This is a genomic window from Streptomyces sp. NPDC030183 (assembly GCF_055573455.1).
The window spans coordinates 57,672-115,342 of record NZ_JBVIBK010000020.1; the positions used below are offsets into that span (position 1 = coordinate 57,672).

A 57,671-nucleotide genomic window follows, 5' to 3' on the forward strand; every position below is an offset into this window, starting at 1 on the left:
ACTCCTCGTTGGCCGCATTGAACACCGCCGGGGCCGTGCCCGCGAGCCGGCCCACGTGCCGGGCGAGGCCGACCGAGGGGAACGCGTCGTTGTCGAGCGGGAGGAACTCCCAGGTGGACGCCTTGGTCCAGTCGAAGGCGGGCGCCGCGTCGGGGACGCGCTGGGGCCAGCCGAGGCCGATGGCGATGGGGCCGCGCATGTCCGGGGGCGTGGCCTGCGCCATTGTCGATCCGTCCGTGAACTCAACCATCGAGTGGACATACGACTGGGGGTGGACGACGACCTCAATGCGATCGAAGGGAATGTCGTAGAGGAGGTGCGCCTCGATGACTTCCAGGCCCTTGTTGACGAGGGTCGCGGAGTTGACCGTGATGACGGGGCCCATGGCCCAGGTGGGGTGCGCCAGGGCGTCGGCGGGGGTGACGTCCGCCAGCTCCGCCTTGGTGCGGCCCCGGAACGGTCCGCCGGAGGCGGTGACGACCAGCTTGCGCACATCGGCGCGGGTGCCGCAGGCGAGGGCCTGGAAGAGGGCGGCGTGCTCGGAGTCGACCGGGATGATCTGGCCGGGCTTGGCGACGGCCTTCACCAGCGGGCCGCCGACGATCAGCGACTCCTTGTTGGCGAGCGCGAGGGTGCGGCCCGTCTCCAGGGCGGCGAGGGTGGGCGCGAGGCCGATGGAGCCGGTGATGCCGTTGAGCACCGTGTGACAGTCGGAGGCGGCGAGTTCGGCGGCGGCGCCGGGGCCCGCGAGGATCTCGGGGAGCGGCTCCCCGGTGCCGTACGCGGCGGTGAGGGCCTCGCGCAGCGCGGGGACGGTGTCCTCGCGGGCGACGGCGACGGTCCGCACCCGCAGCCGGTGCGCCTGCTCGGCCAGCAGCTCCACCCTCCCCCCGGCGGCGGAGAGCCCGGTGACCCGGAAGCGGTCCGGGTTGCGCAGGACGAGGTCGATGGCCTGGGTGCCGATCGAGCCGGTCGATCCGAGGATCACCACGTGCCGTACCCCGTCGGCGGGGTCGAAGACGAGATGGGGATCGGCGAGAGGGGCGGGACTGTCACTCATCCCCCCATTGTTGCCGCATCCCGTGTCCGGCAGGACCGCGCGGCCCCTGTTGACCCACTTCGGGTGCTGTGCGGTCGGCGATGCGTTTTCTCCGTTTGTGAAGCAGGTGTGAAGACAGGGTGATATGACTTCTTCCCAGCTGATCCGAAAGTCGTATCAGCCGATCGCTGGGGAACGACGGCGATCGTGTACGAGGTCCCTGGGGGGAAATCCATGCGCAAGCGCATACGCGCCGCCCTGCCCGCGCTCGCCGGAGCGGTGGCACTCACCGGCACGGTGCTGAGCAGCCCGGCGGAGGCGGCGGGGGGCGTGTCCATCTACCGCGTGTACTTCGACAGTCCCGGCACGGACACCCGGTCCAACACCAGCCTCAACGGCGAGTGGGTACAGATCCGGAACACCGGCGCGTCGAGCGTCTCGCTGAAGGGCTGGGTGCTGAAGGACCCCGACAACCACAAGTACGTGTTCCCGGACATCAGGATCGGGGCGGGCAAGTACATCAAGGTCCGCACCGGCTCGGGCACCGACACCGGCGCGACCAAGTACCAGAACCGCCGGGCCTACGTCTGGAACAACACCAGCGACACGGCGACGCTGCTGAGAGCGAGCGGCACCAAGGTCGACTCGTGCTCGTGGACGACGCGGGACCCCAGCGACAAGTACTGCTGAGCGCCGGCGGTACACACCGCTGAACGGCTACGTCCTCCGGGCGCCCTCCACCACACCCTCCGCCGTGTCGACGGTCGGGGCCGTGAAGTGGAGGGCCTCCTCGTCCCGGGTGGGGGCGAGGCCCTCGGCGGCGGCGTCGAGGTCGAGGTGGAAGACGTAGCCGACGGACTCCTCCTTGATCGCGTCGGTCATGGCGACGAACATGTCGAAGCCCTCGCGCTCGTACTCCACGATGGGTTCACGGCCCAGGGTCCAGCGCAGGCCGATGCCGTCGCGGAGGTAGTCCATCTCGTAGAGGTGCTCGCGCCAGGTGCGGTCGAGGACGGACAGCACCACCCGGCGTTCCAGCTCACGCAGGGCCTTGTCGCCCAGCTCCGCCTCGCGCTCGGCGTAGTGGGCGCGGATGTCGTCCGTCAGGGCCGTCACCAGGTCCCCGGCGGTGAGGTTGGCGCGGCCGCCGTGCTCCCGCTCCAGGTCCGCGATCGTGGGCCCCACCGGGTAGAGCTGCCCGAGCGCCCGCCACAGGGCGTCCAGGTCCCAGTCCTCCGGGTAGCCCTCGGCCGTCTCGGCGGCCACGTACGCCTCGACGGTGTCGTCCATGAAGTGGAGGATCTGCCCGCGCAGGTCCTCGCCCTCCAGGACGCGGCGGCGCTGGTCGTAGATCAGCCGGCGCTGGCGGTTGAGGACCTCGTCGAACTTCAGGACGTCCTTGCGGGACTCGAAGTGCTGGCGCTCCAGCTGGGCCTGGGCCGAGGCGACGGCGCGGGTGACGATCCTGTTCTCGATGGGGACGTCCTCGGGCACGTTCGTCGCGGCCATGACGCGCTCCACGAGCTGGGCCTGGAACAGCCGCATCAGATCGTCCTGGAGGGAGAGGTAGAAACGGGACTCCCCAGGGTCGCCCTGGCGGCCCGAGCGGCCGCGCAGCTGGTGGTCGATGCGGCGGGCGTCGTGGCGTTCGGTGCCGAGGACGTAGAGACCGCCCAGTTCGGTGACCTCGGTGTGCTCGGCCGCCGTCTGCGCGGTGATCCGGTCGAGGACCGCCCGGCGTTCCTCCTCGTCGGCGTCGTCGGGCAGCACGGCCCTGGCCAGGGCCTCCGGGTTGCCGCCGAGCATGATGTCGGTGCCCCGGCCCGCCATGTTCGTGGCGACCGTCACCGCTCCCTTGCGTCCCGCCTGGGCGACGATCATGGCCTCGCGCCGGTGGTTCTTGGCGTTGAGGACCTGGTGCGGGACCCGGCGCTCGCTCAGGCGGGCGGAGAGCGCCTCGGAGACCTCGACCGTGGTGGTGCCGACCAGCACCGGCTGGCCCCGGGCGTGCCGCTGGGCGATGTCGTCGACGACCGCCGCGAACTTGGCCTCGGCGGTCCGGTAGATCAGGTCCGGCCGGTCCTCGCGGATCATGGGCCGGTTGGTGGGGACGGGGACGACGCCCAGGTCGTAGATCTGGTGGAACTCGGCGGCCTCCGTCATCGCCGTGCCGGTCATCCCGGAGAGCTTGTCGTAGAGCCGGAAGAAGTTCTGCAGGGTGATGGTGGCGAGGGTCTGGTTCTCGGCGTTGACCGACACGCCCTCCTTGGCCTCGATCGCCTGGTGGAGGCCCTCGTTGTAGCGGCGGCCGGGAAGCAGGCGGCCGGTGTGCTCGTCGACGATCAGGACCTCGCCGTCGATGACGACGTACTGCTGGTCCCTCTTGAACAGCTCCTTCGCCTTCAGTGCGTTGTCGAGGTGCCCGATCAGAGGGGTGTGGTCGGACTCGTAGAGGCTGTCGATGCCCAGCTGGTCCTGGACGTACTCGACGCCCGGGTCGAGGATCGCGACGGTGTGCTTGCGCCGGTCGTACTCGTAGTGGTGGCTCGCGCGCAGTCGCTCCAACCGTTCCTTGTCGGCGGGGCGGGTGAAGCGCTCCGCCTGGATCTCGACGCCCCTCATGGGTCCCACGAGGGTCGCGAACGCCTCGTACCAGTGGGTCGCCGGGTCGGCCGGGCCGGAGATGATCAGCGGGGTGCGGGCCTCGTCGATGAGGATGGAGTCGGCCTCGTCGACGATCGCGAAGTGGTGGCCGCGCTGTACGAGTTCGGAGCGCGACCAGGCCATGTTGTCGCGCAGGTAGTCGAACCCGAACTCCGTGTTCGTGCCGTAGGTGACGTCGCAGGCGTACGCCGCCCGGCGTTCGTCCGGGGTCGACTCGGAGCGGACGACGCCGACGGTCAGCCCGAGGAACGTGTACGCCTTCCCCATCCACTCGGCGTCCCGGCGGGCGAGGTAGTCGTTGACGGTGACGACGTGGACGCCTTGCCCGGTGAGGGCGTTGAGGTAGACGGGCAGGGTGGCCACCAGGGTTTTTCCCTCGCCGGTCTGCATCTCGGCGATATTGCCGAGGTGGAGGGCCGCGCCGCCCATCACCTGGACGTCGAAGGGCCGCATGCCGAGGGTGCGGCGGGCGGCCTCCCGCATGGTGGCGAACGCCTCCGGCAGCAGGTCGTCGAGGGTCTCGCCGTCGGCCAGGCGCTGCCGGTACTCGTCGGTGAGGGCGCGCAGATCGGTGTCGTCGAGGGCCGCGAAGTCCTCCTCGACGGAGGCGACCTCCTCGGCGATCCGGTGCAGCCGGCGCAGTATCCGGCCCTCCCCCGCGCGCATGATCCTCTGGGTGAGGGAGTTCATGCCGAGTTCGGACATCGCAGCATCACCTCGGCGCTGTCGCCCCGTCCGCCGTCCTTTCGATTGTCGGCTCGTGCGATGAGCGCGGCAAGCAGCGGGCGGCGGAGCGGGGCGACGGCGGAATCCGCGCCGCGGGCGACGGCGGTTTCCGCGGGAGTGGTGTCAGCGGATGGGGCGGTGCACGTTCTCCTTCTCGCTCGCGCCCGGTGTCGCGTCGGCGATCCACGGGCCTTCGCCCGAGGGGTCGACCACCCCGTGCTCCAGCCACTCGTACGCGCCCCCGAGCACGCCCTTGACCACCTTGCGGTCGATGTCGTCGGTGTTGCTCCACAACCGGCCGAAGAGTTCCTCGACGCGGAGGCGGGACTGCCGGCAGAAGACGTCGGCGAGCTGGTACGCCTCGCGGCCGTGACCCTCCGTGGTGCGCAGCAGTTCGGCGCGTACGCAGGCCGCGCTCATCGCGAACAGCTCGGCGCCGATGTCGACGATCCGGCCCAGGAAGCCCTGCTTGGTCTCCATCCGGCCCTGCCAGCGGGACATGGCGTAGAAGGTGGAGCGGGCCAGCTTGCGGGCGGAGCGCTCGACGTAGCGCAGGTGGGCCGAGAGGTCGGGGTGGCCCGCCGGATGGAACTCCGGGTAGGCGCGCGGGAGCTGGCCGGTGCCCGCGACCAGTTTGGGCAGCCATTTGGCGTAGAAGACGCCCGCGTTCGCCCCGGCCCTCGCCTTGTCGGAGAGGGACTTCTCGGGGTCGATGAGGTCGCCGGCCACGGTGAGGTGGGCGTCGACGGCCTCGCGGGCGATCAGCAGGTGCATGATCTCCGTGGAGCCCTCGAAGATGCGGTTGATCCGCAGGTCGCGCAGCATCTGCTCGGCCGGCACGGCACGCTCGCCGCGCGCCTTCAGGGAGTCGGCGGTCTCGAAGCCCCGGCCGCCGCGGATCTGGACCAGCTCGTCGGCGATGCGCCAGCCCATCTCGGAGGCGAAGAGCTTGGCGAGGGCGCCCTCGATCCGGATGTCGTTGCGGTCCTCGTCGGCCATCTGCGAGGAGAGGTCGAGCACCGCCTCCAGGGCGAAGGTGGTGGCCGCGATGAAGCTGATCTTGGCGCCCACGGCCTCGTGGTGGGCGATCGGCTTGCCCCACTGCTCGCGGGCCGCCGACCACTCGCGGGCGATCTTCAGACACCACTTGCCGGCGGCCACACAGGACGCGGGCAGCGAGAGGCGGCCGGTGTTGAGGGTGGTCAGCGCGATCTTCAGCCCGGCGCCCTCGGGGCCGATGCGGTTGGCCGCCGGGACCCGGACCTGGTGGAAGCGGGTGACGCCGTTCTCGATGCCGCGCAGCCCCATGAAGGCGTTGCGGTTCTCGACGGTGACGCCGGGCGAGTCCGTCTCCACGACGAAGGCGGTGATGCCGCCCTTGTGGCCGTCGGACTTCGGCACCCGCGCCATGACGACGAGGAGGTCGGCGACCACGCCGTTCGTCGTCCAGAGCTTCACGCCGTCGAGGACGTAGTCGTCCCCGTCGGGCACCGCGGTCGTCGCCAGGCGAGCCGGGTCCGAGCCGACGTCGGGCTCGGTGAGGAGGAAGGCGCTGATGTCGGTGCGGGCGCAGCGCGGCAGGAACTTCTGCTTCTGCTCGGGGGTGCCGAACAGTTTCAGCGGCTGCGGTACGCCGATCGACTGATGCGCGGAGAGCAGCACGCCGATCGCCGGGCTGGCCGAGCCGACCAGGGCCAGCGCCTTGTTGTAGTACACCTGGGTGAGGCCGAGGCCGCCGTACTTGGGGTCGATCTTCATGCCGAGGGCGCCGAGCTCCTTGAGGCCGTTGATCACCTCGTCGGGGATCCGGGCCTCGCGCTCGATGAGGGCGCCGTCGACCTTCGTCTCGCAGAACGCGCGGAGCTTGGCCAGGAACTGCTCACCGCGCCGGACGGCCTCGTCGGTGGGCAGCGGGTGGGGGTGGATGAGGTCGAGGCGGAACCGGCCCAGGAACAGTTCCTTGGCGAAGCTGGGCTTGCGCCAGTCCCGTTCGCGGGCTGCCTCCGCCACCTGGCGGGCCTCACGTTCGGTGACGACGGGTTTCTTGAGGGGTGGTGCGGACATGAGGCTCACCTCGCCGCGAATCGGGATCTTGTACCGGATGAGTACCTGATTGGTTACCGATGGGTGCTACCCGATCGTTGGTACCCGATCCGGACGGCCCCCGCCACCCCTCGCGTCCGCGTTCAGCCGATGGTGGCCGACCACCGCTCCGCCACCGGACCGGCCGTTCCCCGCCACCGACGGCCGAAAGCCGTCCCCGGGTTCTAAGCTGAGGGGCACGGCGCCTCTCGAAGCGGAGGGCGCGCGAACGGGGGACGCGGGGAACCGCGGGACAAGCCCCCGGGAGCCCGCACCCAGTCGTACGGCATCCTCCCCCATTCCTGAGGTACCCAGCTCGTATCGAAGCGCTTCGACAGGCTATGGACACGCATCCACCGCCCGGCTACTGTCGAGTCACCCTCACACCGCCCCGTACGGAACGAACGCGCCGTCGAAGCGCTTAAACACGCTTGGAGAGCTGGATGGTCACCCTCGCCGAGGTCGCCCAGCACGCCGGAGTCTCGGCGAGCACGGTGAGCTATGTCCTCAGCGGCAAGCGGTCCATCTCCACCGGCACCCGCCAACGGGTCGAACGGAGCATCCGGGAGCTGGGCTACCACCCCAACGCCGGGGCCCGCGCCCTGGCGAGCAACAGGTCCAACATCATCGCGCTGATGGTCCCGCTGCGGACGGACATGTACGTCCCCGTGATGATGGAGATCGCCATCGCGGTGGCGACGACGGCCCGTACCCACGGCTACGACGTGCTGCTGCTCACCGGCGAGGAGGGTCCCGACGCGGTCCGCCGGGTCACCGGCAGCGGGCTCGCCGACGCGATGATCCTGATGGACGTCGAGCTGGACGACGAGCGCCTGCCGCTGCTGCGCGACACCGACCAGCCGTCCGTGCTGATCGGGCTGCCGGCCGACACCAGTGGGCTGACCTGCGTCGACCTCGACTTCGCGGCGACGGGCGCGCTGTGCGTGGAGCACCTGGCGACGCTGGGCCATCGCGAGATCGCCGTCATCGGCGAGGCCCCCGCGGTGTACGAGCGGCACACCGGTTTCGCCGAGCGCACCCTCGACGGGCTGCGGTCCCGGGCACGGGAGCTGGAGCTGCGGGTGCTGCACCGGCCCTGCGAGGGCGGCTACGACGCGATGGCCGCGACGCTGGCCCGGATCTTCGACGAACGGCCGGGCACCACGGGGTTCGTCGTGCAGAACGAGTCCGCGGTCGAGCCGCTGCTCGCGCTGCTGCGCCAGCAGGGCCGGGCGGTGCCCGAGGACGTCTCGGTGATCGCCGTCTGTCCCGAGCAGGTCGCGCTGCAGGCGTCGGTACGGCTGACCTCGGTCGCCATCCCCGCCCAGGAAATGGGCCGACGGGCCGTGGAACAGCTCGTCGCCAAGCTCGACGGGCGGGAGACGGACGAAGTGGTGCTGCTCGCCCCCGAGCTGACGGTCCGCGCCAGCACGGGACCGCTGACCGGCGGCGGCTGACACCGGGGTGGGGCGGGGCGGAGCGGTGCAACCGGCTCCCGTAGGCCATCCGGGGACACCGTGCGGCCAGCGCACTCCGCCACAGCCCGGCCTCCGCACGCCGTTTCGGACCGGTCTCCGCACTCCGCTACCGCCCGGCCCCCGCCCGCCGTCTCGCCCGGCTCCGCACGCCTTTACCGCCCGGCCCCCGCAGCGCGCCCAGCGCCCCCGTCCCCTCCTCCCAGTCCCCCGGCAGTCGCAGTCGCGCCGGGGGGCCGCCCCTCCTTCCTTCAGGAGCCGTCTCGTGAACGAGTCTGCCGAGAACGAGAACCAGAACCCGACGGGCGCGGTCAGCCTCGCCCAGTCCTCCCCCACCGTCGGCACGTTCCGCGAGCGGGACGGCGCCCTCGAGTGGAGCGGACGCCAGGAGACCCTGCGGATCGAGCCCTGGGGGCCCGACGCGGTCCGGGTCCGTGCCCGGCTGGGCGGCCCCCTCCTCGACGGGCTGCCGGGCGCCCTGCTCGACGAGGCGGAGAGCACCGAGAGCAGCGTCAAGATCGAGGAGGGGCGGGGCCGGCTGACGGTCGGCGCGCTCACCGCCGAGGTCAGCGCCGAGGGCCTGGTCCGCTTCACCCGCACCGCCGACGGCCACGAGCTGCTGTCCGAGGAGCGCGCCCACTTCTGGTGGCCGGGCCCGCGGCTGTACACGGCGGTCGGCAACGGCCACCACCGGCTGGAGCAGCGTTTCGCCGCGTACGACGACGAGAAGCTGTACGGCCTCGGCCAGCACCAGCACGGGCGGCTTGACCAGAAGGGGCTGGTCCTCGACCTGGTGCAGCGCAACGCCGAGGTGGGCATCCCGGTGCTGACCTCCAGCCGCGGCTACACCCTGCTGTGGAACAACCCGGCGATCGGCCGGGTCGAGCTGGCGGGCAACGGGACGCGCTGGGTCGCGGACTCGGCCCGGCAGATCGACTACTGGATCACCGCGGGCGAACCGGCCGACGCGCAGCGCCGCTACAGCGCGGTGACGGGCCGTACGCCGATGCTGCCGGAGTGGGCGTCCGGGTTCTGGCAGTGCAAGCTGCGCTACCGCACCCAGGACGAACTCCTCGCCGTGGCACGGGAGTACAAGCGCAGGGGCCTGCCGATCGATGTGATCGTGTGCGACTTCTTCCACTGGACGCATCTCGGCGAGTGGAAGTTCGACCCGAGCGAGTGGCCCGATCCGGCGGCGCTGGTGGAGGAACTGGCCGGGATGGGCATCAAGTTGGTGGTGTCGGTGTGGCCGTCGGTGTCGCCGCTGTCGGAGAACCACCCGGTGATGGACCAGCGCGGCTACTTCATCGGCACGCAGTACGGTCCGACGGCCCACGCCGACTGGCCCGACAAGGAGGTCGCCTCCACGGTCCAGGTGGCGTTCTACGACGCGACGAACCCGGAGGCACGGGAGTTCGTGTGGGCGCGGGTGAAGGAGAACTACCTGGAGCCGTACGGCATCACGGCGTTCTGGCTGGACGCCTGCGAGCCGGAGCTGAAGCCGGGCTTCCAGGAGAACCTGCGGTACTGGGCGGGCCCCGGCCTGGAGGTCGGCAACATCTACCCGGCGGAGAACGCCCGCACCTTCTACGAGGGCCTGAAGGCGGCCGGCGAGGACGAGATCGTCTCCCTCAACCGCTCGGCGTGGGCGGGGAGTCAGCGGTACGGGGCCGCCCTGTGGTCCGGTGACATCGGCACCGACTTCCCGACCCTGCGGCGGCAGATCGCGGCGGGCCTCAACACCGCGCTGTCGGGCATCCCCTGGTGGAACACCGACATCGGCGGCTTCCACGGGGGCGACCCGGACGACCCGGCGTACCGCGAGGTGATGGTCCGCTGGTTCCAGTTCGGCGCGTTCTCCCCGCTGATGCGGCTGCACGGCTTCCGTGAGCCCGGTATGCCGCTGGGACCGGCCATGACCGGCGGGCCCAACGAGGTCTGGTCGTACGGCGAGGAGGCCGGCGCGATCCTGGAGCGGTACCTGCGGCTGCGCGAGCGCATCAAGCCGTACGTCCTGCGGGTCATGCGCGAGGCCCACGAGCAGGGGCTGCCCGTCATGCGCCCGCTGTTCCTGGAGTTCCCCGGGGACGAGCGGGCCTGGACGGTCGACGACGCGTACCTGTTCGGTCCGGACGTGCTGGTGGCGCCGGTGCTGGAGGCGGGCGCGACGACGTGGACGACCTATCTCCCGGTGGGCGCCCGATGGACCGACGCGTGGACCGGGGAGACGTACGACGGCGGCGCGTCCGTCACGGTGGACGCGCCGCTGGACCGCATCCCGCTGTTCCTGCGGGACGGGGCGTCGCTGCCGGTCACCGAGTAGGCGGGCGACGGCTGTTCGGACGCCGGTCTACGCTATGGCGCCACGGCCATCCCGTGATCTTCAGGGGGTGTGCGCGACCCCCTGAGTGAGCGGAGACGACCAAGCATGAACAGCCGTACGGGAGACCCTCGCCGGGCGCGCGGGGGACGGCAGGGCCGGCGGGGCGGCGCCCCGCGCAGACCGTTGCACCGGACGCGGACGACGATACGGACCACCGGCGGCGGCCCCGTGGAGGTGGCGCCGGCGCTCGCCCCGCCGGCGCCGGTCGGCTCCGGTGGCTTCCTGCCGGGGCCGGCGCGGCACGTGGCGGTGTGGAGCGCGCTGACACTGCTCGTCACCGGCGTGGTGGCGGTGGGTGTGTGGATCTGCGTGACGTTCCAGACGGCGGTCACACCGGTGCTGCTCGCCCTGCTCGGCACGGCGCTGCTCGGGCCGTTCTACCGGCGGCTGGTGGCGATGCGGTTCAACAAGAGCCTCGCCGCCGGGCTGACCTGCGCGGCCGTGGTCGTGGTGATGGGCGGGGCCGCGTACATCGTGGTCGCGGCGCTGATCGACACCGGTGACCAGATCATCTCCTCGCTGCGGGACGCGGCGCGGTCGCTGAGCGACGAGTTCGGGCTGGCCGGGACGTCGTTGGACGACCTCGCGAAGAACGCCAGGGAGCTGCTGTCGAAGTTCGGCGGCACGGCGGCGTCCGGGGTGCTCACCGGGGTCAGCGCGGTCAGCTCGTTCGTCGCGATGGCGATCCTGGCGCTGCTGCTGATGTTCTTCTTCCTGCGCGACTCCGACAAGGCGGTCGCGTCCCTGCACTCCCTCGCGCCGCGCGGCCGCGGGGAGACGCTGGAGGTGATGGCCCGGCGCGCGTTCCAGGCGATCGAGGGCTTCATGCGGGGCACGACGATCATCGCGTTCATCGACGGTGTCTGCATCGCCATCGGTCTGCTGATCCTCCAGGTGCCGGGTGCCGTCGGTCTGGGCGCGCTGGTGTTCGTCGGCGCGTACATCCCGTACCTCGGCGCGTTCCTGTCGGGCGCGGTGGCGATCCTGGTGGCGTTCGCCGACCGGGGGCTGGTGACGGCGCTGTGGGCGGTCGGTGTGGTGTTCGCGGTGCAGATCCTGGAGGGGAACGTGCTCCAGCCGATGATCCACAGCCGGACCGTGCAGATGCACCCGGCGGCGATCCTGCTGGCGCTCACCGCGGGCGCCTCCATCGCCGGCATCCTCGGCATGCTCCTGTCGGTGCCGCTGACGGCGGCGGCGTTCGGCGTCCTGTCGGAGCTGCGCTCCCGGTACGGCGACGGCGCGGACCGGGCCGAGCCCGCACCGAAGGAGATCGCCGGAACGGCGGGATGACCCCCGGGGCCCGTGCCCGCCAAAGGGGAGGAACCCCAGCCGACGTACGGCTGGGGTTCCTCTGGGTGGTGCGTGTCGGGCGGGTCAGCGCTGCAGGGTGAGGACACCCGGCCGGTACGGCCACAGCGAGTAGTCGAGGCCGCTCTGGGTGGCGCCCCTGCCCTGGTAGAGGAACTGCAGGTTGCAGGGGTCGATGGTCTTGGTCTGGTCGGGGTTGTTGCGGACCAGGTCACCGTGGCTGATGTCGTTGGTCCAGGTGGCACCACTGTTGGCCTTGCCCGCGAAGGGGTTGGCCTCGGTGCCGGCCTGCACGGTCCACGGACCGTTCAGGCTGGAGGCGGTGTACGAGCGGAAGTAGCGCCCGTTCGCGCCCCGCGCCTCGACGATCATGAGGTACTGGTTCTGGCCCTGGACCTTGTAGACCTCCGGCGCCTCGAACACCTTGTCCACGGTGTCGCTGATGACCGTCGTGTACGACGAGCCGAAGTTGCCCGGGAAGTTCGCGAGCGGCATGCTCGTCTTGTAGATCTTGCCGTTGTCACCGGCGAAGAACAGGTACATGTTCTGGTCGTCGGCGATCAGGGTCTGGTCGAGCGCGCCGGTGGGGGAGTTCTCGGAGCTGGGGAGCTCGCCGGTGAACATCGCCTGCGGCGCGGACCAGCTGTTGGGGTTGGTGGGGTCGGTCGACGTGCGGTAGTTGAACTTCCAGCCGCCGGCCCACTGGGAGGCCAGCACCCAGATGTTCTTGGTCGAGAGGTAGAACAGCGTGGGCGCCACCGCGCCCTGGCTCATGGCGGTCTGGGGGGCCGTCGCCATGTCCGACCAGTTCGTGAAGGGGCCGAAGCCCATCGACTTCCAGTTGCCGTCGGAGTACGTCCCGTAGACCAGGTGCTTGCCCTGGTAGGTCACGGTGGTGAAGTCCTTCAGCGCGGCCCACCCGTTCGCCGGCTGCGCCAGCGCGCCGGTCGAGGTCCACCGGTACGTCGACGGCAGGGAACACGTGGTGCCCGACGCGGTCAGGCCGGACCACTTCTGGTTGCTGCCGCCGTTGCACGCCGCGATCTCCACCGCGGTGCCGTTGGCGGTACCGGCACCCACGACGCTCAGGCACAGCCCGGACTCCACACCGACGACCGTGCCGTCCGTGTTCACCCGCCACTGCTGGTTCGCACCGCCGTTGCAGTCCCAGATCACCGGCCGGGTACCGGCCGTGGTGGCGTGGCCGGGGACGTCCAGGCACTTGTTGCCGTACACGGTCAGCTGGTTGCTGTCCGTCAGCGTCCACTGCTGGTTGGCCCCGCCCCAGCAGTCATAGATCTGAGTGGTGGTGCCGTTGGTCTGGCTGGCGCCCGCCACATCGAGACACCGGTTGGAGCCGACGCCGCGCAGGGCGCCGCTGCTGGCCGCCTGGGCGGCCGGGCTGGCGACCAGCAGTGCCGCCGCCGAGACGACGGTCGCGGTCGTGGCAGCGAGAACCGCGGACGGACGTCTGCGGCTGAAGCTGAGTCTGAGCATGGGGACCTCGTTTTTCTGAGTGCGCGGCTCTGCCGGCCCCTCGGAGGCTGTGCGTGGGGTGATGCGGCGCGACCTCGCATGCGTTCGTCATTTCGAACGCAGATCGAAGTATCGAGCAAGTGGATAATAAAGATCCGGCCACCGGCGTCAATACTTCTCACAGAATTCACGAGCCGGAAAAAATGGCTCAGCCGATGACCCGGCCCAGCTCGATCCGGTCGATGTTCGGCGCCCAGGCGTTCGCGTTGCCGAAGGTCACCTTGTTGGCGCCCTTCCGCAGGTCGACGGGGACGCCGACGGTCCAGTAGTCGTCCCAGCTCCAGGTGTTCTTGAAGGTGACCTTCTTCGGGGTCCCGGTGCCGACGGTGATGTCCGCCGTGCGGGACATGATGTCGGTGTTGTAGGCGTGACCGTTGTCCCGGCGGTCGTTGTGGGCGTAGTGGACGACCAGTACGTAGCGGCCGGCGGTGGGTGCTCGCACGGTGAACTCGGCGGTGCTGTCGGCGCTGTTGCCGAGCCGGCCGATGTAGGCGCCGGTGGAGGCGTGAGCCGAGTCGACCAGCACGGCCCCGCCGGTGAGGGTGGCTTCGGCGGCCCCGTAGGAGAGGGCGCCGTCGGTCGAGCCGTCACCGGAGACGTCGAGGGAGCGTAGGGCGCTGTGCTTGGCGGTCGTCTCGATCCGGTTGTTGCCCGCGACGAGGTACAGCCTCAGCGGGCGGCCGGGCGCCGCGGCCACCGTCTGCCCGTGCAGGGCGAGCCGCACCGGCGCCGACGCCCGGGGCACCACCCGGTAGTAGCCGTCGCGCGGGGCGTACACGTCGAAGACCGCCTTGTCGCCGGGACCGAGGACGAGGGCACCGGTGCCCACGCCGGCCGACGAGGAGTAGTCGAACGACGGCTTGCCGCTGATGTCGGCGAGCGTGGCCTCGTAGGAGGCGGCGGGCGCCGCGGTGCGGGCGGTGAGGTCGATCCGGTCGAGGGTGACCTCGGCGGCGCCCTTGGCGAGGGTCAGGGTGTGGGTGCCGGCGGACAGGTCGACGCGGACGTCCTTCTTGGCGCGGTAGGTCCAGTTCTCGGTGGAGGGGTAGGTGACCGTGACCGGGTCGCCGCCGTCGACGGACAGCTTCTGGGTGGCGGGGGCGCCGGACTGGTTGCCGTAGAGGATCGCCAGGTCGTAACGCCCGTCCTCGGGGACGGTCACCGTGAAGTCGACCCTGCTGCCGGCCTGGTTGAGGGAGCCGACGTCCTTGGTGCCGGAGGCGGCGTAGCCGTTGGCGTTGGTGACGGTGCCGTGGGTGTAGACCTTGCCGTCGGTGACGGCGGCGTCCTCGGCCTCGTAGGAGGCGGTCCAGGGGACCGCGGGCGCGGACGGGGTGCCGGCGCCGCCGGGGGTGAGGACGATCCGGTAGGCGGACATCTTGTGCAGGCCGCGCAGCGGGACGGTCACCGTGCCGTCGGCGGCGACCCGCGCCTTCGTGCGGGTCAGGACGCGCGGCGTGGCGTGCTGCCCCTCGTAGCCGGACCAGGCGGCCTCGGCGACGGTCGCGGTGACCGTACGGCCGAAGAGGGAGCGGGGGACCTCGCGGACCACGACGTCGGCGTCGCCCGCAGAGCCGCCCAGCAGCACCTGGGCCTGGCGGCGGGAGGTGTCGAGGGAGGCGAGGCCCTGAAGGGTGTCGATGGTGTTCGCCCGCGGCGGGGTGACCTTCACGGTGTCACCGGTGAGGCCCGCGTACCAGCGGAAGAACCACCAGCCGCCGTTGGGGACGTTGGAGCGGACGACGTTGCCGTCCAGGTTCCCGGCGGCGTCCCAGTACGCCTGGTTGGCGTACACCTTGTTCCTCTCGAACATCGAGACCCACTGCACGAGCTGGCCGGGGACGGAGAGGTCGCGGCGGTTGGCGTACTCATCGATGTTGATCTTCAGCGGGGCGATGCCCAACTGCCGTTCCAGCGCCCGGTAGTCGTCGTAGTGGCCCTGGAAGTCCCTCAGGGAGCCGGAGTTCAGTTCGTGCCAGGTCATGATCTGGGGCAGGACGTCCTCGCGCTGGGCGAAGGCGAGGAAGTCCCTCAGCAGGCGTGTGTGGTAAGCGGCTTCGTTGGGGCCGGCGATCCGCGCGTCGGGGTCGATGGCGCGGATGCGTTCGTACACCGTCTTCCAGTCCCGGAAGAACCGGTCGCGGTTGCGCTCGTACTGGGCCTGGTCGGCGACGTCGAGCTTGTACCAGATCTGGTCCGGCTCGTTGAAGGGGACGTAGACGAAGCGGTCGCTGTTCGGGTCGGCCGCGATCTCCTTGACGATGCTGTCGACCTTGGGGAGGTAGTCGTCGATGCCGAGGTCCTCGTAGGGCCACTTGGCGTAGATGTCCTGCATCATCACGTTGATCTCGCCGCCGCCGTTGCGGAAGAACGACCGGGAGACGGTGAGCGCGTCGCCGTTGGGGTGCTGGGCGCCGCCCTCCGGCTTCTGCGAGATGCTGGTGATCTTCAGCGGGGCGAGGGCGGCGTCGCTGGGCACGCCGTCGTCGCTGAGTCCGTAGAGCGCGCCGTTGGCGCCCCGCATGACGGGGCCCTCGGAGGCGGAGAGGTCGACGGTGAGGCGCTGCGGGTCCGCGGCGGCGGCCGCGGGGGCCCCGGTGGCGGGAAGGGTGCCTGCCATGGCGGTGACTCCAAGTACTGCGGTGATCAGGGCGGTGCGTACCCGGGACCTGGTGCGGCTTCTTTCCGGGGCGCCCGTACGGGTGGGGGTGATCACGCGGTCGGACCTCCGGTCAGGTGACGGCTCCACTGGTGATTCCGGACATGGCCTTTCCTTCTGTGCATGAACGTGCCTTCCGTGAAGGGATGGTTCAGGGCAGAGAGGAACTACGGGACGGTCAGGCGCGGGCGGGAGGCGGCCCCGAGCTCTCCCGGACGACCAGCTCCGGTACGGAGACCCGGTGCGGGGCGATCGGGGCCGACTTCTCCAGCACGCCGTGCAGCAGGGCGAACGCGGCCCGGCCGAGACCGGTGAAGTCCAGGCGCACGGTCGTCAGGGACGGGGTCAGATAAGCGGAGTGCGGGGCGTCGTCGAAACCGGCCACGCTGACGTCGCCGGGGACGGAACGGCCGTTCTCGTGCAGGGCGCGGAGCACGCCGAGCGCCAGGTCGTCGTTGCCGCAGAGGATCGCCGTGACCGACGGGTCCTCCGCCAGCCTCCGGCCGGCCCGGTGACCGCCCGCCGGGCCCCAGTTCCCCTGCACCGGGCGCGGTTCGGGCGCCCCCGCCTCCTTGAGCGCCTGCCGCCAGCCGGTGGTGCGGGCGCTGGTGCGGCGGGTGCTGGACGGGATGGCGACGTAGTGCACGGTCTCGTGGCCGAGGGAGAGCAGATGGCGGGTCATCGCGTAGGCGGCCTCGCGGTCGTCGGTCCACACCCAGGGGCGGTCGTCGCCGGGCGGGGTGGCCGGGGTCTCGACGACACCGACGACGGGCAGTTCGGCGGGCACGGCGGCCAGGGCGCCGACACCGGCCGGGTCGTAGGCGATCACGATCAGCCCGCCGCCCGCGTCCGCCGCCCGCCGCACCTCGGCGGCGACGGCCGCCTCCTCCGCCGACTCCAGCACACCGATCCCGACCGCGTACGAGGCCGCGCGGGCCGCCTCCTCGACGCCCTGGAGGATCGAGGCGTAGCCGTAGTGGGTGGTGTTCGCGGTCAGTACGGTCACCGCCCGGCTGCGGCCGCTGGCCAGGGCCAGGGCGGTCGCGTTGCGGCGGAAGCCCAGCTCGTCGATGGCCGCCAGCACCCGGTCCCGTGTGGTCGCCCTGACGCTGGGGTGGCCGTTGATCACCCGGGAGACGGTCTGGTACGAGACCCCGGCGGCGGTCGCGACGTCCCGGATGCTCGCGGAGCGCCTTGTGTGACCGGTCACATCCATGCCAGGATTGTGACCGGTCACACTGGGGTCGTCAAGGGAACGTGACGAGGGGCAGCGACTTGACCGGTACGACGAGCCGGACGGCGGACGGCTTCAACTCTCCACCGGGCCCGTTCCGTTGGGGGCACCCTGCGTTGTACGCGGAGTTCGCCCCGGCGGCGGACGGCACCGTGCGTCTGGTCCGGCTGGGCCCCGCGGGGAGCGCCGTCGATCCGGAGGTGGCCCTCCCCCTCGTGGAGTTGACGGCGGTCGGGCACGGGAGCGGGTGGTCCGGGCCCCGGTTCACCGGGACGGCCCTCGGGTCGCGGCTCGCATACCGGGGGCACCGGGACCTCAGCAGCTCCGGCTGGGCACGGCTGACCGTCGAACTGCGCGACCCGGTGACGCGGTTGACCGCCTTCGTCGAGCTGGCCTCGCCGATCGGGACGCCGGTGCTCCGCTCCCGGGTGCGGCTGCGCAACGACGGCACGGAGCCCCTCGTCGTCCAGTCCGTCAGCAGCCTCCTCCTCGGCGGGCTGCCCACCCCCGACGTCCTGGATGTGCACCGGGCCCGCAACGACTGGCTCGCCGAGTGCCGTTGGTACGCCGAGCAGCTGCGCGACACCGTCGCCGACATCAGCGTGGACGCCCACCAGCACGACAGCCGGGCGGCGCTCACCCTCACCGGGCGCGGCAGCTGGCCCACCGACGGCCATCTGCCGATGGGGGCGCTGACGGAGCGGGGCGGCGGCCGGGCCTGGGTGTGGCAGGTGGAGTCACCGGCGGGCTGGCGCTGGGACCTGGGGGAACGCGCGCACGGCACCTACCTCGCGGTGAACGGACCCAGGGACGCCGAGCACCAGTGGCGGGTGCGGCTGGCACCGGCGGAGGAGTTCACGACGGTGTGGGCGGCGCTGGCGGTGGGGTCGTCGGGGCCGGCGGGGGGTGAGGCCGGGGCGGGGGCCGGCTCGGCGGAGGGGGCGGCGGAGCTGCGGCACGGCACGGCAGCGCTTCGACCGGGCACGGCAGAGCTGCGCCCGGGGGAAGGCGCTACGGAGGGCTCTGTGTCGTCTCTGGGGCGGGGCTCGGCGCTCGACGACGCCTTGGCCGCCCTGACCTCGTACCGGCGGGCCGTGCGGCGGCCGCATCCGGACCATGTCTCGCTGCCCGTCGTCTTCAACGACTACATGAACACGCTGATGGGCGACCCGACCACCGAGAAGCTGCTCCCCCTGATCGACGCGGCGGCCCGCGCGGGCGCGGAGTACTTCTGCATCGACTCCGGCTGGTACGACGACACCGTGGACGGCGGCTGGTGGGACAGCGTGGGGGCGTGGCAGCCGTCGACGCGCCGCTTCCCCGGCGGCGGCATCGAGGCCGTGCTGGAGCGGATCAGGCAGCGCGGCATGGTGCCGGGGCTGTGGCTGGAGCCGGAGGTCGTCGGCGTGCACAGCCCGATCGCCTCGGCCCTCCCCCCGGACGCCTTCTTCCAGCGGGACGGCGTACGGATCACCGAGCAGGGTCGCCACCAGCTCGACCTGCGCCACCCCGCCGCCCGCGCCCACCTCGACAGGACGGTGGACCGGATCGCCGGCGACTGGGGCGTGGGCTATCTGAAGCTGGACTACAACATCGTCGTCGACCCCGGCACGTGCGCCCCCGGCGACCCCTCCCCCGGCGCCGGGCTCCTCGGCCACGCCCACGCCTACCTGGAGTGGCTGTCCGGCGTCCTGGACCGCCACCCCGGGCTCGTCGTCGAGAACTGCGCCTCCGGGGGCATGCGCATGGACGGTGCCACCCTGGCCGTCGCCCAGCTCCAGTCGACCAGCGACCAGCAGGACCCCCTGCGCTTCCCCGCGATCGCCGCCGCCGCGCCGACGGCGGTCCCGCCCGAGCAGGGCGCCGTCTGGGCCTACCCGCAGCCTGAGTACGACGACGACCTGATCCGGTTCACCCTCGGCGGCGCGCTCCTCGGCCGCGTCCACCTCTCCGGCCACCTGAACCGTATGTCGGAGCAGCAACTCGGGCTCGTGCGGGACGCGGTGGACACGTACAAGTCGATCCGCGGGGACCTGGCGCGGGCCGTGCCCTTCTGGCCGCTCGGTCTGCCGGGGTGGACGGACGCGTGGCTGGCCCTGGGCCTGAGGGTGCCGGACGGGCCGTCGTACCTGTCGGTGTGGCGGCGGGGCGGGGAGGCTGAACTGTCCCTTCCCATCGCTCACTTGGCGGGCCGCGACGTGCGTCCGGAGATTGTGCACCCGTCGGCGGGAAACGGTGGCTCGACGCTCTGGGACAGGGACGAGCACACTCTGCGGGTCTCGCTGCCGCGGACACCGGCCGCCGTGTTGATCCGCCTGACCCGCCCGCGCGCCGAGACCTGGTGATCGGCCGCCGGCCGGAGGCCGACGAGGAGGCCGTCGCGGGCAGGGCGGGCAGGCGCCCGAGCCGGGGCCGTGTGCGTGGGGGCGGCGCCGGCTCGGGCGGGTGGGTCAGCTGCTGCTGACGGTCAGGTTGTTGGTCTGGAAGTTCAGGCCACCGGACGACGAGGTGATCTCGAAGCCGAACTGCACGTCACCGATGGTCTCGTTGCCCATCCAGCGCTTGGTGTCCTTGATCCACTTCAGGACGGGCAGGATCTGGACGGAACCGGAGGTGGAGTCGGCGGTCCGCAGGAAGGAGAAGACCTCCCAGTACGTACCGTTGCTCCGGTACACCCGGCCCTTGTAGACGTTCCAGTTGTGGCCGCCGAGTGTGACGTTGCCCTGGTAGTCGCCGAGCGCGCCGACCGCGCCGTTGTAGTTGACCCAGAGCATGATCTCGTAGTCGTAGTCCGTGTCCCAGACGTCGTACGAGGTGTTGTACGCGCCCGAGGACGGGACCGTGACGTTGTAGTTGCTGTTGAGCGAACCCAGCGAGGTGATCGTCTTGTTGATCACCTTCTTGGAGTTGGGGTACGACTTGATGCCGCCGGTGTTGGGGTGGTTGGCCCAGACACCCCAGTCGGTGCCGGAGTTGGCCCAGATGCACTGGCTGCCGGCGCCGCCGCCCCAGATGTTGTTGTAGAGCGTGTAGCCGCCCAGGCTGGTGTTGCCCCACTGGTCACAGCTGTTCCAGACGGCGGCGGAGGCGGGGGCGGCGGCGAGACCGACGGTGGCGCCGAGCGCGAGTGCGGGCGCGAGCAGGGCCTTGCCGATCCTGCTCAGGGTGCGGGTGCGTAGTGCCATGGCTTTCCTTCCATGGGTGGGGGGAAAAGCGGGGAGGATCACCACGCCCCTGTGGGGAGGGCGTGGTCTTCTCCGGCGAGCGGGTGGAGCAGGGGGAGCAGGTGGAGCGATGCGACGCCGGATGAAGTCAGAGGCCGACGCGACCGGCGGTCCGGCAGGCCGCCGTGTCGTCGGTCGGGGTCATCGGGCCGGTTCCCCGTACTGGATGCCGCGGCCGTTCGTGCCGACGTAGACGCGGCCGTACACCCTCGGGTCGCCGGCGATGGCCTCGCCGGTCCAGCCCCACTGGTGGGCGTCGTCGTTGAGGCGGGTCCACGTCCTCGCGCCGTCGTCGGAGCGGAGGATCCCGGTGACGTCCTCGACGGCCCCGACCTGGTAGACCGCCGGGTAGCGGGCGCCCGGTGCGGCCTTGCCGAAGCCGAGGACGTGCGAGGCGCGGCAGCTGTCGACCTTCGTGAAGGAGGCACCGCCGTCGGTGGACCGGTACAGGCCGTTCGTCTTGGTGCTCAGCCACAGGTCGCCGGTGCGTCCCGGGGCGGCGGCCAGCTTGTACTGGCTGTCCCCCGAGGGCAGGCCGGTCGCGCCGGCCGTGAAGGTGCGGCCGCCGTCGGTGCTGGCGTACAGCGTTCCGCTGCCGGTGTCGTACGCGTAGAAGCGGGTCGCGTCCGCGGGGTCGGCGACCGGGGTGGCGCCCTTCGGGAAGGAGGGCACCTCGGTCCAGGTCGCGCCGCCGTCGGCGGAACGGTGGGCCGCGTACGTCGTGCCGTCCCAGTGGACGAAGGACCACAGCAGCACACTGCCGTCGGTGTTGACGGCGATCGGCCCCGGCGCGTCCTTGGCGACGGCGGGCTGGCTCCCGAAGGGGGCCCAGGTCCGCCCGCCGTCGTGCGAGGACGCGCCGTTGCCGTGGTCGCCGAAGCCGGTGCGGACCACGTACGACGGCTTCCCCGCGGCCAGCGCGAGGCCCGTGTTCGACCCGAACACGGGGTTCGTCGCCATCCCGCGCGACGGGGACGCCGTGAGGCTTTCGTGGTACATCGTGCCGATGTCCCCGAGCCCGCTGATCAGGTGGGCCCGGCCCGCGGGGGGCGAGATCAGCTGGCGCACGGCCGTCTCCTCCAGCCCCCGGATCTGCGGCGCCCAGTGCCTGAGGTCGCGGGTGCCGTAGAGGGTCGCGCCGGTGCCGTACACGATGTGCCGGGAGTCGAACGGGTCGAGCGCCAGCGCCTGGATCCACCAGCCGAACTTGGGCTTGTCCGCGCCCCACTTGAGGTAGGGCGTCTCGGACACGTCGAAGACCGCGGAGTCCTTGAGGGAGGTCCAGGTGCGGCCGCCGTTCGTGGAGCGGAACACCGTGTCGATCTCCGCCCAGCGGTTGTTGGTGGAGACGACGACGGTGCCGGGCCGGCGGGCGTCCACGGCGACGCCGCCGTAGCCGAAGGTGTCGGCGGAGCCGTCGGAGCTCTTGCCGCCCGGCTTCACCGGGGTCACCTCGGTCCATGTGCCGCTGGTGGTCCGGAGCTTGTGCACGCTGCCGTCCGTCTGGCCGTTGGGGCCCGGCCCGTTGCCGTAGGTCACGTACAGCTCGCGCGTGTGCCGGTCGTACGCGGCGCGGATCGGGACCTTGGCGGCGGCACCGGCCGGCTGTCCGGGGACGGCCTCCCAGGTCGTGCCGTCGCTCGTGCGGTACAGGTTGGCGGTGGCGGAGGTGCCGTCCCCGTCGCCCCAGCCGGCGTAGAGGGTGCGGCCGGCGGCGACGAGCAGGGTGACGCCCTGCCCGGTGGCGCTCGGCGTGGCCGGGAACCCGGTGGCCCTCGACCAGGTGGCGCCCCGGTCCGTGGACCTGAGGAGGCCGTCGTGCCGTGTGCCCAGCCACAGGGTGTCGCTGTCCCGGGGGTCGACGAGCAGGCGCTCGCCCGTGCCCCGGCCGTCCTCGTTGGCGCCGAGCTTGACGGTGAGGTCGGTACGGGTCCAGGTGGCGCCGCGGTCGTCGGAGGTGAGGATCGCGCCGGTACCGGCCCAGGGCTGGGTGTACGTGCCGAGGGCGAGGTGGACGCGGTTCGGGTGGGCCGGGTCGACGGCGATCGCCTCCACACCGAGGAGGTTCCAGTCGTCCCAGCCGAGGTGGTCGGTCAGCGGGGTCCAGCGGGCCTTGCGGTCGTCCCAGCGGTAGGCGCCGCCGATGTCCGTGCGGGCGTAGGCGAGGCCGGGTACGGAGGGGTGGAAGAGGACGCCGGTGATGAAGCCGGTGCCTCCGATCACGGCGTTGCGCCAGCGGTAGCCTCCGGCGGTGGAGCCGTTGTGGGCCCCGGTGGCGTGGGCCGGGGTGGTGAGTGCGGGGAGGGCGGTGAGGGCTGCTGCCGCTGTGGTCGCGGTGAGTATGGTGCGGCGGCTCGGGTGGGGCGTGCGCATGACATACCTCGGTGGGTGCGGGGCGAGAGCCTCGGGAGGGGTGGGAAGAGGGGGTGGGGGGTGCGTCGGGGGCAGGGGGCGTCGGGGATACGTGGTTCGGCGGGTGAGAGCTCGGGGTGCCGGGGTGGGGTGGCGACTGCGGGGCGTGTGTGGCCGGTCGCGCGGTTCCCCGCCCCCTTGAAGGGCTGCGCCCTTCGGCGGGGCCGGGCCCTGCTGACGCAGGCGCTCTGGCGCGGGCAGCAGGAGAGTGGCCGTCGGCCGGAGGGCGCGCGGCGGCTGGACCCGCCGTGCTCGGCCGGGTGACAGGCACGGCCGAACACGGCGGGGGTCGAGGGGGGCGGCTGGGTCAGCCCTTGATCGCCCCGGTGAGCATGCCCTTCTTGAAGTGCTTCTGAACGAAGGGCGACAGAATGGCGACCGGAAGGAGGGCCATCACCATGACGGCCATCTGGACGGCGAGCGGGGAGAGTTGGCCCGTGTTGATCTGGGCCGAGAGGCCGACGGGGCGTTCCTGTTTCTGTACGAGCTGGATCATGACGTTCTGCAGCGGCATCATGTCCTGGTCGGTGAGGTAGATGGAGGCGTTGAACCAGGCGCTCCAGTAGCCCACCGCGTAGAAGAGGGCGATGACCGCGAGGACCGCCCTCGACAGCGGCATCACGATCTTCCAGAGGATGCGCCAGTCTCCGGCGCCGTCGATCCGGGCGCTGTCGATGAGCTCCGGTGAGATGCCCATGAAGAACGAGCGCAGGACCAGGATGTTGAAGACGCTGACCGCGCTCGGGAGGATCAGCGCGAGATAGCTGTCGGTGAGGCCGAGGGCCTGGACCAGGAGGTAGGTCGGGATCAGGCCCGCGCCGAAGAACATCGTCGCGAGCAGGGTCATCAGGATCCAGCGGTGGCCCAGGGAGCCCGTGCGGGAGAGGCCGTAGGCGCACAGGACCGAGACGGTCATGCTGAACAGGGTGCCGACGACGGTGACGCCGACGCTGACCAGCGCGGCCCGCTGGACCTGGCCGCCGCCGAGGAGTTCCTGGTAGGCGACGAAGGTGATGCTCTTGGGGATGACGACCAGGCCGCCCGCCTCGTCGATGGTCTTCTTCGTCTGGAGGCTGGTGACGATGACGATCCACAGGGGGAAGAGGATCGCGAAGCAGGCGAAGCCCAGGGCGATTCCCTTGCCCGCGAGCCCGGCCTTGGCGGGTTCCTCCTCCCACACCGGGCGGGGTGGGGCGGCCCAGCGGCTCGGCTTCCTCACGGCCGGCCGCCGGTCGTCCGCCCCGGCCGTGCCGGCCTCCTCGGCCTCCTTCTCGGCGAGTGCGCTCATTTCTTGTACACCCCCTGCTCGCCCATGAGATGGGCGACCTTGTTGGCGGTCAGGACCAGGGCGACGCCGACGACGCCCTTGATGAGTCCCGCGGCGGCGGCGTAGCTGAAGTCCTGGTTGCGGATGCCGTTCCACCAGACGTAGGTGTCGAGGACCTCGGAGGCGTCGACTCCCACGGCCGAGCGTTGCAGCAGGAGTTGCTCGAAGCCGACGGTGAGGGCGTCACCGACGCGGAGCACCAGGAGCAGGGCGATCACCGGGCGCAGGGCGGGCAGGGTGATGTGCCACATGCGCCGCCAGCGGCCCGCCCCGTCCATGGCGGCGGCCTCGTAGAGGTCGTGGGAGACGGAGGAGAGCGCGGCGAGGAAGACGATGATGCCCCAGCCGGCGTCCTTCCAGATCATCTCGACCGTGACCAGGTACTTGAAGGTCTCCGGGTTGGTCATCAGGTCGAAGCCGTCGACGCCGTGTTGGCGCAGGGTCTGCGCGATGATGCCGGCGCCGCCGAAGATCTGCATGAACACGGTGACGACGAGGACCCAGGAGAAGAAGTGCGGCAGGTACATCACCGCCTGGGCGACCGCCCGGACGCGCGGCCTGACCACGCTGTTGATGAGCAGCGCGAGCAGGATCGGGACCGGGAAGAACAGCACCATCTGGAGGAAGAACAGCACGAACGTGTTCCGCACCGCGTCCCAGAATGCCGAGTCCGCGAAGATCCGCTCGAACTGCTCCAGTCCGACCCAGGGGCTCTCCAGCATGGCGACGAAGCCGTTGTCGCTGAGGTAGGGGTCGTAGTCCTGGAAGGCCACCACATTGCCGAGGATCGGTATGTAGTTGAAGACCAGGAGCAGCAGGACCGCGGGCAGCGTCATCAGGATGAGCGTGCGGTCCCGCCGGAATCTGAACCGGAAGCTCAGCTTTCCGGCGCGTTTCTCACCCCGGGGCCCTGACCCGGCTGCGTCGTCCGACGCGGCCAGGGGCTGCTCGGGGGTCTTCGCCTCGGCCCTGGGCCGGGGCACCGTGCTGTGGGACACGGCCTTCTCCTTGCCTCCGGGGCCCCGGGTCAGCTCGCCGAGCCGGTCTCGTCGAGCAGCTTCTTGTACCAGTCGCGCAGCTTGTCGCCGCCCTTGCTCTTCCAGTCGGCCACCGCCTGCTGGACGTCGCTGATCTTCTTGCGGCCGCGGACGCAGTCGTCCTCCAGCTGCTCGAAGTTGTCGGCGAGGTTGGCCCAGCGGTTGGGCTCGGTGATGGTCAGCCCGAAGAAGGAGGTCTTCTTGGTGAAGGCACCCATACGCTGCTGCCACTCGACCATGCCCCTGGCGATCTCGGGCAGGTCGGGGTACGCGATGTACGGGGCGGGGTTCCCGGTGTAGTCGTAGGCGCCGTTGACCTCGTTGACGCCCTGGGTGGTCTTGACCGGCAGGCCCTTCTTCATCTCGTAGTCCGTGCCCTCGACGCCGTAGGCGGTGAGCATGAACTCCTTGGTGCCGTAGGGGGCGGCGCAGTAGTTGCAGACGGCGAGGAAGTCCTTGATCTGCTGCTTGGTCGCCTTCTTGCTGATGAAGGTGAAGATGCTGGCCGGCTGGCCGGCCCACAGCGTGGGGTCACCGCCGTCGGCGCCGAAGTAGTCGAAGGCGGCCATGTCGAAGTCGGGGTTCTGGGTGCGCTGTTCGGCCGTCTTGCCCCACCAGTCGGAGATGTTCTGGTTGTAGACCAGCACCTCCCCGGCGGTGAAGCGGTTGCCCGCGGTGCCGCCGGCCTTGATGTTGAGGGAGTCGGGGTGGACCACGCCGGCCGCGTAGAGCTTGCGCGTCCACTCCAGGGCTTCCAGGTACTCATCGGTCTCGACGCGGTTGACCAGCTTCCCGTCGACCATGTTCCACCACAGTTCCTTGTCGCCGCCGGGGAAGACGCCGTAGATCTGGAACGCCGACCACTTCATGTCGTCACAGGCCCACAGCTTCGACTTGGCGTCGGTGGCCTCCTTCGCCCAGGACAGGAACTCGTCGGGGCTCTTCGGCGGCTCGTACCCCTTCTTCTCGAAGAGGTCCCGGCGGTAGAGGGGCGCGATGTTCGTGACGTACGAGCCGGGCATCGGGATCGCGCGGAGCTGGCCGCCGAAGATGGCGCGCTGCCATGCCTCAGTGGGGACGGCGGCGAGGTTCGTGTACTCCTTGACCTTGTCGCCGGAGAGGTAGGGACCGAGGTCGGCGAACTTGGCGTTGATGGCGCTGGGTATCTTGCCCATCAGGTTCCATGCGGGCACGACCACCACGTCGGGGATGTCGCTGGAGGCGAGGACCGCGCCGAGCTTCTGGTCGTAGGTGACGCCGTCCTGGTTCTGCCAGGCGACCTCGACGCCGATGGCCTCGTTCATGGCCCTGTAGTACGGGTTGTCGCCCTTGGGCGGGGTCCCCCAGAACGGCGACATGACCTTCAGCCTGCCGCCGCTGCCCAGCTTCTTCGGGACCGAGGTCTTCAGTTCCGCGGCGGGGATCGCCTTGGTGAAACCCGCCGCCGAGCCGTTCTTCGCCGGGATGTCGGGGGCCACGACATTCGAGGCGACGAACGTCGGCAGGAGCATGCGCGCCTCCTTGCCCGAGGTCGTGCCCTCCTTGCGGCCTTCCTGTGAGCCGCCGCAGGCGGACAGCAGGGGCATGCCCCCCGCCACGGCGGCCGTGGCGACCGCCGTGGAGGCGAGGAAGCTTCTCCGGCTGGGAGTTGAGGGGGCGGCGGAGTTCGGCGTCATTGCGTCAACCCTTCATGGCGCACACCAGGACACCCGGCGGTGGCCGTCGGCTGCGGTGTCTTGAGTGGAACTGGCTGTGCTGAAGCGATGGAACCCATGACCGGCGGAGGGAGGGGTAGGCAGGCGAAGCGTTCCCTCCACAGTCGAAGCGCTTCGATGTTGCTGCGAGGTTAAGTGAACGACCGGGGGCGCACAAGGGTCGATTCGCAGATTCCCCGGAGGTATGGACAACTGGTGCGCGCCTCGAACGCCCCCCGGATGACGGCGAGGAAACGGATCTGTTGCGCCTTGGTCTCTTGACACCCACCCCACGGTCGAATGAGCATCGAAGCGCTTCGAAAGGTCTTGCCGCTCCATCACAAAGGGATCCTCAGGTGACCGCTCAGACGCCGCCCATGCCGCCGTTCCGTGATCCGCAGCTTCCGGTCGCGAAGCGCATCGACGACCTGCTCCAGCGGCTGACCGCGGACGAGCGGATCAGCTTCCTGCACCAGTTCACGCCCGCCGTCGACCGGCTGGGCGTCGCCTCGTTCCGCACCGGCCAGGAGGCCCTGCACGGGGTCGCGTGGATGGGTCCGGCGACGGTGTTCCCGCAGGCCGTCGGCCTCGGCGCGACCTGGAACGAGGACCTCGTCCGCCGGGTCGGCGAGGCGGTGTCCACCGAGGTCCGCGCCATGCGGGCCCGCGACGACCGCGTCGGCCTCAACGTCTGGTCCCCGACGGTGAACCTCCTGCGCCACCCGCTGTGGGGCCGCAACGAGGAGGGCTACTCCGAGGACCCGAGGCTGACCTCGGCGATCGCGACCGCGTACACCCGGGGTCTGCGCGGCGACCACCCCACGTACTGGCGCACCGCGCCCGTCCTCAAGCACTGGCTGGCCCACAACAACGAGACCGACCGCTCCGAGACGTCCTCCTCGGTCCGCCCGCGCGTCCTGCAAGAGTACGATCTGCGGGCCTTCCGCGCGGCCGTCGAGGCGGGCGCGGTCGCCGGCGTCATGCCCGCGTACAACCTGGTCAACGGCCGCCCCAACCATGTCTCGCCCTATCTGGCCGAGCATCTGCGCACCTGGACCGACGAGCACCTCCTGGTCTGCTCGGACGCCAGCGCCCCGTCGAACCTGGTCGACACCGAGCACTACTTCGACACCCACGAGGAGGCCACCGCCGCCTCGCTGCGTGCCGGAGTCGACAGCTTCACCGACCACGGCACCGACAGCTCGACGATGACCGGACGCATCCGGCGCGCCCTCGACCAGGGCCTGCTGACGCAGGACGACATCGACGAGGCGGTCCGCCGCCAGCTCTCCGTCCGCTTCCGGCTCGGCGAGTTCGACCCGGAGGCCGACCCGTACGCCGACACCAAGGACTTCGACACCCCGGCGCACCGTGACCTCGCCCGGGAGGCCGCCGAGCAGGCGATCGTGCTGCTGAAGAACGACGGCGGTCTGCTGCCGCTCGCCGAGGACACCCGGGTCGCCGTCGTCGGCCTCCTCGCCGACGAGTGCAAGCTCGACTGGTACAGCGGCACCCTCATCCACCGCTCGACGCCGCTGGACGGCCTCTACGAGCGGTTCGGCGCCGAGCGCGTGACGTTCGCGGAGGGCGTGGACCGGGTGAAGCTGCGCATGGCGGACGGTACGTACCTGACCGTCCCCGACTCGGCCGGCGCCGCCGATCAGGTGCGCGGCGCGGAGGGCGCCATCGACCCGGCGCTCCTCGCCGGCCGTACGGATCTGCCCCCGCTCACCACCGGCCAGGACGGCACCGAGCTCGCCCTGGTCGACTGGGGCGACGGCCTCCTCACCTTCCGTGCCCCGGACGGCCGTTACCTCTCCGTCGCCGAGGACGGCCGGGTCCGGGCCGCGGCCGACCAGCCGGGCGGCTGGGTGGTCCAGGAGACGTTCCGCCTGGAACCTCACGAGAACGGTCACCTCCTCAAGCACACGGGGACAGGCCGGTACGTGACTGTCGCCGCCGACGGAGTGAAGGTTGCCGACGAGGATCCGGCCGTCTTCGAACTCCTCGTGGTCCAGCCGGGCGAGGACGCGGTGACGGAGGCCGCCGCCGCGGCCGACGTGGTCGTCGTGGTCGCGGGCAACGACCCGCACATCAACGGCCGGGAGACCGAGGACCGCACGACGCTGGCCCTCCCCGCCCACCAGGAACGCCTGCTGCGCGCGGCCCGTGCCGCCAACCCGAACACGGTCCTGGTCCTGGTCTCGGCCTACCCGTACGCCGTCGACCCGGCCGATGCCGCCGCCGCCCTGTGGACCGCGCACGGCGGCCAGGCCGCGGGCACCGCCCTGGCCCGCGTCCTCGCCGGTGACGTCTCCCCCGCCGGCCGCCTCCCGCAGACCTGGTACGCCTCCGACGCGGACCTGCCCGACCTCCTCGACTACGACGTGATCGGCGCCCGCCAGACGTACCTCTACTTCGAGGGCGAGCCGCTGTTCCCGTTCGGCCACGGCCTGTCGTACGGCGAGTTCGCGTACGGGAACCTCGACGCCCGGGTGGACCAGGGGCAGACCGGCGGCGGGGGTGAGCTGACGGTGTCCTTCACGGTCACCAACACGAGCGGGGTGACCGCCGACGAGGTCGCCCAGCTCTACCTCCGCGCGGTGAACCCCTCGGTCCCGCGTCCGCGCCGCGAACTGGCCGGCCACCGCCGGGTCACCCTCGCGCCCGGCGCGGCGACGGAGCTGACCTTCCGGCTGCCGCTGTCCGTCCTGGAGTTCTGGGACGTGGCACACGGCACCTGGCGGCTGGAGCCGGGTGCGTACGAGGTGCTGGTCGGCGCGTCCAGCGAGGACGTCCGCCTCCGTGCGACGGTCACGGTCGAGGGCGAGCCGCTCGCCCCGCGCCCGGTGCGCGAACGGGGCCTGAACGCGGCGGACTTCGACGAGCAGCGGGACACGGAGATCGTCGATCTCACGAAGGTGTCGGGCGACGCGGTGACCCCTCGGGGCGGCGCCTCGGGCGAACTGACCTTCAGCCGCTGCGACTTCGGCCCCGGTGTCACCGGGGTGTCGGTCGACGTGGCGGGCGAGGGGAGCGTCGAGATCTCGCTCGTCGGCGGCCCGGTGCTGGCGACCCTGACGCTGGGCACCCCGACCGCGGACCCGTACACGTACACGACCCTCCGGGCCCCCGTCTCCGCCGCCGGCGTCCATGACGTCCACCTCGAGCTGCGCGGCCTTCTGCGGCTCGCGCGCGTCGGCTTCTCCGGTTGAGGGTCCGGAAACAAGCCGACACAGAAGGGGCCCGGCACCGGAAGGCATCGGTGCCGGGCCCCTTCATCCCGGGATCTGACCCCAGACTACCTGAAAACGATTGTCAGAAGCTAGGCATGGAAGTCACCGGCTTCACCGTCCGGGGACTTCCCTCTGGGGACTTCCGTGGACCTATGGGCTTCCGTGGCGGCTCAGAGCTGGAGGCCGGTGAGCACCAGCACCCGCTCGTACGTGTAGTCGTCCATCGCGTAGCGCACGCCCTCGCGGCCGACGCCGGACTGCTTGGCGCCGCCGTACGGCATCTGGTCGGCGCGGTAGGACGGGACGTCGCCGACGACCACGCCGCCGACCTCCAGTGCGCGGTGGGCGCGGAAGGCGGTCTGCAGGTCGTGGGTGAAGACGCCCGCCTGGAGGCCGTACTTGGAGTCGTTGACGGCGGCGAACGCCTCGGCCTCTCCGTGCACCTTCTGGACGGTGAGGACGGGACCGAAGACCTCCTCGCAGGAGATCGTGACGTCGGCGGGGACGTCGGTGAGGACGGTCGGCGCGTACGAGGCGCCGTCGCGCTTGCCACCGGTGAGGAGGGTGGCGCCCGCGTCGACGGCCTCCTGGACCCACGTCTCGACCCGCTTGGCGGCGTCCTCGCTGACCAGCGGACCGACGTCGGTGGCGGCGTCGGACGGGTCGCCGGTGACCTGGGCGTCGACCGCGGCCACGATCCGCGGCAGCAACCGGTCGTACACGGACGCGTCCGCGATCACCCGCTGCACCGAGATGCAGGACTGGCCGCCCTGGTAGTTGGAGAACGTGGCGATGCGGTTCGCGGCCCAGTCGAGGTCCTCGTCGGAGGCGTAGTCGGCCAGCACGACCGCCGCGCCGTTGCCCCCCAGCTCCAGCGTGCAGTGCTTGCGCGGCACCGAGTCCATGATCGCGTAGCCGACCTTCTCGGAACCGGTGAAGGAGATCACCGGCAGCCGCTCGTCCTGGACGAGGGCCGGCATCCGGTCGTTGGCGACGGGGAGGATGCTCCACGAGCCGGCGGGCAGCTCGCTCTCGGCCAGCAGCTCACCGATGACGAGACCGGAGAGCGGGGTGGCCGGGGCGGGCTTCAGGATGATCGGCACACCCGCCGCGATCGCCGGGGCGATCTTGTGGGCGCAGAGGTTGAGCGGGAAGTTGAACGGCGCGATGCCGAGGACGACGCCCTTGGGGAAGCGGCGCGTGACGGCGAGCCGTCCCTGACCGCCCAGGTCGGTGTCGAGGCGCTGCGCCTCACCGCCGTTGAACCGGCGGGCCTCCTCCGCCGCGAACCGGAACACCGACACGGCACGGCCGACCTCGCCGCGGGCCCACTTGATGGGCTTGCCGTTCTCGGCGGAGATCAGCTGCGCGATCTCCTCGGTCCGCTCGGCCAGACGCCGGCTGACATGGTCCAGCGCGGCGGCCCGTACGTGCGCCGGGGTCGCGGCGAACTCGTCCCGCACGGCGTACGCGGCGGCCACCGCCTCCTCGACCTGCGCGTCCGTCGGCACGCTCACCGTGCCGACGAGGCGGTCGTCCCACGGCGACGTGACATCGAACGTGGTCTCACCGGTGGCCTCGCGGCCGGCGAGCCAGAAGGCATGCGTGGCGGTCATAGTCGTTCCCGGCCCTTCGGTGCGTCTCTGTACAGCCTCTTCTCGCCTCCACGGTAGGGCCGGGGAGGCGAGGGGTCGTTTGTCCGGCGCGTATGAGTGGGGCGGGGGGTTGCTCCGCTTTGGTGCGGTGGTGGTGGGGGCAGAGCCGGGCGCCGGACCGTCTTGGCGGCGCACACGTGCCCAGCGGTGACCGCGGCCCGCGCGGTACGGACCACGACGGCGGCCGACGCCGATGGCGACGGCCGCCTCGACCGGGGGGACCCAGCACGGCAGGACGTCGGCGCCTGGCGCTAACGCAGTGCTCGGTTGATCTCCAGGACGAGCAGGGTGACCGCGACGAAGGTCCCACCGCCCCACTGGACGATGTCGCGGGGTTCGGCGTGCATCGCACCGGCGACCAGGGCTGCGGCGAAGGCGAAGGCCAAGCCGGCGAGGAGTGCGATGAGAACCATCAGGGCGCGGTGCGGCGGCATGGAGGAAGGCGGTGGTGTCATCAGGGCCGCCCCCTCCCTATCAGCGAGATCGAAACGGTCCGCTGGTGGATCAACGGCGACCCGGCGAGCAGGCCGGTGACGATCTGGCCGTCGTCGTGGATCGGGCTACTATCTGCCATGAGGCTTCCTTCGTCCGTTCACTGCGAGAAGGTGCTTCACATGGAGGAGTTCTCGGTTTCGAGCTGTGCCGGCCGAGCCGGGAACTCCTCCTCACAAAACTCGCGCATGCGCGCTTGTTTATGACCGGTAATGGTCTTGCCTATCGCGCCTGGGTGCGCATCACGATTTCGCCGCGTGGGCTCCTCCTCGGGTCTTTGTGGACTGATGGCTATTGAGCGGCCTTGGCAGCGGCGTTGCGTGACGTCATACTGCGTGAGCAAGCCCGAACATGCGTGGCGGGCAGGGGGAGGATGGCGTTGTCGGATCCGGTAAGTGCCTGGCGCAAAAGCTCCGTCAGCGAGATCACAAATTGCGTAGAAGTGTGCTTACGCGACAACTGCACCCTCGTCCGGGACTCCAAGTGCCCCGATGGGTTATTGGTGATCATTGGCGCCCCAGGTTGGAAGTATTTCCTCTCGGCGATCCAGTCCGGCCAGGGAGATTTTCGCCTGGACTGATCCGCTACACGGGATCATGTGTGACCGACAACTCCTCGACCGGCCTCGCGTACGCGTTCTCGACCTCCCAAAATGCTTCCAGGTAGTCCTCGACACTGCGTTGCACGCCCACCATGGCTTTGTCGCGGACGATAACGCTGCCATCAGGGTTCTCGAGGTACACCACCATGTCCTGTTGTGCATGGGGGAACTCAAAGATCACATACGGGGAGCGCAGCAGCGGATACAAGCCGGATTCAAAGGGGACGATGCCGACCCGCACGTGGGAAAGCGCGCTGACCTCTCTCAGGTGATCGAGTTGCGCCCGCATCACAGCGGGGCTGCCGACCACGCGCCTGAGCGCCGCCTCGTCGATCAGGAACCGCAGATCAGTTCCGCTGGAAGCCTGCAGCAGCTTCTCCTGACGCCGCATGCGAAGTTCCAGGAGCTCCTCCTTCTGCGGCACAACCGACCGGGCGAGGATCGCGCGAGCGTACTCTTCCGTCTGCAGGAGTCCCGGAATGAACAGGACTTCGAAATTCCGCACGACCGACGCGGCTGCCTCGTAACCGAGATAGGACTTGAAGCCCTCGGAGAGGATATGGCTGTACTCCTGCCACCACGGCTGGCGACGGGCTTCGTGGGCCGCGGCGAGTAGATCGGCAGCCTCCTCCTCCGGCACCCGATAGAAAACGATCAGGGCTCGTAGATCAGTGATCGAGATCTTCGTCCGCCCCGACTCCAGCCGCATGACCTTCGACAGGGACCACACCATCTCTTCAGCCACGTCGGGCTGCGAATACCCCGCCTTCTTGCGCGCCGCTTGCAATTGAGAACTCAAGCGCTTGCGGAGGTACATGGGGTCGGCATCAGGCATGAAGATCTCCTCGGGTGCCTCAAGTCGGTTCGCAGCATTGCTTCCTGACTGTATGTAAGGCGACCAGGATCGCTACGCTACGCGGTTTTCTGCTACGTGTCACTATGCCGCCTCGGGCGTTGACGCCGTCGACGCTTCCGCCAGGAAAAGCGGTGACCCCAGAGGAGAAACGAAACTTCCGTGGAGTTTCATGACGAACGACCATTGACGTGTTCACCCGTTCGAAGGGTGGGGAAGCGGGTCGCTTGATGTCCGGTCATGATCACGCGAGCCCCGGGATTCGGCGTCGAAGCGTCATGGGACAGCCTCTGCCGGGACGCCTGCGCCGTCGGCGCTGCCCCCGTTGCCGGGTAGCGTGATCACATGCAGCTGTTTCTGACGCCTCCGCCGCCCGCCGCTTGAGGCGGGCAGTCGTGCACAGCCATCCCGAGGTGCCGGGATGGCTGTGTGGGTTGCCCACGGAAGAGAACGTGCCGGCAACCATTCAAGGAGACCTCAGTTGCAGTCCTCTTCTGCCCTGCCTGTGCGGCAGGGTGTTCTCTACACCGCGATCGCGGCCACGGCGTGGGGCACTGGCGGTGCTGTGGCCGCCGAACTGTACGACGTCGGGGGGATCGGCCCCATCTCCGTTTCCTTCTGGCGATTTCTTACCGGACTCGGACTACTCCTGACCGCTCATCTGGTCCGGCGGACCCGGCGGTCGGAGACGGCGCTCTCGCTGCGCGCAACGTACGCGGCGGACCCCCGGCGAGCCCTGGTCACAGGCTTCGGCCTGGCCGTGTACCAGACGGCCTACTTCGCCTCCGTGCAAGCGGCCGGACTGACCGTAGCCACCATGGTGACCCTGGGCTCAGGTCCCGTTCTGGTCGCCGTGGGAGCCCGGCTCACACTGAGCGAGCGCACCGGCGGCGCCGGAACCGCCGCCGTGGTGAGCGGCGTCATCGGCCTGGTGCTGCTGATGTGCGGCGCAGACGGGAACACCGGCCCGGCTCCCCTCCTGGGCATCGGGTACGCGCTGCTCTCCGCAGCCGGCTACGCGGGCGTGACTCTGCTGGGCCGCTTCTCCGGCCGGAAGAACGCCGGTGGAGCGTTCGAAGCGACGGTGACCGGCTTCGCCGTGGGTACAGTCTGCCTCCTGCCGATGGCTCTGCTGGAGGGCGTGCTGCCCGACATGGAGCGTGCGGCCTGGACCCTGGGCCTGCTCCTCTACTTGGGAGCGGTGCCGACGGCGCTGGCGTACACGTTGTTCTTCGTCGGCCTCCGAGCCGTACGGGCGACCACGGCCTCCGTGGTCGCCCTGGTCGAGCCGCTCACCGCGGCGGTCATCGGCATCCTGGTCTTCGACGAGCGACCCAACGCGATCATCCTCACCGGCACGGCCCTGCTGCTGTTCGCCGTGCTCTTCCTCGCCGCAGACGAAGGGGGCCGCCGAGCGGCGACCCGACGGACGCCCGGCCCCAGCGCCGACCACGGCCGGAACACGTCGTACCCGGCCGCGCAGACCAACGACTGACGCCGACGCACCATGCGCAGGCGGGGAGTGGGCCCTGGTGGCCCACTCCCCGCCGTCACCCCGGTAGCCGGGGGTCGAAGGGGCGCAGCAGCCCCTCGGGATGGGATGGGTAGGGGCGGCGCGGGCGAGGGAGCCTCCGTCACTCGCCCGCCGCTGATGTCGTCTTCAACGCCAGCCACAGCTCCATCCGGACATCGGGATCGTCCAGCGACCGGCCGAGGATCTCCTCCACCCGCCGCATGCGGTACCGCAACGTATGCCGATGCACTCCCAGGTCCGCCGCCGCCGCGTCCCACTGCCCGTGCCGCGACAACCACGCCCGCAGTGAGGCGACCAGGTCTCCCCGCCCCGTCGCGTCGTGCTCCCGCAGCGCGCGGAGCAGGCCGTCCGCGAAGGCGCGCACCGCGTCGTCCGCGAGCAGCGGCAGCACGGACCCGGCCGCCAGCTCCTCGTGCTCGACCAGGCACCGCCCCCGGCGCCTCGCCACCGACAGCGCCTGCTCGGCCTGCTTGTACGCGGCCGAGACCGCTATGGGCCCGGCCGGCGCGGAGAGACCGACGACGGCGTCCGCCTCCTCTGTGAAGGGGGCGGACGCCGAGGCCGAGGCCGGCCCCTTGGCCGAACCGGCAGCCGCGAGCGCACCGGCCCCCGTGGGCGGACCCCCTGCGGCCGGAGCGGTCACTGCCGACGACGGCGCTCCCGGCCCCCCGGCCGGAGACCTCCCCGCGGGCCCCGTTCCCCGCACCGGCGCGGCCCGCGCCGTCTCCAGCGCCGCCGCGAACTCCTGGCACGCGGCCACCGCCGCACCCCCGTCCACGGCGAGCACCACGAGCCGCTCCCCGTCGGGCACGACGAGCACCGCCTCACCGCCCCGCGCGGCCGCCGCCTCGACGACCTCGGCGAGCTGCCCGAGCGGATCACCGTGCGCGGACGCGGCGACCGGCGCGGCGGCCCGGTACCGCCCGCTCTCCCCGGTGCCACCGCTTGCCGTGCCGCCACCGGCCACCGCCGCGCCGCCGCCGACCGTGCCCTCGGCCCGTGCCCGGGCCGCCGACGCCGAGCCCGACTCCGCCAGGATCAGCCGGAACGGCGCGTCCAGCAGCTCCCCGTACAGATCCCCGGCGACGGTCCGCGCGTGGTCCGGCTCACCGGCCAGCAGCATCCGCAGCACCGCCGCCCCGATCCGCTGCTCGGCGGCGTGCAACGAGCGCGACTTCTCCGTCGTCAGCGTCAGCAGCGCGATCGCGGAGTGCACGGCGTACCGCTCGGCGGTGCCCGGCGCGGCGGCCGTGCCGACGGCGAGCGCGGCGCGGGCCCGGCGCCCGGTGCCGAGGGAGTGCAGCTCGACGCGGTCCTCGCCGCCGACGACCACGCTGGCCGGGGCGGGCCGGTCGCGCAACCGTTCGACGTCGGCGGTGAGCCGCCCGGCCCGCCGCTCCGCCCACTCGGGCGCCGCCGCGACAACGGCACCGGAGGCGTCGTACAGCGCGGCCCAGCCGTCGACCTGGGAGGCGAGCGCGGAGAGCACCCCCTCGGGGCCGGCGCCCAGCGCCTGCTTGGTGAGTTCGCGCTGTGCGGCGAAGCCCGCCGTCACGGCCCGGTACTGGTCGGCGGCGATGGCTGCCGACACCGCCTTGCTGATGGCGAGGAAGGGCGTGCGCCGGGGCACCTCCAGCAGGGGCAGCCCCTCGGCCTGCGCCGCCTCGACGAGCGCCTCGGGGACCTCCTCGTAGTTCACCCCGACGGCGAAGCCGAGCCCGACGACTCCCGCTCCCACCAGCCGCCGTACATAGCGCCGCATCTCCCGCGGATCCTCCGCGTCCAGCTTGAGCGCGGTGATCAGCAGCAGTTCGCCGCCCTCCATGTAGGGGACGGGGTCGGCGAGTTCGCTGACATGGGCCCAGCGGACGGGTACGTCCAGGCGGTCGCCGGCCGCCCGCACGGTGAGCTTGAGCGAGGAGTGGTGGACGAGCGAGGCGAGCGTCGGGGGCATGGGGCCTTCAGAACTGTTCGGACCGGCGTCGGGGCATCGGGATCTCGGCCGTCTCCGTCTCGGCGATCACCGTGGGTGCGTTTTGGCCGCCACGTATGAACGGCCTCTGCCGATTCTGCCTCACCGTACGGTCGCCGCGCGCCCTCTCGGCCCCGACGGCCGGCACGGGTCGTTCAGTTCCGCAGGTTCACCAGCAGCGGCGGCGCGTGCTCGCCCCGGACGTCGGTCAGGGACAGCACCGCGTGGCCGGGCGGCACGGCGTGCGCCAGTTCGGACGCCGACCAGCGCTCCCGCTCGACCTGTCGCACGGTGACGGCGCGGGCGGTCGGCGCCGACCCGGTGATCACCCGGCGCAGCGCGTGCCACGCCTTGCCGGCCGGGGAGTCCGCGATGATCTGCCGGTCGGTGACGTCCCGTGCCTCGGTCCACTCCTTGCCCCAGACCTCGGCGAAGTCCTGGCCGTCCCACGGGGTGATCCCGGACAGCGCCATGCGGCAGCCGGTCGCGCCGAGCAGCGGCCCGCGCAGCGGCCGGGGCACGTCGTCGAGGGTGCGCAGGGTGAGGACCGTGCCGGCGTTGGTGGACCGCAGCCGCTGGATGCCGCGTACGGCCTCGGGGGTGATGACGCCCGTCGCGTCGTCCAGCACCAGGCACGCGAACAGCGAACGGTCCTCCCGTACCGCCACGCTCGCGGTGAACTGCGCGAGCACCAGCCGGGCCAGGATGCGGGAGGCGTCGGCGTGGCCGCGCTCGGGGAGGTCGACGCGGACCCGTACGGGGTGGTCGAGCGCCCGCAGGGAGAAGGGCCGGGACTGTCCGGAGGTGTCGAAGAACCCGGCGAAGGCGGGCCGGTCGAGCAGGGCGACCCGGTCGGCCAGGACGGAGCCGACGTCGCCGGGGTGACCGAGCTGACGCTCCCGCGCGTCCAGCTCCCGCAGGAGCGACTCCTGTCCGGCGTCCTGGAGGGCCTTGCGCAGCTCGCCCAGCGGGCCGGGGGCGCCGTCCAGCAGCTGCCGCAGCTGCGGCACCGACGGGAACCGCCCGTGCACCGCCCTGAACGGCCCGAGCAACTGTGCGAGCACGGTGGTCGAGCGCCGGCTGTCGCCGCCGGGGTGCGGGTCGGCGAGGTCGCCCACGAGCGCCTCGGCGAGGACGGCGGCCGCCTCGTCGGGGTCGGTGGTGCCCCCGTAGAGGTCGAGGTCGTACACGGACTCCGGGTTGCCGATGCGGACGACGACGTCATAGGCGTCGGCCGGACCGAGGCCCGCGCCCGCCGCGCCCACGACCACGACGGCGGCCCGGCCGGCCAGCGCGTGCAGGCACAGCGACTCGGCGACGGGCCACACGACGCCCCCCGTCTTCCCCGATCCGGCGGGCCCGACGGCCAGCAGGGACGTGCCGAGCAGTTCCGGGCCGAGGGCGAGGCCGGTGCCGCGGTAGGCGTAGGGGTTGCGGGGGTCGTCCGCCGTCGTGCCGAGCCGGACCTGCCCGGTGACCATGTCGTGCTGGGCGAGCCGGCCCGGGAGGTCCCGCTCCCCCGAGGGGTGCAGACAGGCCGCGGCGCCGTCCTTCAGCACCGCGCCGGTGAACGTCGCCATGCTGTGCCGCCCACTGCGCACCCCCTGCCACGCCCGCATGATCCGCGCGTGATCCACATCCCGCATGAGCCCGGCCCTGGCCTCGGACACGAGCCGGTCGGCGACCTCGACGGCACCGGCCTCCCTGAGCTGCGGCCATTCGGCGGGGTCCCGCTCGGGCGGCGGTACGACCTGGCGCTCCTCGGACTGCCGGAAGCGCGGGGCACCGTACCGGCGCCAGACCTCGCCCCAACGGCCGAGCCGCCCGACGCCGATCATGATCGCCAGGGCGACGACGGTGTACCAGACGTAGCTGAGGACCACGGCGGAGTACGAGTGTGCGGGGGCCCAGGAGTCCGGGATCATCGCGTACAGCGGCACCAGCCACCAACCGCCGAGGTAGCCGTTCCACAGCAGGGACCAGATCAGCCAGCCGACGAGGAAGGCGATGACCGCGCCGCCGAGCAGCTGGCGGCCGGGGACGACGTCGGGCTCCTCCTCGGGGCGCGGGCGGTGGCCGAGCCGCCAGACGCCGGGCGCCGCGTCCGGTCGGGGGGTCCGCAGCCAGGTCAGGAAGGCGTTCCCGTCGGGCCGGGGCGGCGCTCCCGGTACGCCCGTCGGCATGGGAGGCAGCGGAGGTACCGCGGGCATCTCCGGCGACCCCGCCGGACGCGGCACAGGATTCGCATGCGTGCCCCGCGCGTCCCGCGTCCCGTCGCTGTTCATCGCCTTGCCCCCTGACCAGCCGTTCCGTCAACCATCAGCGAGTCAATCTAACGCTCCCGGAAAGGGAGTTCACCGCTTACGTGGCCGGGTACTCACCCGGGCTCACCGATTTCCGCGGTGGGACGCACACCCGTGCCCACGGTTCCTCCATGTCCAACGCGGACAAGACGAACCCTCGACAACGCCCACATGGAGCATGCCCAGCCCCCGGTCCCCGCCCTAGCCTGCGAGAAAAGAAGGCAAGCGTCTGAAAACGCCCGCGCTCGCCGGCCGCCACGAGCACCGGCCCCACCCCGTACGCCCGATGCCGTACCCACGCACGATCACCAGGGAGCTCCCATGACCGCCCTTCCGCCGCTTCCGCAGGAGCGCCGCGTAGTCACCGCCATTCCCGGACCGAAGTCGCAGGAGCTGCAGGCACGTCGTACCGCCGCGGTGGCGGCGGGCGTGGGCTCCGTGCTGCCGGTGTTCACCGCGCGCGCGGGCGGCGGGATCATCGAGGACGTGGACGGCAACCGGCTGATCGACTTCGGCTCGGGCATCGCCGTGACCAGCGTCGGCGCCTCCGCGGAGGCCGTCGTCCGCCGGGCCTCCGCCCAGCTCCAGGACTTCACGCACACCTGTTTCATGGTCACCCCGTACGAGGGCTACGTGGCGGTCGCCGAGGCCCTCGCCGAGCTGACCCCGGGCGACCACGCCAAGAAGTCCGCGCTGTTCAACTCGGGCGCCGAGGCCGTCGAGAACGCCGTGAAGATCGCGCGTGCGTACACCAGGCGGCAGGCCGTGGTCGTGTTCGACCACGGCTACCACGGCCGCACCAACCTCACGATGGCGCTCACCGCCAAGAACATGCCGTACAAGCACGGCTTCGGCCCGTTCGCCCCCGAGGTGTACCGCGTGCCCGTCGCCTACGGCTACCGCTGGCCGACCGGCCCGGAGAACGCGGGCCCGGAGGCCGCCGCCCAGGCCATCGACCAGATCAGCAAGCAGGTCGGCGCGGAGAACGTCGCCGCGATCATCATCGAGCCGGTCCTCGGCGAGGGCGGCTTCATCGAGCCCGCCAAGGGCTTCCTCCCGGCCATCAGCGAGTTCGCCTCCGACAACGGCATCGTCTTCGTCGCCGACGAGATCCAGTCGGGCTTCTGCCGCACCGGCCAGTGGTTCGCTTGCGAGGACGAGGGCATCGTCCCCGACCTGATCACCACCGCCAAGGGCATCGCCGGCGGTCTCCCGCTCGCCGCGGTCACCGGCCGCGCCGAGATCATGGACGCCGCCCACGCGGGCGGCCTCGGCGGCACCTACGGAGGCAACCCGGTCGCCTGCGCGGGCGCCCTCGGCTCCATCGAGACGATGAAGGAGCTCGACCTCAACGCCAAGGCCAAGAACATCGAGGCGATCATGAAGTCGCGCCTCACCGCCATGGCCGAGAAGTTCGACGTCATCGGCGACGTCCGGGGCCGCGGCGCCATGATCGCCATCGAGCTGGTCAAGGACCGTACGACCAAGGAGCCGAACCCGGAGGCGACCGCCGCGCTGGCGAAGGCATGCCACCAGGAGGGCCTGCTGGTCCTGACCTGTGGCACCTACGGCAACGTGCTGCGCTTCCTGCCGCCGCTGGTCATCGGCGAGGACCTCCTGAACGAGGGCCTCGACATCATCGAGCAGGCGTTCACCCGCATCTGAGCCCCCGGCGCGCATACGGAACCCCCCGTCCGCCTCCGACGTCACACGCTTCCCGGAACCGGAATCCGGCCCCGGATTCCGGTGCCTGTGGGCAAGCGTCGGACGGCGTGAAGAAGGTGTGCAAAGTGCATGTCGGGTCGTGTTTTCGCCTGTCGCCGCCGCACTGCCTGTCGTAGGTTCGGAGCAGATGAGAGATACACCCCGCCCGCAGGGGACTGTGGGCGACACCCGGTCGGGGCCTCCCCAGCTTCGTCCGGGTCGTGCCCTCGCGCACACAACCGGAGCTTCCGGCTCCGGATCTCCTCACCGATCGGATGGCCGCTCGCCCCAAACCCCCCGGGGCGCGCGGCACACCGATCCGGACGGCCGCTCTCGAACCACCCCCCCTGTTCGAGAGCGGCCGACCATTTCCTCCGGCCGTCGCGCCGGACTCCTCGGACTCCACGCACTTCACGGACTCCGGGGAGTCCTCCTTCTCGGCCTTCCCGGCCTTCTCTTCGCGCTGATCACCTGGCAGGTCGTCGCGCACGGCCCGCTGGCCCGCGCGGACGAACGCCTCAGCGGCTCCCTTGTGCGGCGCGGCGCCGCCGCGCAGTTCCTCGCCGACCTCGGCAATGTCACGGTCGCCGTGCCGGTGCTCGCGCTCGTCCTGGTGTACGTCGCATGGCGCACGCGTGCCACCGGTACGGACCACTGGTGGCGACCCGCCGCCGGCGCCGCCGCGCTCATGGCGGCCGTACCGCTCTGGGTGGTCCCGCTGAAGGAGCTGGTCGCCCGACCCGGCCCGCCGGTCATGGGCCCGGGCACGGGCTTCTACCCGTCCGGTCACACGGCGACCGCCGCCGTCGCGTACGGCGCCGCCGCCCTGCTCCTGCTGCCCGTGCTGCGCGGCGCCCCGGCGCGCGTCGCCGCCGTATCCTGCGCGGTCGTCCTCAACCTCGGCGTCGGCGCCGGCCTGGTGCGCCAGGGCTACCACTGGCCGCTCGACGTGCTGGCGAGCTGGTGCGTGTGCGCGCTGCTCCTCACCGCGCTGGGCCACTGGTCGAACCGGGGCGTCAGGTCTCGACGTCGACGATGACCCAGTCGGCGATCTCTCGCCAGAGCTGGGCCGATCGCCGGTGGAACGGATGGTCCAGGTAGCGGTCGACGGCCGGGATGTCGTCCAGGACCCCCTCGGCGTAGAAGTCGTAGGCGACGGCCCGGGTGGACACGTTGCGTCCGCAGTGCCATTCATGGAGTCCGGGCACCTCGCTGCCCACTTTCGCGGTGGACTGCTCCGCCTCGACGGCGCGCGGGTCGTTCCAGTCGATCCCCGGCTTGAACCGGAACAGGACGACGTGGCGTATCACAGAGGGTCTCCCGTGGATCGTGAGAAGGCGGCGAGCCGGGCGACGGCCTCGCGGAGGCGCTCCTCGGGGGCCAGCAGGCTGACCCGTACGTATCCTTCGCCGTGCGCGCCGAACCAGTGGCCGGGCGCCACGGCGACCTTGGCCCGGGTGAGGAGGTCGTCGGCGAACTCGGCGGACTTCTGGCGGCCGGGGATCGGCAGCCAGGCGAAGATCGACCGGGGCACGTCGATGGGCCATCCGGCGTCGCGCACCCCGGCGACGAAGACGTCGCGGCGTCGTTCGTAGACCGCCGTCAGCTCGTCGACGCAGTCCTGGGGACCGGTGAGTGCCGCGACGGCGGCGCGCTGGATGAACGGCGGGAGCGAGACGTAGTAGTGCTCCTGGAGGAGGTTGATCGCGGCGATGACGTCGCGGTTGCCGACCACGGCTCCGATCCGCCAGCCGGCCATGTTGAACATCTTCGACAGCGAGACGAACTCGACACCGACGTCCTTCGCCCCGTCCGTCTCCAGGAAGGAGACGGGCCGCTCGCCGTCGAAGCCCAGTGCCCCGTAGGCGAAGTCGGACGCCACGATCACCTGGTGTGCGGCGGCGAAGCGGACGGTCTCGGCGTAGAAGTCCGGCGGGGCCGTCACCGAGGTGGGGTTGTTGGGGTAGTTCAGGAACATCAGCTTGGCCTGCGCGCGGGTGGCCGGGTCCAGCTCGGCGTAGTCGGGCAGGAAGCCGTTCTCCCGGCGCAGCGGCAAGGGGCGCATGTCCGCCCGGGCGAGGACCACGCCCGCCCAGTAGTCCGGGAAGGCCGGGTCGGGCATCAGGCACACGTCGCCCGGGTCGAGGAAGCACTGGCTGATCTCCACCAGGCCCGCCTTGGCGCCGAACAGGATCGCGACCTCGGTCTCGGGGTGCAGTCGGACGCCGTGGTGGGCCGCGTACCAGCCGCTGATCGCGGTCTTGAGTTCGAGCAGGCCGGAGAAGGAGCCGTACCGGTGGGTGGCCGGGTCGAGCACCTCCCTGCGCAGCGCTTCCACGATGTGCGGCGGGGTGGGCAGGTCGGGGTTGCCCTGGCACAGGTTGACGACGTCCTCGCCCGCGGCGACGAGCTGGTCGATCCTGGCCACGGTCGTGGCGAAGGAGCTTCTGGGCAGGTCGCGGAGCCTGCGCGCGGTCTCAGTCCTCACGGGCCACGACCTTCGCTTCCCGGGTCCGGTCCTCGGCGGTCTCGGGAACCGGGGCCCCGTCGGCCCGCTGCTCCGCGGTCCGCTCGCCGCGGCTGTGGTGCGCCCAGCCGGTCAGCGCGAACGCGACGAGGGTGATGGCCGCGCACACCCAGCCGAGGGCGTCGAATCCGTACGCGGCGAACAGGGGGCCGAACACCGCCGCGCCGATGGCCACGCCGAGGTTGGTGGCGAGGCTGTAGAAGGCGAGGATCGCGCCTCGGTGCTGTTGCGAGCACTCGCTGAGCAGGGTGCTCAGCAGGGTGACCACGAGGCTCTGCATCGCCCCCCACAGGAACAGGCACACCACGAGGAGCGGCGTCCAGCGCGTGGCCTGCGGGATGAGCGCGAGGGCCGGTACGAGCCCCGCCAGCAGCCCGACGAGGACGCGCTCCTTGCCCCACTCGTCGGCCCACCGGCCGGTGAGGAAGCTGGTCGCGAAGCCCAGACCGTACAGAAGGATCATGATGCCGGTCATGGAGCTGCCCGTGCCGAAGCGGTACTGCAGGGCGCTGCCGAGGAAGGTGTACATGCCGTAGAAGCCCAGCATGTTCAGGAAGGTGGCGAGGACGTAGGTGGGCACGCGCGGCGCCAGGAAGGCGCGGGCCGCGTCCCGGACCCAGCCGCGCTCCGACGGCTCGACGGCTGCCCCTCCGTCCGGTGTCCCGCCTGCCGGGCCGGCGGCGGTGCCGCTTCCGCCGGCCCGGACCAGTACCAGGGTCACGAGGGCACCGAGGATCGCGAGCAGCCCGAACGTCCAGCGCCAGCCGACCCAGCCGCCGACGAAGGATCCCATCGGCACGCCGAGCACGAGCGACAGCGACCAGCTCGACACGATGATCCCCATGGCCCGGCCGCGGTGCCGGTAGGGGATCTGGTCACCGACGAAGGCGTAGGCCGTCGGTACGAAGGCGCCCGTCGCCAGACCGGCCAGTGCCCGTCCGGTGAACAGCAGGGCCGGTGAGGGGGCGAGCGCGCACAGGACGGTCCCCAGGACGAACATCGTCATCCCGATCGTCAGGCTGACCCGGCGTGACATGCGGTCCCCGAGGGGAGCGAAGATCAGGGCACCGACCGCCGTCGCGACGCCGTACACGGTGACGGACAGCGCCATGAGGGCCACGGAGGTGCGGAACGAGTCGGCCATCCCCACGAGCAGCGGTGAGACCACCAGCTCCTCCGAGCCGACCGCGAAGATCCCCGCCATCAGGGCGAGCACGGTCAGCAGCGGGAACCCGCCAGGGCGCTCCTCGCCGTTCAATCGGTCCGACACGCGGCCAGCCTTTCTTTCTTCGGGTGCGGGGGATGACCTCGGGGCGAGGCTGTGCGGGGACCGTGGAGAGTCCTCGGCGGGCTTCTAGATGGCCGTGTAGCCGCCGTCGACGGTGAGGGCGGTGCCCGTGATGAACGACGACTTGTCCGACGCGAGGAAGAGGATCGCGTTCGCGACGTCCTCGGGCGTGCCCAGCCGGCCGATCGGATTCAGCTTGGCCTTCTCCGCCTTGACGGCGTCGTCATGGCCGTTGGAGACGTCCGTCATCGGGGTGTCGATGATGCTGGGGCAGACGCAGTTCGCCCGGATGTTGTGCTGCGCGTAGTCGATGGCGAGCGACTTGGTGAGCATCAGCACGCCGCCCTTGGTGGAGTTGTAGGCGGCTATGCCGGGCCAGGCCACCAGGCCGCTGACGGAGCAGACGTTCACGATGGCCCCGCCGTCGGCGGCCGACATCATCTGGCGCAGGGTGTGCTTGGAGCACAGGAACATGCTCTTCAGGTTGGTGTCGACCAGCCGGTCCCACTCGTGCTCCTGCATCTCGTGCAGGGGTGTGGTGACTTCGATGCCGGCGTTGTTCACGAGGACGTCGAGTCGGCCGAAGGTCTGGGTTGCGGTGGCGACGAGGTGGGCGCAGTCCGCCTCGACGGTGAGATCCGTCGGCACGAAGACGGCGTCGAGTCCTTCGTCCGTGAGCTGCGCGACGACGCCTTCACCGCCTTTCTCGTCGATGTCCGCGACGACGACCTTCGCGGACTGCCGAGCGAACTCGATCGCCGTCCGGCGGCCGATTCCGGATGCCGCGCCGGTGACGATGACCACCTTGTCCTTGAACGCCACGAACCCGTCTCCTCTCATACGCATGTCATGTGGCCGCCGTCGACGGAGATCTGCTGCCCCGTCACATAGGAGGCTTCGTCGGACGCCAGGAACCCGACGAGGGCGGCGACCTCCTCGGCCGTGCCCGGCCGGTCCATGGGGATGGACCGCCGCATCCGGTCCTCGGCCTCCTGCGGCGGGATCCCCTGGGAGCGACTCATGTGCCGCACGGCACGGTCGTATCGCTGGGTGCGGATGACCCCGGGGTGCACACAGTTCACGGTCACCCCGTGCGGGGCGTACTGGCTCGCCAGATACTTGCTGGCGTTCGCGACGGCCGCGTTCACCAGGCCGGAGAGGAACAATCCGGGGGCGGGTTCCTTTCCGGCGTTTCCGACGACGTTCACGATGCGCCCGAAGCCGTCGCGCATCATGAGCGGTGCCACGTTCTTGATCAGATCCAGGTACGGGACGAGTTTCTGCTCCATGGCGAGACCGACGTCGTCGGCCGACACACTGTCGAAGGCGCCCGGCGCCGGGCCGGGCGCGTTGTTGACCAGCACGTCGATCCTTCCGAACCGGCGTTCCGTCTCACGGACGAGTTCGGTACGGAAAGCGGGCGAGGTGATGTCTCCCGCCATCACGTACGGGGTGGGTCCGCCCGCTGATTCCGCAGCGACCTTTTCCAGGTCGCTCCTGTTCCGGGCGCACAGGACCGTCGTGTAGCCGGTCGAATTCAGGCGCAGCGCCGTCGCCCGTCCGATACCGCGGCCGGCCCCCAGGACGAGTGCCAGTCGGGTCACTCGCTTTCCTGTCCCGTGGCCGGCTTCGGAACCCGGTGATAGCGCGGCGGGATGAAGATGTTGAGGGAACGCGCCAGGGCGGTGTTGGGGTTCGCCGCCCCGTGCCCCTCCTGGCTCGCGCAGAAGTAGGTGCCGCCGAACAGCAATTCATGCCGTGCGCCCTCGACGGTCATCTCGTAGCGCCCTTCCAGGCACGTGCCGATCTGCTCGTGCGAGTGCTTGTGATAGGGCATCTCGCCACCGGCCGGAATATCGGCGATCATCAGCTCGATCCAGTCCGCCAGGAAGAACGTCACGTCCATGCCGACGAACTTGCGCGACTCCAGCGGTTCGAGGAAATAGCCGCTGGGGGCGGGGTAGCTCTCCCCCGGCTTGTTGCGCTTGATCACCAGCAGAACGGTCTCCTCGGCGGACGTGTTCGTCACGGAGAGGCTCGCGCCGGGCGGGGCGACGAAGACGTCGTGCTCGGCCGCCATCGTCTTCGTCACGTCCTCGACCGTCACGGCGAGTTCCCCGCGCACGACGATCCCGACCCGCGCCCACGCCGTCGACGCCTCGTCCAGCACGGCTCCGGGCGCCAGGTAGGACAGGCGCACCTCGGTGTCGTCACGCCGGTAGGAATCGCTGCGCACGCCGTTCTCGTGCAGCAGCGCGTCGGCGACCGGGAAGAAGGGGATTTCACGCACACCGGTGGTCATGGCCATCCTTCTTCCGCGAGAAAACGGTCCAGGTCATGGGGATACGCGAGAATCTCTGGACGAACTTCAGGTTGTACTGCTCGACCGCCTGCTCGTTCGTCAGCGCGATGTTGTAATGCCCGTCGGCGACGCGGCCGGCGGCCTGGCTCGTGGAGGTCACGGTCGCGACCTTCACGGGTCCGGCGACATGGTGTTCGAGCATCGGGACAGGAGCGGGGTGACTGACGACCGTGTCGGTGCGCAGCACTTCTTCGTCGAATGCGAAGTCGGGCCGGGTGGCGAGACCGTATTCCGGCGTGCTCCCATGAAATACGCTGACCGGCCGCAGGCCCGGGTGCATGTAGAACGCGTTTATCCTCGAGTAGGCGTGGGGTACCAGTGCGAGGTCTATGAGGCCGTCGACGAGGGCGTCCAGGCACCGCTCGAACGTGTCTTCAAGGGCTATCTCGCAACCCTCGGGATCGCCTATGCACCGCAGCATCATCCGGGCGATGTGCTCGCTGCTCGTGCCTTCCGGTCCCAATGTCCCGATCTTGACGGACCGGGCGGGATCCAGGGGAAAGAGCGCCATGAGCGCCTGCTTCTCGATTCCAGGGATCCGTAATAATTCCATGACCACCTCCATTCTCCGGTCTGGGCCAGTTGGCTGGCACACCGATCTCGGGATGGACTGGAGCTTAAGGCACTCAGTTGAGCCGTTCAAGTGCGAACTTGACGGCCTTTGTTTCCCTTTTGTTTCGTCCGGACTAATCAAGGGCCAATCAAGTCATTGGCGCAAATCCATTCCCCTCCTGCCGCACCAGGAGGCCCCGAGCCGCCGGTCGGGACGTCCGCCGTCCCGACACGCCGCTCGGGGCCCTCCGTGCTCAACGGTCCTGGTCCCTGGCGAGGCCCGCCGCCGCCTCGTGCATCGCCAGTTCCAGCAGGGCCGGGTCGGTGAGGGTGCCGGTGCCGTCCGGGGGGACCAGCCAGCGGACACCGCCGGACTGCCGGCCGGGGTACGGCACCACGATCCAGGTGCCGCGGCCCGCGCTGCGCACCCCGGTCCCGAGCCAGCGGGACGCGGTGCCCGGGGGCACGAAGAAGCCCATGCGGTCGTCGCCGAAGTCGACGAGCACGGGCCCGGGTTGGTCGATGATGCGGGTCAGGACGTCCAGCGTGGGGTAGCCCAGTTCCCCCGGCAGGATCAGGACGTCCCAGGCCCGGCCCGCCGGGAGCAGGGTGACTCCCAAGGGGTTGCGTTCCCAGTCCCAGCGGCAGGCGTCGGGATCCGGCGCCACGGATGCCAGCCACTCGACCGCCGTCTTGGCCCCAGTCATGACGGGGACCTCCCTCTCTGTAGAGCTCCGTCGGACGCGGAATCGCGTCAGGAGCACAGACAGCGGTGCCGGGCGGGCATTACGCGGGTTTCCCCCATGAGTTGGTGGTGAATCCGATGACGGCATTCGAGCTGGGCGTACGCCTGTGCCGGCACGGCGTACGCCCATGGTTCACGAGAGCTTCGGTTGCGCCCCCTCCATCCTGCGCGGTGTCAGCTGTCGAAGCCCAGCCCCAGGCGGTCCATGGCTTTCAGCCAGAGATTGCGCCGGCCGCCGTGGGAGTCGGCGCGGGCGAGGGACCACTTGGTCAGGGCGATACCGGTCCAGGCGAACGGTTCCGGCGGGAACGGCAGCGGCTTCTTGCGCACCATCTCCAGTTCGGTGCGCTCCGTGCGCTCCCCCGCGAGCAGGTCGAGCATGACCTCCGCGCCGAACCGGGTGGCGCCCACGCCCAGCCCGGTGTACCCGGCCGCGTAGGCGACCTTGCCCTGGTGGGCGGTACCGAAGAACGCCGAGAAGCGGGAGCAGGTGTCGATGGCGCCGCCCCAGGCGTGGGTGAAGCGGACGCCCTCCAGCTGCGGGAAGCAGGTGAAGAAGTGGACGGCGAGCTTGGCGTACGTCTCGGGCCGGTCGTCGTACTCGGCGCGCACCCGGCCGCCGTACGGGTAGATGGCGTCGTAGCCGCCCCACAGGACGCGGTTGTCGGCGGACAGCCGGAAGTAGTGGAACTGGTTGGCGGAGTCCCCGAGCCCCTGTCTGTTCTTCCAGCCGATCGACGCCAGTTGGTCGGCGGTGAGCGGCTCGGTCATGAGGGCGTAGTCGTAGACCGGGACGGTGTACGCGCGGACGCGCTTGACCAGGCTGGGGAAGATGTTGGTGCCGAGGGCCACCTGACGGGCCCGGACCTGGCCGTACGGGGTGCGGACGGCCATGCCGGCGCCGTACGCCTTCAGACTGAGCGCGGGAGTGTGCTCGTAGACGCGCACGCCGAGCTTCACACAGGCGCGCTTGAGGCCCCAGGCGAGCTTGGCTGGGTGCAGCATGGCCACGCCCCGGCGGTCGTGGAGCCCGGCCTCGAAGGTCGGTGACGCCACCTGCTCGCGGACGGCGTCCGCGTCGAGGAACTCGATGCCGTCGGCGAGGCCCCTGCGGCTGATCTCGTCGTACCAGTCCCGCAGTTCCCACGCCTGGTAGGTCTCGGTGGCGACATCGATCTCACCGGTGCGTTCGAAGTCGCAGTCGAGGTCGTGCCGGGCGACCGCCGCCTCGATCTCGTCGAGGTTGCGGGCGCCCAGCTCCTCCAGCTTGTGGATCTCGTCCGGCCAGCGGCTGAGACCGTTGGCCAGACCGTGGGTGAGGGACGCGGCGCAGAAGCCGCCGTTGCGGCCGGAGGCGGCCCAGCCCACCTCACGGCCTTCCAGCAGGACGACATCCCGCCCGGGGTCGCGCTCCTTGGCGATGAGCGCGGTCCACAGTCCGCTGTAGCCGCCGCCGACGACCAGCAGGTCGCAGGTCTCGGCGCCGGTGAGGGCGGGTTCGGGGTGGGGCTTGCCGGGGTCTTCGAGCCAGTACGGGACCGGCTGTGCGTCGGAGAGAGACTTTGTCCAACGGTTCATGGCGCTTGGGGCCATGATTTCAACTCCCTACGAGAATTCCGACGGGCGACGTTATGCCTTCTGCCGCTTTCTGCGGTTCGTGACGACCATTCCGGCCACCACGAACAGTACGGCGATCAGGAACATGGCTGTGCCGATGACATTGATCTGGACGGGCGTTCCGCGCTGCGCCGAACCCCAGACGAACATGGGGAAGGTGACGGTCGAGCCCGCGTTGAAATTGGTGATGATGAAGTCGTCGAAGGAGAGCGCGAAGGCGAGGAGCGCGCCCGCCGCGATACCGGGGGCGGCGATCGGCAGGGTGACGCGCAGGAACGTCTGGACGGGGCCGGCGTACAGGTCCCGCGCGGCCTCCTCCAGCCGCGGGTCCATCGACATCACGCGCGCCTTGACGGCGACGACGACGAAGCTGAGGCAGAACATGATGTGGGCGATGAGGATCGTCCAGAAGCCCAACTGAGCACCCAGATTGAGGAAGAGGGTGAGCAGCGAGGCGGCCATCACGACCTCGGGCATCGCCATCGGCAGGAAGATCAGCGAGTTGACGGCACCCCGCGCGCGGAAGCGGTAGCGGACGAGCGCGAAGGCGATCAGGGTGCCGAGGACCGTCGCCCCGAGGGTCGCCCAGGCGGCGAGCTGGAGGCTGAGCGCGAGCGAGCCGCACAGGTCGGCGACGCCGCACGGGTCGCTCCAGGCGGCCGTGGAGAATTCCTGCCACTCGTAGTTGAAACGGCCCTTCGGCTGGTTGAAGGAGAAGACCGTGACCACGACATTCGGCAGGAGGAGATAGCCGAGGGTGAGCAGTCCCGCGAGGACGACGAGATGCCGCTTGAGCCAGTTCAGGAAGGCCATTTAAACCAGATCCTCCGTCCCGGACCTGCGGATGTAGACCGTGACCATGATGAGGATCGCGGCCATGAGGATGAACGAGAGGGCCGCCGCCGTCGGATAGTCGAGAATCCGCAGGAACTGGCTCTGGATGACGTTGCCGATCATCTGGGTGTTGGTGGAGCCGAGGAGTTCGGCGTTCACGTAGTCACCGCTGGCGGGGATGAAGGTCAGCAGCGTCCCGGAGACGACACCGGGCATGGACAGCGGGAAGGTGACCTTGCGGAAGGTGGTGAAGGGGGTGGCGTAGAGGTCGCCCGCCGCCTCGTGCAGCCGTCCGTCGATGCGCTCCAGCGAGGTGTAGAGCGGCAGGATCATGAACGGCAGGAAGTTGTACGTGAGGCCGCAGACCACCGCGAGCGGCGTGGCCAGCACACGGTCGCCCGCCGTGAGGCCGAGCCAGCTGGTGACGTCCAGGACGTGCAGCGAGTTGAGGGCGCCGACCACCGGGCCGCCGTCCGCGAGGATCGTCTTCCAGGCGAGGGTGCGGATCAGGAAGCTGGTGAAGAACGGCGCGATCACCAGGATCAGGATCAGATTGCGCCAGCGTCCCGCGCGGAACGCGATCAGATACGCCAGCGGGTAGCCCAGGAGCAGGCACAGGAACGTCGCCGTGCCGGCGTAGAGCACCGAGCGCAGGAACTGCGGGTAGTACTCGCCGAGCGCGTCCCAGTAGGTCGCGAAGTGCCAGGTGACCCGGTAGCCCTCCTCCAGGGAGCCCGTCTGCACGGACGTGGACGCCTGGTAGACCATCGGCATCGCGAAGAAGACGAGCAGCCAGATCAGACCGGGCGCGAGGAGCAGGTACGGCGTCCAGCGGCCCCTTCTGCGGGGCGGCTTTCTTGTCGGTACGGGGGCCAGGGGCGGTGGCGCCTCGGCTTCGGCGAGGGTCGACATCACAGGGCCGCCCCCTCTTCCACGCCCGCGTCGATGTCCTGCGCGGCGTCCAGGCCGAACGTGTGGGCCGGGCTCCAGTGCAGGACGACGTCGGCACCGGGGACGAGGCGGGCGTCGCGCTCGACGTTCTGCACGTACACCTCGAACTCGGGGCAGACCGAGCTGTCGATGACGTACTGCGTGGAGACGCCGATGAAACTGGTCGCGGCGATCTTCCCGGTGACGCGGTTGCGGCCGACGGGAATCTCGCCCGCGTCGTCCGCGTGGGAGAGGGTGATCTTCTCGGGGCGGATGCCGACGAGGACCTTGCCGCCGGTGGTGGCGGGCGCCGCACATCGCGCCTCGGGCAGGACGAGCTTGCCGTCGCCCGCCTTCAGCACGATCTCCTCGCCGCTCCTGGAGTCGACCTCGGCCTCGATGAGGTTGGAGGTGCCGAGGAAGTTGGCGACGAAGGTGGTCCTCGGGTTCTCGTACAGGTCGGCCGGGGAGCCGAGCTGCTCGACCCGGCCGCCGTTCATCACGGCGACCGTGTCGGCCATGGTCATGGCCTCCTCCTGGTCGTGCGTGACGTGGATGAACGTGATGCCGACCTCGGTCTGTATGCGCTTCAGCTCCAGCTGCATCTGGCGGCGCAGCTTGAGGTCGAGGGCGCCGAGCGGCTCATCGAGGAGCAGCACCTTGGGGTGGTTGATCAGGGCGCGGGCGACGGCGACGCGCTGCTGCTGGCCGCCCGAGAGCTGGTGCGGTTTCTTGCGCGCCTGCTCGCCGAGCTGGACCAGGTCCAGCATCTCGTCGACCTGCTTCTTCACGCTCTTGAGGCCGCGCCGGCGCAGTCCGAAGGCGACGTTCTCGAAGATGTCGAGGTGCGGGAAGAGGGCGTACGACTGGAAGACGGTGTTGACCGGCCGCTTGTACGGGGGGAGGTTCGTCACGTCCTGGTCGCCCAGCGACACCGTGCCCTGGGACGGTTCCTCCAGGCCGGCGATCATCCGCAGCGTGGTGGTCTTGCCGCAGCCGGAGGCGCCGAGAAGGGCGAAGAAGGAACCTTCCGGCACGGTCAGGTCGAGCGGGTGCACGGCGGTGAAGGAGCCGTAGGTCTTGCCGATGCCGGACAGACGGACGTCACCGCTGCTGTTCTGTGTGGTCTTCATGGTCCTCGTCACGCCCCCGTCAGCTTCGCGAACTTCTCTTCGTACGCCGTCTCTTCCTTCTGGGTGAGGGAGCGGAAGGCGCGGGACTTGGCCGCCATGGCGGCGTCGGGGATGATCAGCGGGTTGTTCGCCGCGTCCTCGTCGATCCTGGCCAGCTCCGCCTTCACCCCGTCGACGGGGCACACGTAGTTGATGTACGCGGCGAGTTCGGCGGCCGGCTTCGGCTCGTAGTAGTAGTCGATCAGCCGTTCGGCGTTGGTCTTGTGGCGGGCCTTGTTCGGGATCAGCAGGTTGTCGGTCGAGGTCATGTAGCCGCTGTCGGGGATGACGAAGTCGACGTCCGGGGTGTCGGCCTTGAGCTGGACGACGTCACCGGCCCACGCGATACAGGCCGCGATGTCGCCCTTGCTCAGGTCGGAGGTGTAGTCGTTGCCGGTGAAGCGGCGGATCTGGCCCTTGTCCACGGCCTTCTGCAGGCGGGCGATCGCCGCGTCGTAGTCGTCGTCGGAGAACTTCGCCGGGTCCTTGCCCATGTCCAGCAGGGTCATCCCGATGCTGTCGCGCATCTCGGACAGGAAACCGATGCGGCCCTTCAGCTTCGGGTTGTCGAGCATGTCGGAGACGGACTTCACCTCCTCGCCGTCGAGGGCCTTCCTGTTGTAGGCGATGACGGTCGAGATGCCCTGCCAGGGGTAGGAGTAGGCCCGCCCCGGGTCCCAGTCCGGGCTGCGGAACTGCTGGGAGAGGTTCGTGAAGGCGTGCGGCAGGTTGGACGCGTCCAGTTTCTGGACCCACCCGAAGCGGATCAGCCGGGCCGCCAGCCAGTCGGTGACGCAGATGAGGTCACGGCCGGTGGCCTGACCGGCGGCGAGCTGCGGCTTGATCTTGCCGAAGAACTCGACGTTGTCGTTGATGTCCTCGGTGTACTTGACCTTGATGCCGGTGCGCCGGGTGAACGCGTCGAGGCTCGGGTGGTGCTTGCCGCTGTCGTCGACGTCCATGTACTCGGTCCAGTTGGAGAAGGAGACCTCCTTCTCCTTGGCCGAGTGGTCCTCGGACGAGACACCCGCGGTGTTCTTCGCCGCGGGGATGCCGCAGGCGCTCAGCGTGCCGAGCGCGCCGACGGCGAGCGCGCCGCCCGTTCCGGCGCGCAGCAGTGAACGGCGGCTCAGTGAGGCCCTGCCGTTCCTGAGACTGCGCCGCATGGCGGCCACCTGGGCCGGGGACAGGCGGTCGGGCTCGTACTGCTCCATGCGCGTGATGCCCTTTCGGGAGGTGCCCTTTCGGGAGGGTGGCGAGGACCGGCCGGAGGTCGGGCGGCCGGTCCCCGGTCTGACTAGCGGTCCCCGAAGATCGTGCGGTGCCAGTCCTTCCTGACCACCGCCGTATTGTCGAACATGACGTGCTTGATCTGCGTGTACTCCTCGAACGAGTACGCCGACATGTCCTTGCCGAAGCCGGACGCCTTGTAGCCGCCGTGCGGCATCTCGCTGATGATCGGAATGTGGTCGTTGACCCACACGCACCCGGCCTTGATCTCCCGTGTCGCACGGCCCGCCCGATATACGTCGCGCGTCCACGCGGAGGCGGCGAGCCCGTACGGGGTGTCGTTGGCCAGGCGGATGCCCTCGTCGTCACTGTCGAAGGGCAGGACGACGAGAACGGGCCCGAAGATCTCCGACTGGACGATCTCGCTGTCCTGGGCGGCGTCGGCGACGAGAGTCGGACGGTAGTACGCACCCTTCGCGAGCGCCGCCTGCGGTGCTTCCCCGCCGGTGACCACGCGCGCGTACCCGCGTGCCCGGTCGACGAACCCGGCGACCCGGTCGCGCTGGACGTGCGAGATCAGCGGCCCGAGGTCGGTGCCCGGCGCGAAGGGGTCGCCCAGCCGGACGGTGTCCATGAGGGCGGCCGTCCGCTCGACGAACGCCTCGTAGAGGGGACGCTGCACGTACGCGCGCGTGGCGGCCGTGCAGTCCTGTCCGGTGTTGATGAGGGCGCCCGCGACGGCGCCGTGCACGGCGGCGTCCAGGTCCGCGTCGTCGAAGACGACGAAGGGCGCCTTGCCGCCGAGTTCCAGGTGGAGCCGCTTGACGGTCGCCGTGGCGATCTCGGCGACCCGCTTGCCGACGGCGGTGGAGCCGGTGAAGGACGTCATGGCCACGTCGGGGTGGCCGACCAGGTGCTCGCCGGCCACCCTGCCGGTGCCGGTGACGATGTTGATCACACCGTCGGGGATTCCGGCGTCGGTGGCGGCCTGCGCGAACAGCAGCGAGGTGAGCGGGGTCAGCTCGGCGGGCTTCAGGACGATCGTGTTGCCGGCGGCGACCGCCGGGAGGATCTTCCAGGCGGCCATCTGGAGGGGGTAGTTCCAGGGGGCGATGGAGCCGACGACACCGATGGGCTCACGCCGTACGTACGAGGTGTGGTCGCCGGAGTACTCGCCTGCGGACTGGCCCTGGAGGTGGCGGGCGGCGCCCGCGAAGAAGGCGGTGTTGTCGATGGTGCCGGGGACGTCGAACTCGCGGGTGAGCTTCAGCGGCTTCCCGCACTGCAGCGACTCGGCACGGGCGAGGTCCTCGGCCCGGTCGGCGAGCACGGCGGCGAACCGGTGCAGCGCGTCGGACCGCTCACCGGGGGTCGCCGCGGCCCAGCCGGGGAACGCCTGGCGGGCGGCGGCGACGGCCGCGTCCACGTCGCCGGTCCCGGCCAGCTCGTAGGTGAGGACCTCGTCGCCGGTGGCGGGGTCGACGACCGCGTGCGTGTGACCCGACGTGCCCTTCGTCAGACGGCCGGCGATGAACTGCGCGCCGGCCGCGAAGCGTTCCTGCGCGGGGAATCGGTCCGGGGCGGCGGTTCCCGGGTTCTGCATGTCGCTCTCCTCCGCCTTGCCCCCCTGCGTCCCGGGGGTGGGTGGCGTAGCTCCAGCTCGATTTGAGTGCCGATCCTGACAGAGGGATGGGGCATCAACAAGTGATTCCGTTGTTGCCTTTTGGTTACGCGACGGAATCTGTCGACCAGGTGTCCAGTCGCGGGCGAAAATCGGGGACGGTGTGTCAGTGGCGGGTGCCACACTCGTCGGCATGCTGAAGATCGATTCTTGGGACGCGCTGATCAGCGAGGTCCAGGCGGGGGCGAGGGTCAAGTACCTGCACTTCTGGGGGCACCGGCCACGGCCCGACGGCCGGGTGGGGCCGAGTTGTCTGAGTCAGTGGTGGCCGTCGCCGTTCACGGTGGACGGCGTGGAGTACGCGACGGCGGAGCACTGGATGATGGCGTCCAAGGCCCGGCTGTTCGGTGACGTGGAGGCGGAGCGCAAGGCCGTCGCGGCGTCGAGCCCCGCGATGGCCAAGAAGGTCGGGCGGCTGGTGCGCGGCTTCGACGAGGCGCTGTGGGAGCGGGAGCGCTTCGGCATCGTCGTCGAGGGCAGCGTCCACAAGTTCGCCGCGCACGACGATCTGCGGGCCTTCCTGCTGGGGACGAGGGGCCGCGTCCTCGTCGAGGCGAGCCCCCTGGACCGCGTCTGGGGCATCGGTCTCGCGGCGGACGACGAACGCGCGATGGACCCCGCGCGGTGGCGCGGCCCCAACCTGCTGGGCTTCGCCCTGATGACGGCACGGGAGCGGCTGCTCCGGGGTGACGAGGGGTAGCCGCGGCAGGCACGAGCGACCGGGGCGCCGGGGGCGGTCCGAGGGGAGGTCGGTCTGCGCGGAGGGGGTCTGCGGGGGAGGTCGGTCTGCGCGGAGGGGGTCTGCGGGGAAGGGGGGCGGTCTGCGCGGAGGGGGCGGCGCGGCGCCGAAGAGCTGGCCCAGGGTTGCCGACGTCTACGGGCTAGCGGCGCGGCGCCGTGAGGTGGGCGAGGGGCGGGGGCGTGCTCTCGGCCGGAAGGACCAGCGACAAGGAGGTGTCGTAGCCGCCGTCGTAGACGTCGGTGTCCGACTCGTCCGTGCCGTCCGGTGCCACGACGATCAGGACGAAGAAGCCGATGCCCATGAGGAAGCCGGCGATGCCGCAGATGATCCCGGCCAGCGCGTGCCCGGGGTTCGTCGCCTCGCCCCGGCTCACCTTGGCGCGACCGATGACACCGAAGATCACCGCCATCACGCCCAGCAGGATCGCGAGCGGCCACATGCAGAACAGGGTGGCCGCGCAGATCCCGAGGACCATCGAGGCGATGCCCATGCCGTTGCTCGGCGGGGGCGGCATGAGGGGCCAGCCGTAGCCGGAGCCGTGCGGATACCCGACGGCTCCGGTACCGCCCGCCGGGTACTGCGCGTACCCGTACGGGAACTGCCCGGGCCCGTCGGGACTGATCGGCGGCGGAGGCACGGGGACGCCGCCCGTCGCGCCGGGCAGGTGGGCGTGCAGGGTGTGGGCCGCCGGGTCCTGCCGGACGAAGGGGGCGCCGGGGCCGGGTATGGGCGTGGGCGGGGGGTAGGCGGCGTAGGGCACGGGCGAGGGCGCCGTGAATGCCGCCCCGTCGGAGGGCGGGGCGAAGGGGTTGCTCGGGGCGGGGCTGCCCTGCGGCGA

General features: G+C 70.7%; 42 protein-coding genes (2 of these 42 cut by a window edge). 11 read left to right on the plus strand and 31 right to left on the minus strand.

Going from position 1 to position 57,671, the window contains the following annotated elements:
* On the minus strand, positions 1-1,060 hold the 5' portion of the coding sequence (gene dxr / locus ACZ4Z2_RS24060; RefSeq protein WP_468078713.1) for a 1-deoxy-D-xylulose-5-phosphate reductoisomerase. It extends 215 nt beyond the left edge of the window; 1,060 of the gene's 1,275 nt are visible here — the first part of the coding sequence; the start codon lies at positions 1,058-1,060; the stop codon falls past the left edge of the window.
* Between the two features lie 213 nt (positions 1,061-1,273).
* Here dxr and ACZ4Z2_RS24065 point away from each other — a divergent pair, with 213 nt between their 5' ends.
* Positions 1,274-1,729, plus strand: a complete 456-nt coding sequence (locus ACZ4Z2_RS24065) for a lamin tail domain-containing protein (protein ID WP_468078714.1) — start codon at positions 1,274-1,276, stop codon at positions 1,727-1,729.
* A 27-nt stretch (positions 1,730-1,756) separates the two neighbouring features.
* Here ACZ4Z2_RS24065 and secA read toward each other — a convergent pair whose 3' ends face one another.
* On the minus strand, positions 1,757-4,393 hold the full coding sequence (gene secA, locus ACZ4Z2_RS24070; RefSeq protein ID WP_468078811.1) for a preprotein translocase subunit SecA: 2,637 nt from the start codon (positions 4,391-4,393) through the stop codon (positions 1,757-1,759).
* 159 nt (positions 4,394-4,552) lie between these two features.
* The gene (locus ACZ4Z2_RS24075; protein ID WP_468078715.1) at positions 4,553-6,493 is read right to left on the minus strand and encodes an acyl-CoA dehydrogenase family protein; all 1,941 of its coding nucleotides are present in this window, start codon (positions 6,491-6,493) and stop codon (positions 4,553-4,555) included.
* A gap of 461 nt (positions 6,494-6,954) precedes the next feature.
* Here ACZ4Z2_RS24075 and ACZ4Z2_RS24080 point away from each other — a divergent pair, with 461 nt between their 5' ends.
* The 3 genes from ACZ4Z2_RS24080 to ACZ4Z2_RS24090 all read left to right on the plus strand — a co-directional run bounded on the left by ACZ4Z2_RS24080 (position 6,955) and on the right by ACZ4Z2_RS24090 (position 11,662).
* Positions 6,955-7,968, plus strand: coding sequence for a LacI family DNA-binding transcriptional regulator (locus ACZ4Z2_RS24080; RefSeq protein WP_468078716.1), 1,014 nt, complete (start codon positions 6,955-6,957; stop codon positions 7,966-7,968).
* Positions 7,969-8,251: 283 nt separating this feature from the next.
* A complete protein-coding gene (locus tag ACZ4Z2_RS24085; protein ID WP_468078717.1) occupies positions 8,252-10,309 on the plus strand; it encodes a glycoside hydrolase family 31 protein in 2,058 nt (685 codons plus the stop codon).
* Between the two features lie 105 nt (positions 10,310-10,414).
* A complete protein-coding gene (locus tag ACZ4Z2_RS24090) occupies positions 10,415-11,662 on the plus strand; it encodes an AI-2E family transporter (RefSeq protein ID WP_468078718.1) in 1,248 nt (415 codons plus the stop codon).
* 84 nt (positions 11,663-11,746) lie between these two features.
* Here the strand turns inward: ACZ4Z2_RS24090 and ACZ4Z2_RS24095 are convergent, their stop codons facing one another.
* The 3 genes from ACZ4Z2_RS24095 to ACZ4Z2_RS24105 all read right to left on the minus strand — a co-directional run bounded on the left by ACZ4Z2_RS24095 (position 11,747) and on the right by ACZ4Z2_RS24105 (position 17,091).
* A complete protein-coding gene (locus tag ACZ4Z2_RS24095) occupies positions 11,747-13,177 on the minus strand; it encodes a non-reducing end alpha-L-arabinofuranosidase family hydrolase (RefSeq protein WP_468078719.1) in 1,431 nt (476 codons plus the stop codon).
* 187 nt (positions 13,178-13,364) lie between these two features.
* Positions 13,365-15,836: a CBM35 domain-containing protein gene (locus tag ACZ4Z2_RS24100; RefSeq protein ID WP_468078720.1), complete on the minus strand. Its 2,472-nt coding sequence runs from the start codon at positions 15,834-15,836 to the stop codon at positions 13,365-13,367.
* A 217-nt stretch (positions 15,837-16,053) separates the two neighbouring features.
* Entirely contained in the window at positions 16,054-17,091 is a 1,038-nt protein-coding gene (locus ACZ4Z2_RS24105; RefSeq protein WP_468078721.1) for a LacI family DNA-binding transcriptional regulator, read from the minus strand.
* Positions 17,092-17,150: 59 nt separating this feature from the next.
* Here ACZ4Z2_RS24105 and ACZ4Z2_RS24110 point away from each other — a divergent pair, with 59 nt between their 5' ends.
* Positions 17,151-19,454 (plus strand): glycoside hydrolase family 36 protein, encoded by a 2,304-nt coding sequence (locus ACZ4Z2_RS24110; RefSeq protein ID WP_468078722.1) that lies wholly within the window; start codon positions 17,151-17,153, stop codon positions 19,452-19,454.
* Between the two features lie 105 nt (positions 19,455-19,559).
* Here ACZ4Z2_RS24110 and ACZ4Z2_RS24115 read toward each other — a convergent pair whose 3' ends face one another.
* The 5 genes from ACZ4Z2_RS24115 to ACZ4Z2_RS24135 form a co-directional block, all read right to left on the minus strand.
* Positions 19,560-20,294, minus strand: coding sequence for a glycoside hydrolase family 12 protein (locus tag ACZ4Z2_RS24115; protein ID WP_468078723.1), 735 nt, complete (start codon positions 20,292-20,294; stop codon positions 19,560-19,562).
* A 180-nt stretch (positions 20,295-20,474) separates the two neighbouring features.
* Positions 20,475-22,706, minus strand: a complete 2,232-nt coding sequence (locus ACZ4Z2_RS24120; RefSeq protein WP_468078724.1) for a 1,4-beta-glucanase — start codon at positions 22,704-22,706, stop codon at positions 20,475-20,477.
* A gap of 346 nt (positions 22,707-23,052) precedes the next feature.
* A complete protein-coding gene (locus ACZ4Z2_RS24125; protein WP_468078725.1) occupies positions 23,053-24,033 on the minus strand; it encodes a carbohydrate ABC transporter permease in 981 nt (326 codons plus the stop codon).
* Positions 24,030-25,070, minus strand: a complete 1,041-nt coding sequence (locus ACZ4Z2_RS24130; protein WP_468078726.1) for an ABC transporter permease — start codon at positions 25,068-25,070, stop codon at positions 24,030-24,032. The genes ACZ4Z2_RS24125 and ACZ4Z2_RS24130 overlap by 4 nt, the downstream gene beginning before the upstream one ends.
* A gap of 29 nt (positions 25,071-25,099) precedes the next feature.
* Entirely contained in the window at positions 25,100-26,785 is a 1,686-nt protein-coding gene (locus tag ACZ4Z2_RS24135) for an extracellular solute-binding protein (protein ID WP_468078727.1), read from the minus strand.
* Between the two features lie 374 nt (positions 26,786-27,159).
* Between ACZ4Z2_RS24135 and ACZ4Z2_RS24140 the strand changes: the two genes are divergently transcribed.
* Complete coding sequence (locus tag ACZ4Z2_RS24140; RefSeq protein ID WP_468078728.1) at positions 27,160-30,018, plus strand: glycoside hydrolase family 3 C-terminal domain-containing protein; 2,859 nt, start codon at positions 27,160-27,162, stop codon at positions 30,016-30,018.
* A 191-nt stretch (positions 30,019-30,209) separates the two neighbouring features.
* Here the strand turns inward: ACZ4Z2_RS24140 and ACZ4Z2_RS24145 are convergent, their stop codons facing one another.
* Both ACZ4Z2_RS24145 and ACZ4Z2_RS24150 read right to left on the minus strand, forming a co-directional pair.
* A complete protein-coding gene (locus tag ACZ4Z2_RS24145; protein WP_468078729.1) occupies positions 30,210-31,655 on the minus strand; it encodes an aldehyde dehydrogenase family protein in 1,446 nt (481 codons plus the stop codon).
* Positions 31,656-31,945: 290 nt separating this feature from the next.
* Positions 31,946-32,149 (minus strand): hypothetical protein, encoded by a 204-nt coding sequence (locus tag ACZ4Z2_RS24150; protein ID WP_468078730.1) that lies wholly within the window; start codon positions 32,147-32,149, stop codon positions 31,946-31,948.
* Between the two features lie 410 nt (positions 32,150-32,559).
* Between ACZ4Z2_RS24150 and ACZ4Z2_RS24155 the strand changes: the two genes are divergently transcribed.
* Positions 32,560-32,766, plus strand: coding sequence for a DUF397 domain-containing protein (locus tag ACZ4Z2_RS24155; protein ID WP_468078731.1), 207 nt, complete (start codon positions 32,560-32,562; stop codon positions 32,764-32,766).
* 4 nt (positions 32,767-32,770) lie between these two features.
* Here ACZ4Z2_RS24155 and ACZ4Z2_RS24160 read toward each other — a convergent pair whose 3' ends face one another.
* Positions 32,771-33,622 carry a helix-turn-helix domain-containing protein gene (locus ACZ4Z2_RS24160; protein WP_468078732.1) on the minus strand — a complete coding sequence of 284 codons (852 nt, stop codon included), beginning with the start codon at positions 33,620-33,622 and terminating at the stop codon, positions 32,771-32,773.
* A 499-nt stretch (positions 33,623-34,121) separates the two neighbouring features.
* Between ACZ4Z2_RS24160 and ACZ4Z2_RS24165 the strand changes: the two genes are divergently transcribed.
* Entirely contained in the window at positions 34,122-35,135 is a 1,014-nt protein-coding gene (locus ACZ4Z2_RS24165) for a DMT family transporter (RefSeq protein ID WP_468078733.1), read from the plus strand.
* Positions 35,136-35,274: 139 nt separating this feature from the next.
* On the opposite strand, the gene ACZ4Z2_RS24170 is transcribed toward ACZ4Z2_RS24165, so the two are convergent.
* Entirely contained in the window at positions 35,275-37,128 is a 1,854-nt protein-coding gene (locus ACZ4Z2_RS24170; protein ID WP_468078734.1) for a PucR family transcriptional regulator, read from the minus strand.
* Positions 37,129-37,301: 173 nt separating this feature from the next.
* The gene (locus tag ACZ4Z2_RS24175) at positions 37,302-39,431 is read right to left on the minus strand and encodes an ATP-binding protein (RefSeq protein WP_468078735.1); all 2,130 of its coding nucleotides are present in this window, start codon (positions 39,429-39,431) and stop codon (positions 37,302-37,304) included.
* Positions 39,432-39,770: 339 nt separating this feature from the next.
* On the opposite strand from ACZ4Z2_RS24175, the gene gabT reads away from it, so the two are divergent.
* Complete coding sequence (gabT, locus tag ACZ4Z2_RS24180) at positions 39,771-41,114, plus strand: 4-aminobutyrate--2-oxoglutarate transaminase (RefSeq protein WP_468078736.1); 1,344 nt, start codon at positions 39,771-39,773, stop codon at positions 41,112-41,114.
* 217 nt (positions 41,115-41,331) lie between these two features.
* Positions 41,332-42,192, plus strand: a complete 861-nt coding sequence (locus ACZ4Z2_RS24185) for a phosphatase PAP2 family protein (protein ID WP_468078812.1) — start codon at positions 41,332-41,334, stop codon at positions 42,190-42,192.
* Here the strand turns inward: ACZ4Z2_RS24185 and ACZ4Z2_RS24190 are convergent.
* From ACZ4Z2_RS24190 to ACZ4Z2_RS24255, 14 genes are all read right to left on the minus strand, one after another.
* Complete coding sequence (locus ACZ4Z2_RS24190) at positions 42,170-42,463, minus strand: Dabb family protein (protein WP_468078737.1); 294 nt, start codon at positions 42,461-42,463, stop codon at positions 42,170-42,172. The two genes, ACZ4Z2_RS24185 and ACZ4Z2_RS24190, sit on opposite strands and share 23 nt — an antisense overlap.
* The gene (locus tag ACZ4Z2_RS24195) at positions 42,460-43,641 is read right to left on the minus strand and encodes an aminotransferase class I/II-fold pyridoxal phosphate-dependent enzyme (protein WP_468078738.1); all 1,182 of its coding nucleotides are present in this window, start codon (positions 43,639-43,641) and stop codon (positions 42,460-42,462) included. Before ACZ4Z2_RS24195 ends, ACZ4Z2_RS24190 begins: the two co-directional genes overlap by 4 nt.
* Positions 43,631-44,950: an MFS transporter gene (locus tag ACZ4Z2_RS24200; RefSeq protein ID WP_468078739.1), complete on the minus strand. Its 1,320-nt coding sequence runs from the start codon at positions 44,948-44,950 to the stop codon at positions 43,631-43,633. Before ACZ4Z2_RS24200 ends, ACZ4Z2_RS24195 begins: the two co-directional genes overlap by 11 nt.
* 84 nt (positions 44,951-45,034) lie before the next feature.
* Positions 45,035-45,808 carry an SDR family NAD(P)-dependent oxidoreductase gene (locus ACZ4Z2_RS24205; RefSeq protein WP_468078740.1) on the minus strand — a complete coding sequence of 258 codons (774 nt, stop codon included), beginning with the start codon at positions 45,806-45,808 and terminating at the stop codon, positions 45,035-45,037.
* Complete coding sequence (locus ACZ4Z2_RS24210; protein ID WP_468078741.1) at positions 45,805-46,572, minus strand: SDR family oxidoreductase; 768 nt, start codon at positions 46,570-46,572, stop codon at positions 45,805-45,807. Before ACZ4Z2_RS24210 ends, ACZ4Z2_RS24205 begins: the two co-directional genes overlap by 4 nt.
* Entirely contained in the window at positions 46,569-47,270 is a 702-nt protein-coding gene (locus ACZ4Z2_RS24215; RefSeq protein ID WP_468078742.1) for a cupin domain-containing protein, read from the minus strand. Before ACZ4Z2_RS24215 ends, ACZ4Z2_RS24210 begins: the two co-directional genes overlap by 4 nt.
* A complete protein-coding gene (locus ACZ4Z2_RS24220; RefSeq protein WP_468078743.1) occupies positions 47,251-47,883 on the minus strand; it encodes a type 2 periplasmic-binding domain-containing protein in 633 nt (210 codons plus the stop codon). The genes ACZ4Z2_RS24215 and ACZ4Z2_RS24220 overlap by 20 nt, the downstream gene beginning before the upstream one ends.
* A 253-nt stretch (positions 47,884-48,136) precedes the next feature.
* Positions 48,137-48,589, minus strand: a complete 453-nt coding sequence (locus ACZ4Z2_RS24225; protein ID WP_468078744.1) for a hypothetical protein — start codon at positions 48,587-48,589, stop codon at positions 48,137-48,139.
* A gap of 212 nt (positions 48,590-48,801) precedes the next feature.
* The gene (locus ACZ4Z2_RS24230; RefSeq protein WP_468078745.1) at positions 48,802-50,220 is read right to left on the minus strand and encodes an NAD(P)/FAD-dependent oxidoreductase; all 1,419 of its coding nucleotides are present in this window, start codon (positions 50,218-50,220) and stop codon (positions 48,802-48,804) included.
* 36 nt (positions 50,221-50,256) lie between these two features.
* Complete coding sequence (locus ACZ4Z2_RS24235) at positions 50,257-51,057, minus strand: ABC transporter permease (RefSeq protein WP_468078746.1); 801 nt, start codon at positions 51,055-51,057, stop codon at positions 50,257-50,259.
* The gene (locus ACZ4Z2_RS24240; protein WP_468078747.1) at positions 51,058-51,990 is read right to left on the minus strand and encodes an ABC transporter permease; all 933 of its coding nucleotides are present in this window, start codon (positions 51,988-51,990) and stop codon (positions 51,058-51,060) included.
* Positions 51,990-53,141 (minus strand): ABC transporter ATP-binding protein, encoded by a 1,152-nt coding sequence (locus tag ACZ4Z2_RS24245; RefSeq protein ID WP_468078748.1) that lies wholly within the window; start codon positions 53,139-53,141, stop codon positions 51,990-51,992. Before ACZ4Z2_RS24245 ends, ACZ4Z2_RS24240 begins: the two co-directional genes overlap by 1 nt.
* A gap of 8 nt (positions 53,142-53,149) precedes the next feature.
* Positions 53,150-54,394, minus strand: coding sequence for an ABC transporter substrate-binding protein (locus tag ACZ4Z2_RS24250; protein WP_468078749.1), 1,245 nt, complete (start codon positions 54,392-54,394; stop codon positions 53,150-53,152).
* Between the two features lie 83 nt (positions 54,395-54,477).
* Positions 54,478-56,013, minus strand: a complete 1,536-nt coding sequence (locus ACZ4Z2_RS24255) for a gamma-aminobutyraldehyde dehydrogenase (RefSeq protein WP_468078750.1) — start codon at positions 56,011-56,013, stop codon at positions 54,478-54,480.
* Positions 56,014-56,224: 211 nt separating this feature from the next.
* Between ACZ4Z2_RS24255 and ACZ4Z2_RS24260 the strand changes: the two genes are divergently transcribed.
* A complete protein-coding gene (locus ACZ4Z2_RS24260; RefSeq protein ID WP_468078751.1) occupies positions 56,225-56,791 on the plus strand; it encodes an NADAR family protein in 567 nt (188 codons plus the stop codon).
* Positions 56,792-56,972: 181 nt separating this feature from the next.
* Here the strand turns inward: ACZ4Z2_RS24260 and ACZ4Z2_RS24265 are convergent.
* On the minus strand, positions 56,973-57,671 hold part of the coding region annotated (locus ACZ4Z2_RS24265) for a DUF4190 domain-containing protein (protein WP_468078752.1) (this coding region is incomplete at its 5' end). Its footprint extends 301 nt past the window's final position; 699 of 1,000 annotated nt are visible.

Bases quoted from the DNA above. Each gene is read 5' to 3' on its own strand.
- ACZ4Z2_RS24065 (WP_468078714.1), top strand. From the start codon at position 1,274: ATGCGCAAGCGCATACGCGCCGCCCTGCCCGCGCTCGCCGGAGCGGTG.
- secA (WP_468078811.1), bottom strand. From the start codon at position 4,393: ATGAACTCCCTCACCCAGAGGATCATGCGCGCGGGGGAGGGCCGGATA.
- ACZ4Z2_RS24075 (WP_468078715.1), bottom strand. From the start codon at position 6,493: ATGTCCGCACCACCCCTCAAGAAACCCGTCGTCACCGAACGTGAGGCC.
- ACZ4Z2_RS24080 (WP_468078716.1), top strand. From the start codon at position 6,955: ATGGTCACCCTCGCCGAGGTCGCCCAGCACGCCGGAGTCTCGGCGAGC.
- ACZ4Z2_RS24090 (WP_468078718.1), top strand. From the start codon at position 10,415: ATGAACAGCCGTACGGGAGACCCTCGCCGGGCGCGCGGGGGACGGCAG.
- ACZ4Z2_RS24095 (WP_468078719.1), bottom strand. From the start codon at position 13,177: ATGCTCAGACTCAGCTTCAGCCGCAGACGTCCGTCCGCGGTTCTCGCT.
- ACZ4Z2_RS24100 (WP_468078720.1), bottom strand. From the start codon at position 15,836: ATGGCAGGCACCCTTCCCGCCACCGGGGCCCCCGCGGCCGCCGCCGCG.
- ACZ4Z2_RS24105 (WP_468078721.1), bottom strand. From the start codon at position 17,091: ATGGATGTGACCGGTCACACAAGGCGCTCCGCGAGCATCCGGGACGTC.
- ACZ4Z2_RS24115 (WP_468078723.1), bottom strand. From the start codon at position 20,294: ATGGCACTACGCACCCGCACCCTGAGCAGGATCGGCAAGGCCCTGCTC.
- ACZ4Z2_RS24120 (WP_468078724.1), bottom strand. From the start codon at position 22,706: ATGCGCACGCCCCACCCGAGCCGCCGCACCATACTCACCGCGACCACA.
- ACZ4Z2_RS24125 (WP_468078725.1), bottom strand. From the start codon at position 24,033: ATGAGCGCACTCGCCGAGAAGGAGGCCGAGGAGGCCGGCACGGCCGGG.
- ACZ4Z2_RS24135 (WP_468078727.1), bottom strand. From the start codon at position 26,785: ATGACGCCGAACTCCGCCGCCCCCTCAACTCCCAGCCGGAGAAGCTTC.
- ACZ4Z2_RS24145 (WP_468078729.1), bottom strand. From the start codon at position 31,655: ATGACCGCCACGCATGCCTTCTGGCTCGCCGGCCGCGAGGCCACCGGT.
- ACZ4Z2_RS24150 (WP_468078730.1), bottom strand. From the start codon at position 32,149: ATGACACCACCGCCTTCCTCCATGCCGCCGCACCGCGCCCTGATGGTT.
- ACZ4Z2_RS24155 (WP_468078731.1), top strand. From the start codon at position 32,560: ATGGCGTTGTCGGATCCGGTAAGTGCCTGGCGCAAAAGCTCCGTCAGC.
- ACZ4Z2_RS24160 (WP_468078732.1), bottom strand. From the start codon at position 33,622: ATGCCTGATGCCGACCCCATGTACCTCCGCAAGCGCTTGAGTTCTCAA.
- ACZ4Z2_RS24170 (WP_468078734.1), bottom strand. From the start codon at position 37,128: ATGCCCCCGACGCTCGCCTCGCTCGTCCACCACTCCTCGCTCAAGCTC.
- ACZ4Z2_RS24175 (WP_468078735.1), bottom strand. From the start codon at position 39,431: ATGAACAGCGACGGGACGCGGGACGCGCGGGGCACGCATGCGAATCCT.
- gabT (WP_468078736.1), top strand. From the start codon at position 39,771: ATGACCGCCCTTCCGCCGCTTCCGCAGGAGCGCCGCGTAGTCACCGCC.
- ACZ4Z2_RS24205 (WP_468078740.1), bottom strand. From the start codon at position 45,808: ATGAGAGGAGACGGGTTCGTGGCGTTCAAGGACAAGGTGGTCATCGTC.
- ACZ4Z2_RS24215 (WP_468078742.1), bottom strand. From the start codon at position 47,270: ATGACCACCGGTGTGCGTGAAATCCCCTTCTTCCCGGTCGCCGACGCG.
- ACZ4Z2_RS24220 (WP_468078743.1), bottom strand. From the start codon at position 47,883: ATGGAATTATTACGGATCCCTGGAATCGAGAAGCAGGCGCTCATGGCG.
- ACZ4Z2_RS24225 (WP_468078744.1), bottom strand. From the start codon at position 48,589: ATGACTGGGGCCAAGACGGCGGTCGAGTGGCTGGCATCCGTGGCGCCG.
- ACZ4Z2_RS24230 (WP_468078745.1), bottom strand. From the start codon at position 50,220: ATGGCCCCAAGCGCCATGAACCGTTGGACAAAGTCTCTCTCCGACGCA.
- ACZ4Z2_RS24235 (WP_468078746.1), bottom strand. From the start codon at position 51,057: ATGGCCTTCCTGAACTGGCTCAAGCGGCATCTCGTCGTCCTCGCGGGA.
- ACZ4Z2_RS24240 (WP_468078747.1), bottom strand. From the start codon at position 51,990: ATGTCGACCCTCGCCGAAGCCGAGGCGCCACCGCCCCTGGCCCCCGTA.
- ACZ4Z2_RS24245 (WP_468078748.1), bottom strand. From the start codon at position 53,141: ATGAAGACCACACAGAACAGCAGCGGTGACGTCCGTCTGTCCGGCATC.
- ACZ4Z2_RS24250 (WP_468078749.1), bottom strand. From the start codon at position 54,394: ATGGAGCAGTACGAGCCCGACCGCCTGTCCCCGGCCCAGGTGGCCGCC.
- ACZ4Z2_RS24255 (WP_468078750.1), bottom strand. From the start codon at position 56,013: ATGCAGAACCCGGGAACCGCCGCCCCGGACCGATTCCCCGCGCAGGAA.
- ACZ4Z2_RS24260 (WP_468078751.1), top strand. From the start codon at position 56,225: ATGCTGAAGATCGATTCTTGGGACGCGCTGATCAGCGAGGTCCAGGCG.